The sequence below is a fragment of the Armatimonas sp. genome, assembly GCF_043757465.1.
Lineage (GTDB): Bacteria > Armatimonadota > Armatimonadia > Armatimonadales > Armatimonadaceae > Armatimonas.
In genome coordinates, this window is record NZ_JAYVPL010000116.1 from 1 (window position 1) to 53,919 (window position 53,919).

At 59.8% G+C, this 53,919-nt stretch carries 54 protein-coding genes and 1 pseudogene; 25 read left to right on the forward strand and 30 right to left on the reverse strand.

Annotation, left to right across the window (positions count from 1 at the left end; translation table 11 throughout):
• The first annotated feature begins 185 nt into the window (after positions 1–185).
• Positions 186–1,040: a flagellar hook-associated protein FlgL gene (flgL, locus tag ACH2ED_RS15395; RefSeq protein WP_395092879.1), complete on the forward strand. Its 855-nt coding sequence runs from the start codon at positions 186–188 to the stop codon at positions 1,038–1,040.
• A gap of 98 nt (positions 1,041–1,138) precedes the next feature.
• On the opposite strand, the gene ACH2ED_RS15400 is transcribed toward flgL, so the two are convergent.
• The 4 genes from ACH2ED_RS15400 to cysM are packed head-to-tail and all read right to left on the reverse strand — an operon-like array spanning position 1,139 to position 4,240.
• Positions 1,139–1,537, reverse strand: a complete 399-nt coding sequence (locus ACH2ED_RS15400; RefSeq protein ID WP_395092882.1) for an ATP-binding protein — start codon at positions 1,535–1,537, stop codon at positions 1,139–1,141.
• The gene (locus ACH2ED_RS15405; protein ID WP_395092885.1) at positions 1,537–2,823 is read right to left on the reverse strand and encodes a dicarboxylate/amino acid:cation symporter; all 1,287 of its coding nucleotides are present in this window, start codon (positions 2,821–2,823) and stop codon (positions 1,537–1,539) included. Before ACH2ED_RS15405 ends, ACH2ED_RS15400 begins: the two co-directional genes overlap by 1 nt.
• Positions 2,820–3,305 carry an OsmC family protein gene (locus ACH2ED_RS15410; RefSeq protein WP_395092888.1) on the reverse strand — a complete coding sequence of 162 codons (486 nt, stop codon included), beginning with the start codon at positions 3,303–3,305 and terminating at the stop codon, positions 2,820–2,822. The genes ACH2ED_RS15405 and ACH2ED_RS15410 overlap by 4 nt, the downstream gene beginning before the upstream one ends.
• Positions 3,302–4,240, reverse strand: a complete 939-nt coding sequence (gene cysM, locus ACH2ED_RS15415; RefSeq protein ID WP_395092891.1) for a cysteine synthase CysM — start codon at positions 4,238–4,240, stop codon at positions 3,302–3,304. Before cysM ends, ACH2ED_RS15410 begins: the two co-directional genes overlap by 4 nt.
• A 65-nt stretch (positions 4,241–4,305) precedes the next feature.
• On the opposite strand from cysM, the gene ACH2ED_RS15420 reads away from it, so the two are divergent.
• The 8 genes from ACH2ED_RS15420 (at position 4,306) to ACH2ED_RS15455 (ending at position 12,791) form a co-directional block, all read left to right on the forward strand.
• On the forward strand, positions 4,306–5,631 hold the full coding sequence (locus ACH2ED_RS15420) for a DUF1501 domain-containing protein (protein ID WP_395092894.1): 1,326 nt from the start codon (positions 4,306–4,308) through the stop codon (positions 5,629–5,631).
• A 4-nt stretch (positions 5,632–5,635) separates the two neighbouring features.
• Positions 5,636–6,043, forward strand: coding sequence for an MOSC domain-containing protein (locus tag ACH2ED_RS15425; protein ID WP_395092897.1), 408 nt, complete (start codon positions 5,636–5,638; stop codon positions 6,041–6,043).
• Positions 6,006–7,088: a WD40 repeat domain-containing protein gene (locus ACH2ED_RS15430; RefSeq protein ID WP_395092900.1), complete on the forward strand. Its 1,083-nt coding sequence runs from the start codon at positions 6,006–6,008 to the stop codon at positions 7,086–7,088. Before ACH2ED_RS15425 ends, ACH2ED_RS15430 begins: the two co-directional genes overlap by 38 nt.
• A complete protein-coding gene (locus ACH2ED_RS15435) occupies positions 7,085–9,244 on the forward strand; it encodes a c-type cytochrome (RefSeq protein ID WP_395092903.1) in 2,160 nt (719 codons plus the stop codon). Before ACH2ED_RS15430 ends, ACH2ED_RS15435 begins: the two co-directional genes overlap by 4 nt.
• Positions 9,245–9,249: 5 nt before the next feature.
• Positions 9,250–9,945: a VIT1/CCC1 transporter family protein gene (locus ACH2ED_RS15440; RefSeq protein WP_395092906.1), complete on the forward strand. Its 696-nt coding sequence runs from the start codon at positions 9,250–9,252 to the stop codon at positions 9,943–9,945.
• 116 nt (positions 9,946–10,061) lie between these two features.
• Positions 10,062–10,256, forward strand: a complete 195-nt coding sequence (locus ACH2ED_RS15445) for a hypothetical protein (RefSeq protein ID WP_395092909.1) — start codon at positions 10,062–10,064, stop codon at positions 10,254–10,256.
• A 12-nt stretch (positions 10,257–10,268) separates the two neighbouring features.
• Entirely contained in the window at positions 10,269–12,557 is a 2,289-nt protein-coding gene (locus ACH2ED_RS15450) for a YfhO family protein (RefSeq protein WP_395092912.1), read from the forward strand.
• Positions 12,558–12,569: 12 nt separating this feature from the next.
• Positions 12,570–12,791, forward strand: a complete 222-nt coding sequence (locus ACH2ED_RS15455) for a hypothetical protein (protein WP_395092915.1) — start codon at positions 12,570–12,572, stop codon at positions 12,789–12,791.
• Between the two features lie 128 nt (positions 12,792–12,919).
• On the opposite strand, the gene ACH2ED_RS15460 is transcribed toward ACH2ED_RS15455, so the two are convergent.
• From ACH2ED_RS15460 to ACH2ED_RS15505, 10 genes are all read right to left on the reverse strand, one after another.
• Positions 12,920–13,258, reverse strand: a complete 339-nt coding sequence (locus ACH2ED_RS15460; protein ID WP_395092918.1) for a hypothetical protein — start codon at positions 13,256–13,258, stop codon at positions 12,920–12,922.
• 35 nt (positions 13,259–13,293) lie between these two features.
• Complete coding sequence (locus ACH2ED_RS15465) at positions 13,294–13,707, reverse strand: VOC family protein (RefSeq protein WP_395092921.1); 414 nt, start codon at positions 13,705–13,707, stop codon at positions 13,294–13,296.
• Positions 13,708–13,717: 10 nt separating this feature from the next.
• Positions 13,718–14,203, reverse strand: coding sequence for a hypothetical protein (locus ACH2ED_RS15470; protein ID WP_395092924.1), 486 nt, complete (start codon positions 14,201–14,203; stop codon positions 13,718–13,720).
• The gene (locus ACH2ED_RS15475; protein ID WP_395092927.1) at positions 14,200–14,964 is read right to left on the reverse strand and encodes a YgfZ/GcvT domain-containing protein; all 765 of its coding nucleotides are present in this window, start codon (positions 14,962–14,964) and stop codon (positions 14,200–14,202) included. The genes ACH2ED_RS15470 and ACH2ED_RS15475 overlap by 4 nt, the downstream gene beginning before the upstream one ends.
• Positions 14,961–15,767, reverse strand: coding sequence for a C40 family peptidase (locus tag ACH2ED_RS15480; protein ID WP_395092930.1), 807 nt, complete (start codon positions 15,765–15,767; stop codon positions 14,961–14,963). Before ACH2ED_RS15480 ends, ACH2ED_RS15475 begins: the two co-directional genes overlap by 4 nt.
• A 9-nt stretch (positions 15,768–15,776) precedes the next feature.
• Complete coding sequence (locus ACH2ED_RS15485; protein ID WP_395092933.1) at positions 15,777–17,603, reverse strand: prolyl oligopeptidase family serine peptidase; 1,827 nt, start codon at positions 17,601–17,603, stop codon at positions 15,777–15,779.
• Between the two features lie 350 nt (positions 17,604–17,953).
• On the reverse strand, positions 17,954–18,352 hold the full coding sequence (locus tag ACH2ED_RS15490; protein ID WP_395092936.1) for a hypothetical protein: 399 nt from the start codon (positions 18,350–18,352) through the stop codon (positions 17,954–17,956).
• Entirely contained in the window at positions 18,352–19,683 is a 1,332-nt protein-coding gene (locus ACH2ED_RS15495) for a dihydrolipoamide acetyltransferase family protein (protein ID WP_395092939.1), read from the reverse strand. Before ACH2ED_RS15495 ends, ACH2ED_RS15490 begins: the two co-directional genes overlap by 1 nt.
• A 1-nt stretch (position 19,684) precedes the next feature.
• Complete coding sequence (locus ACH2ED_RS15500; protein ID WP_395092941.1) at positions 19,685–20,701, reverse strand: alpha-ketoacid dehydrogenase subunit beta; 1,017 nt, start codon at positions 20,699–20,701, stop codon at positions 19,685–19,687.
• A gap of 16 nt (positions 20,702–20,717) precedes the next feature.
• On the reverse strand, positions 20,718–21,725 hold the full coding sequence (locus ACH2ED_RS15505) for a thiamine pyrophosphate-dependent enzyme (protein WP_395092943.1): 1,008 nt from the start codon (positions 21,723–21,725) through the stop codon (positions 20,718–20,720).
• A gap of 80 nt (positions 21,726–21,805) precedes the next feature.
• On the opposite strand from ACH2ED_RS15505, the gene ACH2ED_RS15510 reads away from it, so the two are divergent.
• Together ACH2ED_RS15510 and ACH2ED_RS15515 are read left to right on the forward strand one after the other, a co-directional pair.
• The gene (locus ACH2ED_RS15510) at positions 21,806–22,390 is read left to right on the forward strand and encodes a Uma2 family endonuclease (protein ID WP_395092946.1); all 585 of its coding nucleotides are present in this window, start codon (positions 21,806–21,808) and stop codon (positions 22,388–22,390) included.
• Positions 22,387–23,082 carry a hypothetical protein gene (locus tag ACH2ED_RS15515; RefSeq protein ID WP_395092949.1) on the forward strand — a complete coding sequence of 232 codons (696 nt, stop codon included), beginning with the start codon at positions 22,387–22,389 and terminating at the stop codon, positions 23,080–23,082. The genes ACH2ED_RS15510 and ACH2ED_RS15515 overlap by 4 nt, the downstream gene beginning before the upstream one ends.
• Positions 23,083–23,087: 5 nt before the next feature.
• Here ACH2ED_RS15515 and ACH2ED_RS15520 read toward each other — a convergent pair whose 3' ends face one another.
• Positions 23,088–23,690, reverse strand: a complete 603-nt coding sequence (locus tag ACH2ED_RS15520; RefSeq protein WP_395092952.1) for a HEAT repeat domain-containing protein — start codon at positions 23,688–23,690, stop codon at positions 23,088–23,090.
• Between the two features lie 141 nt (positions 23,691–23,831).
• Entirely contained in the window at positions 23,832–25,100 is a 1,269-nt protein-coding gene (locus tag ACH2ED_RS15525; RefSeq protein ID WP_395092955.1) for a lysophospholipid acyltransferase family protein, read from the reverse strand.
• Positions 25,101–25,115: 15 nt separating this feature from the next.
• Here ACH2ED_RS15525 and ACH2ED_RS15530 point away from each other — a divergent pair, with 15 nt between their 5' ends.
• The 3 genes and pseudogenes from ACH2ED_RS15530 (at position 25,116) to ACH2ED_RS15540 (ending at position 27,693) form a co-directional block, all read left to right on the forward strand.
• Entirely contained in the window at positions 25,116–25,532 is a 417-nt protein-coding gene (locus tag ACH2ED_RS15530; protein WP_395092958.1) for a hypothetical protein, read from the forward strand.
• 17 nt (positions 25,533–25,549) lie between these two features.
• A pseudogene (locus ACH2ED_RS15535) lies at positions 25,550–26,581 on the forward strand (ABC transporter ATP-binding protein).
• Positions 26,578–27,693, forward strand: a complete 1,116-nt coding sequence (locus tag ACH2ED_RS15540; RefSeq protein ID WP_395092960.1) for a Gfo/Idh/MocA family protein — start codon at positions 26,578–26,580, stop codon at positions 27,691–27,693. The pseudogene ACH2ED_RS15535 and the gene ACH2ED_RS15540 overlap by 4 nt, the downstream one beginning before the upstream one ends.
• Positions 27,694–27,707: 14 nt before the next feature.
• On the opposite strand, the gene ACH2ED_RS15545 is transcribed toward ACH2ED_RS15540, so the two are convergent.
• From ACH2ED_RS15545 to ACH2ED_RS15555, 3 genes are all read right to left on the reverse strand, one after another.
• On the reverse strand, positions 27,708–28,892 hold the full coding sequence (locus ACH2ED_RS15545) for a hypothetical protein (protein ID WP_395092963.1): 1,185 nt from the start codon (positions 28,890–28,892) through the stop codon (positions 27,708–27,710).
• A 29-nt stretch (positions 28,893–28,921) separates the two neighbouring features.
• Complete coding sequence (locus ACH2ED_RS15550; protein ID WP_395092966.1) at positions 28,922–29,854, reverse strand: 1-phosphofructokinase family hexose kinase; 933 nt, start codon at positions 29,852–29,854, stop codon at positions 28,922–28,924.
• A gap of 61 nt (positions 29,855–29,915) precedes the next feature.
• Positions 29,916–30,962, reverse strand: coding sequence for a choice-of-anchor A family protein (locus ACH2ED_RS15555; protein ID WP_395092969.1), 1,047 nt, complete (start codon positions 30,960–30,962; stop codon positions 29,916–29,918).
• Positions 30,963–31,052: 90 nt separating this feature from the next.
• On the opposite strand from ACH2ED_RS15555, the gene ACH2ED_RS15560 reads away from it, so the two are divergent.
• Genes ACH2ED_RS15560 through ACH2ED_RS15570 form a run of 3 tightly spaced genes read left to right on the forward strand, consistent with a single transcriptional unit; the run spans position 31,053 to position 32,939 of the window.
• On the forward strand, positions 31,053–31,814 hold the full coding sequence (locus tag ACH2ED_RS15560) for a ribonuclease H-like domain-containing protein (RefSeq protein WP_395092972.1): 762 nt from the start codon (positions 31,053–31,055) through the stop codon (positions 31,812–31,814).
• A gap of 17 nt (positions 31,815–31,831) precedes the next feature.
• Positions 31,832–32,230 carry a hypothetical protein gene (locus ACH2ED_RS15565; RefSeq protein ID WP_395092975.1) on the forward strand — a complete coding sequence of 133 codons (399 nt, stop codon included), beginning with the start codon at positions 31,832–31,834 and terminating at the stop codon, positions 32,228–32,230.
• A gap of 1 nt (position 32,231) precedes the next feature.
• The gene (locus ACH2ED_RS15570; RefSeq protein WP_395092977.1) at positions 32,232–32,939 is read left to right on the forward strand and encodes a DUF1080 domain-containing protein; all 708 of its coding nucleotides are present in this window, start codon (positions 32,232–32,234) and stop codon (positions 32,937–32,939) included.
• Positions 32,940–32,979: 40 nt separating this feature from the next.
• On the opposite strand, the gene ACH2ED_RS15575 is transcribed toward ACH2ED_RS15570, so the two are convergent.
• Genes ACH2ED_RS15575 through ACH2ED_RS15585 form a run of 3 tightly spaced genes read right to left on the reverse strand, consistent with a single transcriptional unit; the run spans position 32,980 to position 35,389 of the window.
• Positions 32,980–33,585 (reverse strand): hypothetical protein, encoded by a 606-nt coding sequence (locus tag ACH2ED_RS15575; protein ID WP_395092980.1) that lies wholly within the window; start codon positions 33,583–33,585, stop codon positions 32,980–32,982.
• 4 nt (positions 33,586–33,589) lie between these two features.
• Positions 33,590–34,549, reverse strand: a complete 960-nt coding sequence (locus tag ACH2ED_RS15580) for an acetyl-CoA carboxylase carboxyltransferase subunit alpha (RefSeq protein ID WP_395092982.1) — start codon at positions 34,547–34,549, stop codon at positions 33,590–33,592.
• A gap of 15 nt (positions 34,550–34,564) precedes the next feature.
• On the reverse strand, positions 34,565–35,389 hold the full coding sequence (locus ACH2ED_RS15585) for an acetyl-CoA carboxylase carboxyltransferase subunit beta (protein WP_395092985.1): 825 nt from the start codon (positions 35,387–35,389) through the stop codon (positions 34,565–34,567).
• Between the two features lie 34 nt (positions 35,390–35,423).
• Between ACH2ED_RS15585 and pheA the strand changes: the two genes are divergently transcribed.
• Positions 35,424–36,497, forward strand: coding sequence for a prephenate dehydratase (pheA, locus tag ACH2ED_RS15590; protein WP_395092988.1), 1,074 nt, complete (start codon positions 35,424–35,426; stop codon positions 36,495–36,497).
• Between the two features lie 69 nt (positions 36,498–36,566).
• Here pheA and ACH2ED_RS15595 read toward each other — a convergent pair whose 3' ends face one another.
• From ACH2ED_RS15595 to ACH2ED_RS15615, 5 genes are all read right to left on the reverse strand, one after another.
• Positions 36,567–37,259: a PEP-CTERM sorting domain-containing protein gene (locus ACH2ED_RS15595; RefSeq protein ID WP_395092991.1), complete on the reverse strand. Its 693-nt coding sequence runs from the start codon at positions 37,257–37,259 to the stop codon at positions 36,567–36,569.
• Positions 37,260–37,492: 233 nt separating this feature from the next.
• On the reverse strand, positions 37,493–39,175 hold the full coding sequence (locus ACH2ED_RS15600; protein ID WP_395092993.1) for a ribonuclease J: 1,683 nt from the start codon (positions 39,173–39,175) through the stop codon (positions 37,493–37,495).
• Between the two features lie 123 nt (positions 39,176–39,298).
• Complete coding sequence (locus ACH2ED_RS15605) at positions 39,299–40,078, reverse strand: NTP transferase domain-containing protein (protein WP_395092996.1); 780 nt, start codon at positions 40,076–40,078, stop codon at positions 39,299–39,301.
• Positions 40,075–40,977, reverse strand: a complete 903-nt coding sequence (locus ACH2ED_RS15610; RefSeq protein ID WP_395092998.1) for a 4-(cytidine 5'-diphospho)-2-C-methyl-D-erythritol kinase — start codon at positions 40,975–40,977, stop codon at positions 40,075–40,077. Before ACH2ED_RS15610 ends, ACH2ED_RS15605 begins: the two co-directional genes overlap by 4 nt.
• Positions 40,974–42,125 carry a hypothetical protein gene (locus tag ACH2ED_RS15615; RefSeq protein WP_395093000.1) on the reverse strand — a complete coding sequence of 384 codons (1,152 nt, stop codon included), beginning with the start codon at positions 42,123–42,125 and terminating at the stop codon, positions 40,974–40,976. Before ACH2ED_RS15615 ends, ACH2ED_RS15610 begins: the two co-directional genes overlap by 4 nt.
• 46 nt (positions 42,126–42,171) lie before the next feature.
• Here ACH2ED_RS15615 and ACH2ED_RS15620 point away from each other — a divergent pair, with 46 nt between their 5' ends.
• The 6 genes from ACH2ED_RS15620 (at position 42,172) to ACH2ED_RS15645 (ending at position 50,460) form a co-directional block, all read left to right on the forward strand.
• On the forward strand, positions 42,172–43,185 hold the full coding sequence (locus ACH2ED_RS15620; protein WP_395093003.1) for an FAD-binding oxidoreductase: 1,014 nt from the start codon (positions 42,172–42,174) through the stop codon (positions 43,183–43,185).
• Between the two features lie 154 nt (positions 43,186–43,339).
• Positions 43,340–45,007: a hypothetical protein gene (locus ACH2ED_RS15625; protein ID WP_395093006.1), complete on the forward strand. Its 1,668-nt coding sequence runs from the start codon at positions 43,340–43,342 to the stop codon at positions 45,005–45,007.
• Positions 45,008–45,009: 2 nt separating this feature from the next.
• On the forward strand, positions 45,010–46,236 hold the full coding sequence (locus ACH2ED_RS15630; protein ID WP_395093009.1) for a DegT/DnrJ/EryC1/StrS family aminotransferase: 1,227 nt from the start codon (positions 45,010–45,012) through the stop codon (positions 46,234–46,236).
• Between the two features lie 81 nt (positions 46,237–46,317).
• On the forward strand, positions 46,318–47,316 hold the full coding sequence (locus ACH2ED_RS15635; RefSeq protein WP_395093011.1) for a hypothetical protein: 999 nt from the start codon (positions 46,318–46,320) through the stop codon (positions 47,314–47,316).
• 95 nt (positions 47,317–47,411) lie between these two features.
• Positions 47,412–49,265, forward strand: a complete 1,854-nt coding sequence (locus ACH2ED_RS15640) for a hypothetical protein (RefSeq protein WP_395093013.1) — start codon at positions 47,412–47,414, stop codon at positions 49,263–49,265.
• Between the two features lie 88 nt (positions 49,266–49,353).
• Entirely contained in the window at positions 49,354–50,460 is a 1,107-nt protein-coding gene (locus ACH2ED_RS15645; protein ID WP_395093016.1) for a redoxin domain-containing protein, read from the forward strand.
• Positions 50,461–50,512: 52 nt separating this feature from the next.
• Here ACH2ED_RS15645 and rhaI read toward each other — a convergent pair whose 3' ends face one another.
• Genes rhaI through ACH2ED_RS15660 form a run of 3 tightly spaced genes read right to left on the reverse strand, consistent with a single transcriptional unit; the run spans position 50,513 to position 52,364 of the window.
• Complete coding sequence (rhaI, locus tag ACH2ED_RS15650; RefSeq protein WP_395093018.1) at positions 50,513–51,697, reverse strand: L-rhamnose isomerase; 1,185 nt, start codon at positions 51,695–51,697, stop codon at positions 50,513–50,515.
• A 9-nt stretch (positions 51,698–51,706) separates the two neighbouring features.
• On the reverse strand, positions 51,707–52,201 hold the full coding sequence (locus tag ACH2ED_RS15655; RefSeq protein ID WP_395093020.1) for a nucleotidyl transferase AbiEii/AbiGii toxin family protein: 495 nt from the start codon (positions 52,199–52,201) through the stop codon (positions 51,707–51,709).
• A complete protein-coding gene (locus ACH2ED_RS15660) occupies positions 52,152–52,364 on the reverse strand; it encodes a hypothetical protein (RefSeq protein ID WP_395093023.1) in 213 nt (70 codons plus the stop codon). The genes ACH2ED_RS15655 and ACH2ED_RS15660 overlap by 50 nt, the downstream gene beginning before the upstream one ends.
• Before the next feature lie 109 nt (positions 52,365–52,473).
• Between ACH2ED_RS15660 and ACH2ED_RS15665 the strand changes: the two genes are divergently transcribed.
• A complete protein-coding gene (locus ACH2ED_RS15665) occupies positions 52,474–53,760 on the forward strand; it encodes a Gfo/Idh/MocA family protein (RefSeq protein ID WP_395093025.1) in 1,287 nt (428 codons plus the stop codon).
• Positions 53,761–53,919: the final 159 nt, after the last annotated feature.

Sequence of the window (53,919 nt, forward strand, 5' to 3'; positions counted from 1 at the left end):
GTTCCGATGGGTAATGTGCGGCAGAGTTGGCAAATGAGAAGGGCTGTTTGATAAACTGTAGTTGGCATGGTCAAAGGTCTTTCCTGTGTTGTGATAAGCTCTTGTATCGTCTTTGGCCATGCCATGCAAACTACCCCCAATTAGCGGAAACTAAAGTCTAATAAAAAAACAGAGAGAAAAGAACCATGAGAATCACCACCTGGATCACCCACCAGCAGCGCCTCGCTAGCCTTCAGAACAACCAGGCACGCCTCAACAAGGCACAAGGTCAGGTCAGCTCCGGGCTGAAGCTAGAGCGCGCCTCCGACAATCCCGCAGGAACGGTGGAGCTACTGACAATCCAGTCTCGCCTGGCAGAGCGCCAGCAGCAGACGGAGAGTATCAGCGGTGCTCTGCCCCTGATGAAGTCCACCGAGTCGGTACTGGGAGAGCTCTCCACCGCCCTTCAGGCAGCCAAGATCGCCGGGCTGCGCGCCGCCAACACTGCTACCGGCAGTGATGCCGACCGGGCTGCACTCGCGGCCCAGATTCGAAGCTCGGCAGTGTCTGTGCTCAACCTGGCCAATACTCGCGTGGACCAGCGCTATCTCTTCAGTGGCACCAAAAGTGATGTCCGCCCCTTTGTGGCAGGCGAGTCCGTGACCTACGCGGGCAATGTCAGTACGCTGAAGCTGGATCCCACCGACGGACAACCGCTGGCGATCAGTATCACCGGAGAGCAGCTTCAGCGAGGGCAGGAAGGCAGCGATCTTTTCGCGAACTTAAAGGGACTGGAGCAAGCCGTTCTCTCGGGCAACAGTGAGGCGATTCGCACGAGCATGACCAAAGTGGATGCCGACTGGAACCGGGTGGTGAGCCTTCGAGGAGATATGGGTGCGCGCCTGAACTACCTGGATATGGCCCAGCGGGGGATCGAAAAGGAAGTCGGTCTCCTAGAAGTTCGGCAGTCGGAGCTGCGCGACGTGGATTTCACCGAGGCAATTGTGAAGGAGAAATCGGCGGAAAACTCCCAGCAAGCGGCTCTGGCGATGGCGGGTTAAGATAGGCAGTATGTCCCTTCTGGATTATCTGCGGTAAAGTGAAATTAGTTGAGGTAATGGGCTAAAAAGCCGAAATCCTGGTATTTCACGCAGGGCTTTCAGGAGAGAGGCAGGCGCTTTTTGAGACGCACCAAGGTCTGCCCCTCCCCCACGAAGTACTCCACGCTATCGGTGAGGGCTTCCATGAGCGCACGGCCACGCCCCCCTTCAGCACTGGCATCCGGCATTGCGGCAGGAGAGCTAGGCAGTGCTCCCTCTCCCGCATTACTCACTTCCACAATCAGAAACTCGTAGTCATGCAGGCAGCGCAGAGTCAGCATCCCTCGCTCATCGCCGTGCTCCACTGTATTGTTGCACGCCTCGCCCACCGCCAGCCGGAGCGCCTCACGCTCCGCCTCGGGAAAGCGAAGCTTGCGTGCCACAGAGACGACCGCCTCCCGTGCGACACTCACAAAGGCGTTGTCGGTGGGCAGACGAAGGCGCAGCAGCTCGGTCATTACTCGTCAGTGAGCTTTTGACCGGCATCAAGCAAGATCGCGACAAGCATGTCGCTCATGACATTGACCCCGGAGCGGGCGCGGGCGATGATCCAGTCTACGGGAATGAGCAGCGGCAGCGCGACGGCGATAGTCTCGGCGGAGAGCCCAGCTGTGCTGAGTACGAGCGGCAGGACAATCAGGCCCGCTTCGGGGATTCCGGCGATACCGGCTCCGGCCATGATGGAGGCAAGCACTACCTGAAACTGTGCCACGAGCGAGAGATCTTTGCCCAGTGCCTGCGCCAGAAAGAGCGCCGCCATCGCCTCGTAGAGCGTGATGCCGTCGTTGTTGAGGTTGGTGCCCACGCACGCCGCGAGGCGCGCAGATGCCGTCGAGACCCCCATCTTCTCCAAACACTTGAGTGTGATAGGCACCGACGCCAAACTGGAGTTGGTGGAGAGCCCCGTGAGAATCGCATCCGCGCCTTGCCCGAGATAGACCTTCGGGGATTTCTTGCCCCAGAAATAAGCAATTGCCGGGTAGTACACTAAGCTATGGAGCGCCAGCCCGGTGAGCGCGACGAGCAAAAAGACCCAGAGTAGGGCAAATACCCCAACCCCCGACGCCCCCACCACCTTTGCCACGGTACCAAAGACGGCGTAGGGCACGGTGCGAACAATCCACTCAAGCATCACCAGCATCACTTGGTACGCGGCAGCGATAAAGCTCTCGATGGTCCGAATGCTCTGCTCTGTTGATTCGCTAAGCGCTTCTTGCTCCGCGCGTACTTTTCGGATCGCCGCCCCGATCAGCAGCGCCAGCAGCACCACGGAAATTAAGTTATTGTAGACAAAAGGCCGCACCAGCGACGAGGGAACGTAGTAGCTGACATTGGGCAGAAGCTCCAGAGTCGCGCCGGGCGCCTCGGGATCCTCAACTTTTTTTGCCTCCGGGGCTTTTGCGTGTGTCTGCGCAATGAGTGTCTCCAGCTTGCCGCGCCAGAGCTTGCCGGGCTGAAAAACATTGAGCAGTGTCAGCCCAATTGCCATCGCTACGGAAACATTGACCAGGCAGATGAGCATCAGCCGCCCGAACTTCCTCGCTTCGATCCGTGTCTTAACAAACGCATCGAGAATCGCGAAGAACACCAGCGGCACCGCGAGCGCCCGTAGTGCCTTGATCGAGAGGATCCCAATCGCCCCGAGAGTCTCGGTCAGCTCGCCTTTGCCAGCAGTCACTCCAAGCACGATCCCCAGAGCCACCCCGATGAGCACTTGTAGCGCGAGCGGTACACGACGTTTCATCCTCCCAGCTCCGCAACTCTCGTCACCACCGTGATCTCCGGCTTGAGCGTGTCGGCGACGGAGCAGTACTTGCGTACGGCGAGCTCGGCGGCGCGGGAAAGTGCTACAGGGTCTACGGGGCCACGAACGGTGAATGTCAGGATGATATGGGTGTAGGGCGCGGGCGTGGCGTCGGCGCGGGTACCGTCCGCAACGATAGTGAGCCCACGGACATCTTGCCGTTGCCGCGCTAGAATCAGGCCCAGATCCAGTGCGCTACAGCCCGCCAGCGAGATCAAGAGAAGCGCCATGGGCCGAAAGCCTGGGCCAGAGTTCTCCAGAAGCGGCAACGTCTCAGGGAAGACACTTGCATCGGGGAGGCGCTCGCGAATCTGCTGATCCAGCTCGGCAGAGCCCGCCAGGCGCATTGTATTGCCCAGCGCATCGGTGGCGTCGTAGGCACACGGCCCGACACGCTCCAGTGTGACGCGTACCGTGCTCATGAAATTATCTCCAGCGCACCCAGCTCCGGGTGGCCATCGGCAAATAAGTCCGACGAGAGGTAGCGGTCGCCCCGGTCACAGAGAATCGTCACGATCAGGCCCTTTTTGCCCTCTTTAGCCAGCTCGCTCGCCACTTGTTGCGCGGCCCAGAGCGCCCCTGCCGCTGAGACACCCGTGAAGATCCCCGTGGTCGCGGCGAGCTTTCGGGCCGTGGATTCGGCGATTCCTTGCTCAATGTCAATCACACGATCAACACGCTCGCGCTCGAAGATTTTGGGCAGGTACTCCAGTGCCCAGCGCCGAATCCCAGGAATACGCGAGCCGGGCGTGGGCTGGCAGCCGACGATTTGAACCGCGGGGCTCTGCTCTTTCAAGTAGCGCGAGACCCCCATGATGGTTCCCGTGGTGCCCATCGCCGAGACAAAGTGCGTGATTCTTCGCTCCGTGTCCTGCCAAATCTCGGGGCCTGTGGTCTCGTAGTGCGCACGCCAGTTATCCGGATTGGCGAACTGATTGAGCATCAAGTAGCTCCCCGGATTCGCTTTGAGCCGTGCATGGGCAAAGTCAATTGTGCCCTCCATGCCCCCTGTCGCCGGAGTAAGGACAACTTTTGCCCCCAGTGCCCGCATGGTCTGCACTCGCTCCGCCGTACTATTGGCGGGCATGACCAGCTCCAATTTATAGCCACGGGCGGCGGCGATCATCGCCAGTGCGATTCCCGTGTTGCCGCTGGTAGGCTCGATCAATGTCACGCCGGGCTTCAGCTCACCTCGCTCCTCGGCGCGGCGGATCATGGACCACGCGGGCCGATCTTTCACGCTTCCCCCGGGGTTGTTGCCCTCCATCTTCCCGAGAATAGGGATGTCGGGGTTGGGTGAGGGCAGTAATACCAGCGGCGTCGCGCCAATTCGATCCGTGAGTGTTGGCAGATTCATGGCTTGATTGTACCTACTGATTAATGTTACAATGAACCGAATTTCAGAGTAGAGGACAAAACACCATGGCGGAACCAACAGACCCGAACGCGTGTACGGAATACAACGCACTCTCTCGACGTAGTTTCCTCAGCACCGGCCTCAAAGCCGGAGCCCTGCTGGGTCTCAGCATGACCGATCTGTTTGAGGCTGAAGAAGCCCAGGCAGCGGGTCTGCAAGGCGCGACGGCGCAGTCTGCTGTGATTATCTGGCTGGGGGGTGGCGCGAGCCACTTAGACACCTTCGATCTCAAGCCCGATGCCCCCGTGGAGATTCGCGGTCAGTTCAACCCGATCAACACCAAGGCCGACGGGATGCAGCTCTCGGAGCACCTGCCGCTGCTTGCCGCGCAGGCTGATAAGTTCTCGCTGATCCGCTCCATGACCACGGGCGAAGCGGCCCACGAGCGCGGCACCCACTACATGCTGACGGGGTTCCAGCCCCTACCCGGCTTCGGGGTTCCCAGCTACGGCTCGGTGGCGGCCAAGTTCCTGCCCACGAAATCCGCGCTTCCACCTTATATCGCGGTTCCCGGCCAGATTCAGTACGGCGGTGCGGGCTTTCTCGGTGCGGCTCTCGATCCGTTCGCGCCGGGCGGCGATCCCAACAACGGCGGCTTCCGCGTGCGCGATTTAGACTTACCACAGGGCATGACACTGGAGCGCATGGACCGCCGCAAGACCCTGCGCGAGTCCGTGGACTCGGCGTTTTCGCGTTTCGAGAAGGGTTCGGATCGCGCCAAGGCTGTCAACTCTTTCTATAACCGAGCGTATGGCCTGCTCTCGTCGGCAGAGGCGCGCGCATCGTTTGATGTCAGTAAGGAGCCTGCGAAAGTGCGCGATGCCTACGGACGCACGCAGCTCGGGCAGAGTTTGCTACTGGCGCGGCGCTTGGTGGAGGGTGGCGTGCGCTTTGTGACGGTCTCGTCGGGCGGCTGGGACACACACAACAACGCCTTCAACAACCTCTCGCGCAATTTGCTACCCACTTTTGATAAAGGCGTCGCCGCGTTTATTGAGGACTTGCAACAGCGCGGCCTGCTCAAGACCACCATGGTGATTGTGATGAGCGAGTTTGGGCGCACCCCGATTGTGAACCGCGACGGGGGCCGTGATCACCACGCCCGCTGTTTCTCGGTACTTGTCGCCGGAGGGGGCGTGAAGGGCGGTGTGGTCGTCGGCTCTTCGGACACCAAAGGCTTTGAGCCCGCCGAGCGCCCCGTCAAGCCCGAAGACTTAGCGGCAACAATCTACCAGTGCCTCGGCATTGACTACACGCAGTCCATCACGTCCCCCGAAGGCGTCCGCATCACTCTCTCGCGCGGCGGTCGCCACATCGGCGAGCTGGTCTAATATCATGATTCGTTCCATTCACATTGCCCCGACATCCTGGGCACCTGTAGATTCTGTCGCGTCGGCGCGGCTTGTCAAAGACAGCGGCATTGCGGGCGACCGCCAGACCACCAATATCACGCTCATCGAGGCGGAGGCTGTGGACACAGAGGGTTTTGCCCCCGGTGAGTCGCGGCGTAATATCACCGTGACGGGCGTCTCGCTCAATGAACTCGTCGGCAAGCGCTTCCGCGTGGGCAGCGTGCTCTGCGAGGGCACGGAGCTCTGTCAGCCGTGCGCCAAGCTGGAGGCACACACACAGCGCCCCGGCCTGGCTCGGCGTCTGGTGAACCAAGCTGGGATTCGAGCGCGGGTGCTGGAGGAAGGCGAAATTCATGTGGGCGACACGATCACAGAAGAAAACGACGGGTAAAGTCCCCGTAAAAGCTCCCCCGCCCGGCGGGGGCGGGGGGGGCCTTCCCGTCGCGACCAAACTGCCGCCGTGCTGGGCAGTGGCGTTCTCACCCGATGGCGTGCGCCTCGCGGTGGGGACTTATCGGCGCGTGGTGATCTACGATGTCGCGAGCGGCAATAAGCTCTCGGACTGGAGCGTCTCCACAGATGCCATTCGCACCCTCGCGTTCTCCCCCGATGGCGGCGTGATTGCCGCTGGAACGGGCGTGCCCGGCATGAGCGGCGTGATCTTGCTACTAAACGCCACCAGTGGGCAAGTGATAAAAACTCTCAAGCCTCACTACGATACCGTGGAATCGGTGGCATTTCTGGGCAACCAGATCCTCTCCGCCGCCAATGATGAGAAAGTCTGCGTAACGGATGCCATGAGTGGTCAGACTATCGGCACCCTCTCTGAGCACGTGGGGCGCTGTCTGAGTGTCACCGTGCCGAGCCGCACCACACCCCAAGACGGCGGGGCGCTCTTTGCCACGGGGGGCGCGGACAAGATGTTCAAGGTCTGGGATGCCGACAAACGCCGCGTCGTGGTGAACTTTGACCAGTGCGGCAGCGTGGTCTGGTGCGTCGCCGCGCTCCCGCAGCCCGGGCGTTTTCTCGTGGGCAGCGGCGATGGTGCTCTGCGCATCTTCGGGGTGCGCTCCGATGGCAAGGCCCGCGACCCTAAGGAGCCCGATCCGCGCACGGGCTTCACCGGCCAGACTTTTGGCGGTGCCCACCCCGATGGAGTCTATGCCATCGCCGTGGCTCCCAACGGCCAGACAGTCGCCTCAGGGGGTGCGGATAAGAAAGTGAAGGTCTGGAACCTGGGCCGCAATCGCTTGGAAAAAGAGTTCACGGAGGCCCTAGGAGATATCTGGGGTCTCGCGCTCTCGCCCAACAGCCAGCTTCTCGCCGCCGCTTCACTGGATGGCCGTGTCCGTCTCTACGATGTGATCCAGAACAAGCTGGTGCGCGAGCTTCCCCCCGCACCGAATACACCCGCCGCACCAGGAGTGCCCCAATGAAACGCACCATCGGTTTGTTGACAGCGCTTGCGCTCATGAGTGCCGCGCTTGCCCAGAACCCGCGCATCGCCGCGCTCTACCCCGCGGGTGCACAGGCAGGACAGAGTGTCGAGATCGCGATTCGTGGCGGTGGCCTAGCAGGAGCCAAGCGTGTGGTCGTCAATGGTGGGCCGGGTGTCAAGGCGGAGCTCCGTGCGGCAGGAGGCCCAGTGGACGACACGATTCGGCCCCTCTTCAACGCCAAGTGCGTTACCTGCCACGAGTCGCGCTCCCCGGATAACCGCACTCTGTCGCCCGAGCAGTGGGCCGCTACGGCAGACCGAATGATCACGGCACGTGGCGCAGATATCAAGAAAGAGGACCGGGATAAGATTGTTAGCTGGCTCCAGGCACGGGCACGCGCAGGGCAGATCACGGCCAAGCTGAGTATCGCCGCCGATGCCCCTCCCGGTTTGCGCGAGGTGCGCCTCGTCACTGAGCAGGGCATCTCATCCCCCTTTACCTTTGAGATTGGCAACCTGCCAGAGACACTGGCGCTCCCCAATACGAGCCTCACAATCGCTCTCCCCGCCATCATCAACGGTGCTCTTACGCTGTCGGGCCAGCGGGATAAGTTTCTTTTTTCTGCCAAAAAAGGCGAACCACTCACGTTCAACTTGAAAGCCTATCGAATCAATGAGCAGTGCCCCCAGTTCTTCAACCCGGTGCTCTATCTCTATGATAGCAAGGGTAAAGAGCTTGCCAAGAGCCTAGGGCGCATTGATATTGACCCTATTTTAGAGTGGATCTGCCCCAACGACGGTGAGTACACACTTTTGGTGCGCGATTTACTCTGGAAAGGCAATCCAGCCTCAATCTACCGTCTAGCAATAGGTAACTTGCCCGCAGACACCACTCTTTCAAACTTAGTCGCACGGCCTGGTGCCAACTTCTCCGCCAGTATGGGCAATGTATCTATTGAGGCATTGCTGGCGCGCGATGCGGCGGGGGTGACGATGCTCCACACGGCGATGGGAGACACTCCCGTGCTGGTGAGGGATCTGCCCGATGGGGGCGGCCCGGTGGAGACAATCGGCCTCGCCACTGCCGTGACACTACCTGCGATGTTCTCGGGGAAACTGACGGGTGCCAACCAGGTGGATCGTTTTAAAGTGCAAGCACTCAAACCCGGCATGGGCCTGGAGCTCTACACCAAGCGCTTGGGCTCGCAGCTCCGCCCCCGCGTGACAATTAGAGACGAAAAAAATGCCGTCGTCCAGACCCGGCTGATGGATGGCGAGGAGGAGCTACGGATGCCCGCCTGCTTCCCCAAAGCGGGTGAGTACGTGGTGGAGATCACAGACTCGCTCTCGTCGGGGGGGAGCTACTGCTGGGAGACAATCGGAGCGGGAATCCCTGACTTCTCCCTCAATGTCACACCCGATGGGGCCAACCTGGCCCCAGGGCGACGTGCGGCGCTGCTCGTGCGCGTCACCCGCCGTGAGGCACTCAAAGGACCGATCAAGCTTACCATTAAGGGGCTTCCCCTGGGAATCAAAGCGGAAGCGGGAGTCATCCCGCCCGACGATGACAAAGCGCTTCTGCTCATCACAGTAGACGATAAAGCGGCCCTGGGAGGCGGGACAATCACCATCGAGGGAACGACAGAACTGACGGACGACCAGGGTAATGTCCGTTTGCTGAGGCGCTTCGCCCAGCCCATTGAGCTCTACCGCACACAGAACAACAACCTTCGCCCCATTGAGCGCAGCGCCGCGTTTATCGGTGTGGCGAAAGAGGAGCCCCCTTTCGGACTCTCGGTTCAGGGAATTGAGAGCCTGAACCTCGGGCCCGGTCAGAGCGCGACTGTGGTCGTGAAAGTCGTGCGCCCCACCAATGGCCGCAGCGATGTGGTGATATCCGCCCTGGGTCTCCCCCCAGGAATCACGATCAGCCAGGGCGCACTCTATATTCCAGGAAATAAAGACGAAGCAACGTTTACGCTACGCGGCTCCGAGGCCTCTCGCTACTTGAGTACACGTGATCCCAAACTTCCGCCCCTGCGCTTTGTCTTCGTGGGCACCACGGGAGGCCGCAACGCCGATGCGCCCACAGACAGCACCGCGCCTATTATCATCACTGCGCCCCGTGAGGGTGGCATCAAGATCGGAAGATAGCTCTCTTGGATACCCATCTTCACCACGAAACTCATTTTAAGTCCTCAGAGAGTGTACGGGATGTGGTTATCGGGATGGCGGATGGGCTGACGGTTCCCTTCGCGCTGGCAGCGGGCCTCTCCGGCGCAGTTTTCGGCACTCATATCGTCGTCACCGCAGGGCTGGCGGAGATTGCAGCGGGCTCGATTGCAATGGGACTGGGCGGCTATCTGGCGGCTCGGAGCGAGGCGGAGCACTATATCAGTGAGAAAAAGCGCGAAGCCTGGGAAGTTGTCCACAAGCCCGAGGCGGAGGCGGCGGAGATCCGGGAAGTCTTCGAGGGCTACGGCCTGACAGAAGCCGAGATTACCCCTATTATTGCCGCGCTGGAGCGCAACCCGGAAAGCTACGTGCAGTTCATGATGCGCTTCGAGTTGGGTCTGGAAGAGCCCAATCCCAAACGTGCCCTCCAGAGCGCAATCACGATCGGCATTTCCTATATCATTGGCGGCCTGATTCCTCTTGCTCCCTACATTTTTCTGACGCAGCACACTGCCGCCTTCCAGCTCTCATGTGTCGTGACCCTCCTCGCGCTTTGTATTTTTGGTTTCGTCAAGGGCCGCTTCACCGGCAGCAATCCCTGGCGCAGCGCTTTTGAGACGGCAAGTATCGGGGGGATCGCCGCCGCTGTCGCTTACGCACTGGCAAAAGCATTTAGCTGAACCAGAAAAAAATCGTCGCAAAGCACAACTGTAGCCTTAAACTTTGCTACAATACAACCAGAGGTGATTGTCTCATGGAAGAACAGTTTATTTGCCCTTTTCCCTGGAAGTGGTCTATGATTTATGAAAAGCTCCACCGTGAGTGGGCGGAGCGCGCGGAGGACGAAGTGCCCGAGCCTCCCCATCTCCTGCCCTCTATGACAAGTGATGCGCACCGGCAGGATCGCTGGCAGGAGACTGTGGAGTGGGCGGAGCAGTACGGTTTTGAGATCCCCGCAATGAGTGAGGACGAGAAATACTATAAGATGTAGGTGTTAGCGCCGATGAAACCAGCCTTGCCGCCGGCCCTTCTGGTGGGGCTGGTTTTATTTTTTTATGGTTCCTTGATCGCATTCGACGAGCGCCAAGTGCGCCTGGGCGAAGACATCGCTCTTTTCTACTACCCCTGGAGAGTATTCGCACAGGAAAGCCTTAATGCGGGGGTATGGCCCCTCTGGAAACCCTACAGCTTCGCAGGCATCCCATTTCTGGCGAGCCTGGAGGCAGGGCTCTTTTACCCCGCCTTCTGGCTGGCTATTTTCCTCCCTGTCGGGTGTGGGCTCGTGTGGGATCAGCTCCTGCATCTCTGCCTGGGGGCACTGGGAATGTATTTTCTGCTGCTGCACTACACACGCTCCGTTCCCGCAGCGCTTTTTTCGGGACTGGCCTTTCCTCTAGGGACATTTTTCGCCACACGAGTCGCCTTTGGGCATGTCCCCGTCATTGAGGCGGCAGTGGGGCTTCCCTGGTTCTTGCTCCTCACCGAGAAGGTGCTCGCGGAGCCGAAGGGCTGGCGCTGGCCCGTGCTTCTAGGGAGCGCCTACGGCATGAACTTGCTGGTAGGTTTCCCTGAGATCAGCTTTATGGCGGGAGCGGTCTTCACTTTGCGCTGGCTGACGGCGCTGCGCACGCAGCCAGTGGCATTGGCACTTGCTCTGCGCTACGGGGTCGTGGTGTTAGTCAGTTTGGGGGTCAGCGCGGTTCAGCTTGCTCCGGCTCTAACGGTTCTGGAGCGCAGCGCACGCACCGCACTCCCAATGCGCTTCGTGCGTGAGCAATCTCTTCCTCCTCTAGCCCTACCCACTCTAGCCGTCCCCGCGCTACTTGGTAGCGCAGCGACTCACAATGCACTGCTCAAGGGGCCCAGTGTGGAGATGCCAGGCTATGTGGGGGTGCTGACCCTGCACTTTGCGCTGGCGGCGCTCATTCTTGCACGACGGCGACGGACAGGGTTCTTCGTGGGGCTGTTGTTAGGCGGCCTGTTGCTTGCAATGGGGCCTTATAACCCGCTCTACTCACTTCTTGCCCGGCTCCCCGGCCTGAGCTTCATCGCGCGTCCAGTCCGCTGGATGTTCCTGGTCGCCTTCACGCTCCCGGTTCTCGGGGGGCTAGGGCTGGCTGCAATCCTAGAGAGCACCACCTCTGCAACACGACGTCGGCTACAGCAGGTGCGTCTTCTCTCCGTCGCAGTGGTAGCCCTTGGTCTGGGCGCACTGCTTGCGACGCTAGGGGGGCGCTCCAAGCTTACCGCGCTGGGTCAGGCACGGATTTTAGCAAGCTATCCGGAGAACCCGGAGCGCCAGCTCACAAAACTAGCGGGGCTGCTGACGGGGCAGCGCCAGGGAATCGGGCTCTTTGTGGTTTTCTCGGCTGTCGCGCTCGGATTTCTGTGGGGCCGCCGCCGACACCCCGCACTTGCCTACCTGCCCTCTGTGGTTCTCTATTTGGATCTCGGGCTTGCCAACGCCCCCTCCCTAGGACTGCCCAAAGCTCTGTTGGCTCCTCCGGTGGACACGTTCCAGAGTGATCTTCCTGAAGATGCCCGAGCCTTTCGATTTCTGCCTCTAGAGGATAGCAAGATCTGGCCAGAGTCCGGGGCGCTCACCAAGCAGTACAGCGCGGTCGGTTATGACTCTCTGACCAGCAAGGAGCTGTTTGCCTATCTTGCCGCTGCTCTTGGCAAACCCGCCGCCGACCTTGATCCGCTTAGCCCTACAACGACGGCAGCCGACTGGCCTCAAACGCGCAACGGCCTGCTGGATCGGCTGGGGGTACGCTATGTTGCCAGCAAAGAAGAGCTGCCCTTGCCCCGTGTCGCCCCTGGTCTCTACCTTCGCGACTCCGCCCTGCCCCTCGCGCGGGTTGTGCACACCGTCTTGGTGGAGCAAAATAAAGAGTACGCTCTGGAACGCCTCAAGACACTTGCCCCCGCTGCGGCGTTGATAGAACAAAAGGTGCTCGTTTCTCCCACCACTGCACCCGAAATCTGCAAGACGCAACGCCCTACGCCTAGCTCGATTCGGACGGAGACCACCCTCACAGCTCCCGGCCTGCTGGTTGTCCACGAAGCCTACTACGACGGCTGGGAGGCACGCATTGATGGCAAGCCAAGCCCGGTTCTCCGAGCCGACTATCTCTTTATGGGAGTCCCTCTGGAAGCGGGCAGGCACACCATTGAGCTGACCTACCAGGCCCCCTACTCTGCCATGGGGCGTCGTATCACCGCGCTCACCACAGGCGGATTAGTGATCTTCTTTGTTTTAGGGTTGACAAAGCGTCGAAAAATCCGGTAAAGTCTCAGTGTAATGCTTGAGCTATTTTTCACAAAGTTTCCGTGGCAGCTTCGCGCCCTCTGTGCCTGGTTCGGTACCCTTGCGGGTATCCTGCTCCTGCTAACCATCGGTAAGCAAGACTTCGTCGCGGCCCATCCGGTGGAGCAGCAGTTTCTGACCTTTGCAGGCTGGGGAATGGCCTTCTGGGGGCCGATCATCCTGGTGACGATGGAAGGCATACGCGCCGACGACTAGTGTCGCTAGAGCACAACAACAATTACCGCGATTTGAAGATTGTTCCTCTGCTCAAGAGCAGTGCGAGGCGGCTCCGGGCGGCGGTAGGTAAGGAGCTGGCGTAGACGGGCAAGATGACGGAGCACAGACTACCGCCGCCGCCGCCGACTCTCGCGTTGTACTTTCTCATGGCGAAGCGCCTCAATCCGTAGCTGCGCCGCCTGCTCACGCTTGTCGCGCTCTCGCCACCAGCGCTTCTCGGCCTCGTCGCGCCGATCGGAGCGCCAGCGATGGACTCGGTGCGCCACCGAAGGCTGGAGATAGAGAACTATGACGAAAGCAACTCCAATCAGAGGAAGCGACCACTTGCCCCCTTGCTGGTGGCGTAGCTGAGGCAATAAGAGGAGGCAGATAAACAAAACACCGACAAGTAACAGTATAAGAAACCATCCAACCTCAGTGTTCTTAGATTTTCTCATCTGTCTCATTTCGTCGTTGAAAATTCCTTAGCTACTATTCTATCTTAAAGTTCGTCATTTTGAAAGAATTCCCAAGTTTCTCCCTCAGGTCCCAGAAAAAATCCCACACGAATCGTCTTCCCATTGACTTCAACGCTTTTAGGTTCAATAGTAATGGGACAACCGAGTAGACGAACTTTGCCAATATCAGAGTCAACATCTAGGGAGCGGAGTGCTAGGTGGAAAAACTGGTTCCCTCCCACAATTTCAGTCGCTTGCGGACAGGCAAAAAGCTCCAAGTAGTTACCATCGCCTAAGTCAAGAAGAGCGATTCGTTTATCACCCTCCCCCCAGGAGTGTGCCACAGGAAAGCCCATTCCTTCGGTGTAAAAGGCCAGCGAGGCATCAAAATCTCGTGCACGGAGAGCCATGTGATGAAAACCCGACTGGCTAAAACGAGTGTTGGTCGAAGTGCGCATACAAAAAATCCTATTCTATGGGTTCCAGGTGCACCAGAGTCGTCTGGTTGCGAATGGGTTTAAAGAGGTCGGTGGGCAAGACGAAGGGGATCTTGGCTCCCCCCGGCCAGGCGAGTGTCTGACGGATACCGCGATCTCGGATCCGCTTCCCGTTCCCCGTCTCCGTAATTTCGATGATGAAGGCAAGACGTCCTTCCAGAGGTTTTCCTGGGGTCGTGGTGGCGGTGGCACAAAGTAGGCCCGCATTCCCCCAGCGAATGTCGCTGATTGTGATGCGCTTCAGGTCGTCGCGTGTGAGAAGTGGGGCACGAGGTTCAACAATAAACGGTGCTTTCCAGTGGTCATCGCGCTTGATCTCGACCACGCCGCGCACCAGGTGCCGCCGGACTTGGCTCTCCCCAATCTGTTGGTACTCCCAGGCATTGACCGCCCAGAATATCCCCCCGACAACGGTCATAACAGCGGCAATGCTTCCCAGAATAACTCCGTGCTTCACGCGACCACTCCATTGCCAAAGGCACCAACCGTGACCTGTGTCCCCGGCGCGGCGTGCTCATTTCGTAGATAGCCCAGCGCCACCGGGACACTGCACGTTGGCCCGAGCGCCGCCGACGTAATCCAGCCGACATCTTTGCCGTCCACCGTCAGCCGCGTCCCAGGCTCGACCACTTGCTCCGTTGTTAGCGTCACCAGGCTCCGGTTGGTATGGCCCCGCGCATCAATGCGCGCCACGATCTCCTGCCCGATATAGCAGCCTTTCTTATAGTGAATCGCTCGGCCCGCCTGCCCTGTCTCCGGCGCGAGTGTCTTCTCGTCGAAGTCCACACGCCCACGCGGAATGCCCGCCTCAATCCGAAGCGCCTCATAGATCGCTTCGCCGCACACGGGCAGCTCTGGCGGAGAGGTAGCGTCGTAGAGCGCCCGCCACTTGCCTTCCTCGTAAATAAAATAAACGATCTCCGTGGTCAGGCGAATCTTGACACGCTCCATGACCAAATGATGCTCCAGCGAAGCGGCAAGCGGCTCGCCCCAGCCGGGCTCGGTGTCCAGAAGGAGACAGTCGTCTAAGCAAAGTACGCTCATGTCCGCGAGGATCTGGCCTTTGCTGGTGAGATGAAACGCATAACAGCCCTGCCCAGGCGTGAGCGAGGCAATGTCGTTGGTGAGCATGCCCTGCAAAAAACTCTGGCGGTCACGGCCCGTCAGGCGCAGGAGATCGCGCTCCAGAGGTACGTAGAAACTTTTGGGGAGAGTCATCGGTTTTCGGCCTTGTGGCGCTGCACGGGAACGCTCACTTTCTGTGGATCAAGCCGCCGGGCACCCACATAGCTTGGAGAGTAGCGCCGGTCACCCCACTCGGTAACAATCGTCCCCGCTCCGCCTGCGGCATGAATAAAGAGATTTTCTTTATAGTGAAGCCCGACGTGCGTGATCTTGTCGGGCTTGCCAAAGAACACCAGATCGCCCGGCGCAAGCGCCTCTTTTTCGACCGCAACAAAGCGCGGGTCGGAGCGCTGGATATCGGCATCGCGGCGCAAGAGCACGCCTGCCAGTCGGTAGCAGAGCTGCGCCAGCCCGGAGCAGTCCAGGCCAAACGCCGACGACCCGCCCCAGAGATACGGTGTCCCGAGAAACTCCGTCGCCCATACTTCCGGGGATTTTCGGGGAAGGGGTGCCAGTGCAGAAACCGGCAGCCAGCCGCGCGTGCCGCCCGGCAGTGTCACGGGGCACCAGTCGCCCACGGGTGGTTGCGCCGTAAGCTTACTCAAGATCGAGAGCCGCGCCACCAGCGATGCATCGGTGTGCGCCTCGGCACGAACATCAGCAAACGGCACGGAGACAGTCATCTCAGGCGAACTTTCAGAAGCGAGAAACCGCGTCTCCGCCCAGCCACGGTAGGTATCATCGGCCTGGACACGCACCCACTCACCATCTGGAGAAGAGGTGACGACAGCCACGGAGCTTCCCAAAAGCACCTGGGAAACCCGGTCATTCTCCCGCCGCCGTGGCTCCTGCCAAAGATGGCAAACCGGCTGCGTCACGATCCGTTGTTGCTGCACGAGGCTATTCTACCGCTTCCAGCTCTCGTCGAAGAAGCCCACTTCGGTCACTGCGCCATCGGTGATGCGCACCGTGGCCCAGTCAGGGAGCTTTGGGGTGTGGTGTGCATTGGAGCCAGACATGTAATCATGCCAAGTAAACCCGGAGTTCACTACCACGTACTTTCTCTCGTTCAGCGGGTTCGGGTAGATAAACACCGGCGCAGTCTCACTTGTCCAGCCCAGGGGCAGCTTGCTTGCCATATTGCCCAGAACACGATTAGACGCCGGGTCGCCCCAGAGAATCAGATTGGCATTGCGCAGCTGCTCTCCGGAGAGCTTTTCATCGTCCACCACCACCACCTCGCCTCGGAAGAATGTCTTCCAGTCACTCAGCGCCTGCTCCATAGCTTTCTTGGCCCAGGCTCCATGCTCAGCGGACTTGGCGATTCCTGTGGGCCGGACAAAGACAAAGCGCTCCATAAACGCGTCATCAATCGGCCCCTGCAAGCCGGGCTTCTTACGCAGAGTTTTGCCACGTGGCTCGCCGGATTTCCAGCTCTTGCCCTCTTTGTAGAACTTCGCCCCGGAGAGCAGCTGCCCATCCAGGTTGACCGTGCGAAAGCCCGAGTCCAGCGCCAGCGCGCTCACGCCGCTTGTCTTGATCGTGACGCTCTTGCCATCACCGCTGCGCTCGGCTTCGGCGCGGGCACGCTCCCAGTGCTTTTCCAATCCGGTTATGTGCAGCCAGTTGGACTTCGCGTAGCGCAGTGTCCAGGTCGTCAGGCGAATCTTGTTTGGGCTCTTCTCTCGCCCACGCACCACAAACTTATCTAGTTCTGCATTGATAAGCGGCTTACTGTCCTTATGATACGAATGCCCCGTGTTCGGCCCAATAATATGGGTCATGGGCAAACCCTCAGCCTGAAGCGCCACTGCCATGTCGTCGGCGGCAAGCTTCTGGCCATCCATCTCGCCCGAGTAGACCACCAGCGGACACTGCGCTAGGTTTACCGCCCAGTCCACCGGGTCGTAGAGGCGAAGCAGCTTGCGTTGCCAGCCCGGGATCTGCGCCTCCTTCAAGTTCGAAAAGCGAATCGTGTCCGCAAAGCCCGCCCCCGGCGCGGCGGCGCACCAGAAGTCCGGGTAGTGGACGGCTAGGTGCCAGGTGGCTCCTCCACCCATCGAGAACCCCCGCAGAACAATCCGCTCACTGTCTATTTTGTACTGGCCCTGCACATGAACAATCGCCTCGAAGACATCTACTTCCCCCGCGATATGATTGGCATTGCAAAAACGCCCGTAGGGATGGAGCACCAGTGCGCCCGGCGGCGTGAACTCGCCCGCGCTCTTGCGCCGCTGCTCCAGAAACGAGAGCTCCGTGAGACTTTCGCCACGCCCATGCATAAACAGATCGAGCCGGTGCTTTTGGCCATCAAACGCATTCTCGGGAACCAACAAACCATACGGCTGCACCGAGCTATCGAGCTTACTGATATAGCCGCGCACCACTAAGCCGGTCTGCTTGATCCACGGAGCCGTGCCTCGTGCGAGGGCATCTGCCCGAGCACCTCCCTCAATCAGAAGCTCTTTTGCCGTTTGCAGCTCACGAGCACTATAGATCGTATTTAGCTCCAGGCTCCACGCGACCGCTTTCCGGTAGATCTCAAGATCAGGCCAGAGCGGATTTTTTTTCAACGCCTCGGTCTTGGCACTCAGTGCAGCCAGCCCCTCGGTGAGAAACATCTTGTCGGCAGGCGCAAGTGCCATTCCTGGTGGTGGAATGTTCCTTCCAGCAGGCTGTAGCGGAATTCCATTGCGCATCGTTGGAGGTTGTATAAAAGCGAGTAGGTTCATAAGGCGATTGTACCTCTCCCGCCGCTTTTCTACGGTCATGCCCTTATCATGCTGCTGCTGGCGAGTTCACGCGGGGGTCGGAACCGCGGTAAAATCGGGGGAATCTAACCTTGGAATCCAGCCATGTCCCTCAAAGCATCGGAGCTACCACCCATCCTAGAACAGACACAGCGCAGCGCAAAGGCAGTTTTTAAGAAGAACAATCTCTACATCAAGATGAGAGATGCCTTCGAGGTTTTTCTCAAGGACGAGCAATTCGCACCCGTTGGGGGCAAGTGGCAGCCTCATTTTACAGCGTCACGAGATTTGCGACAGGAGGGAGAATTTTCTTAGAGCTTACCCTGGTAAATCTAAATGTGGTGCCCGTGGTGCGCCCCGCGCGAGGCGGCGAGCTTCTCGGTGTCCCGGCGACGCTGGCGCATGGTTTGGATAGGGCGCTGGTCGGCGCAGATGGTCTGCACGCGGTAGCCCGCGCTTTCGAGTGCCCTCACAACTTGCGGGACGTACTCAAACTCCAGCAAGTCCGCCCAGCGCTCGTCCGACGTGCCATCTCCGAAGCCTTCGCACGTGTCGAAGCCGATGATGCGCTTGACGGCGGGATAGATAAAGACCTTGGGGCCGTAGGTGACGCACCACTCCACGACCACACGGTTCATTCCGACGGGTGCGGGGAGCGTCTTCCACTCCCGCATCCGCCACAGGGTTTTCTCCGTATCAAAAACCGGCTTGTTGGTTAGTGCCTTGTGCATTACAGAAGCAACTCCAGGGGATTTTCGATGGCTTTCTTGAGTGCGCCCAGAAACGCCGCAGCATCGGCACCATCTACCACGCGGTGGTCTGCGGAGAGCGTGACTTTCATGCGCTTGCGCGGCACGACCTGCCCGTTCACGACGGCGGCGACCGTGCGCGTGCTGGAGACGGCTAAGATCGCGCCCTCACCAGGATTCACAATCGCGGCGAAGTTCTCCACTTCGGCGACCGCTCCTAGATTCGAGATCGTAAACGTCCCGCCCGTGTAGTCCGCAGGCTGTAGCTTTCCGGCACGTGCCTTCTCGATCAGCGGCTTACTCGCCGCCGTGATCTGGCGCAGGCTCAGGCTCTGGACATTGCGCACCACCGGAACAATCAAGCCATCGTCAAGAGCGACTCCAAAGCCGATATGATGGTTCTTGCTCACCAGACGCTTGTTGTCGTCGAACTTGGAGTTCACATTGGGCGCAGTGAGCATCGCCACCGAGACGGCCTTGAGCAAGCAGTCGTTGACGGAGACTTTCACATTGCCGCCGCTTGCATTCACCTGCTCACGCAGTCCAAGAAGCGCTTCCATGTCCACCTCGACCGTGACATAGAAGTGCGGAATCTGCTGCTTGCTCTCGGTGAGGCGCCGCGCGATGGTCTTGCGCATCCCGTTGTAGGACTGCACCTCGACAACATCCGCAAGAACTCCCCCGTCGCTTGCCGGAGGGGGTTGGGGGGAGGCTGCCGCCGCTTCGACATCCGCCGCGGTGATGGTTCCTGCCGCGCTGATGCTCGCCAGGTTCACGCCCTTGGCCGCCGCGATTGCGCGCGCTAAGGGGGAAGCCTTAACACGCACATCGCCACCAGAGAGGGAGGAGCCTTCCAGCTCAATGGGATCACTGAGCACGGATGCCGAGCCACCAAGTCCCTCAGGAAGCTGACAGACGTAGCTCTCTCCGTAGGGCTTCGCGGGGTTTGTCGCCACCACAACGGGTGCTGCCGCCGCAGCCGCGGGAGCGGCGACGGGTGCCGCAGTCGGTGCAACGGCGGCTTGTACGGATTCCCCCGCCGGGCGGGGGCTAGGGGGTTGGCTGCCCTCGGGCGGTGTCCCCTGCCCAATGACAAGCACGGGGTCGCCGACCTTGACTTCGGCACCGGCGGCAACAAGAATGGCGTGAACAACGCCTGCTTCCCCTGCGGGAACCTCAACATTGGACTTATCGGTCTCGATCTCGAATACCGCATCGTCTGCGGTTACCGTGTCGCCGACTTTTTTGAGGAACTGGACAATGACGCCCGCTTCCATTGCATCGCCCATCTTGGGCATGATGATCGCTGCCATCTTACTTGCCTCCCAGAGCACGTTTTGCCGCCGCGACAATATCAACTTCCGTGGGGAAGGCGAGGTTCTCTAAGTTCTTGGCGTAGGGCATCGGGACAAACGCACCGGTCACCCGCAGCACAGGGGAATCAAGATCGTAGAATGCGCGCTCGCCGATCTGGGCGGAGATTTCCGCGGCACAGCCATAGAGCGGCCACTGCTCCTGCACCACCACGGCACGGTGTGTCTTCTTGATCGAGGCCAGTACTGTGTTCATGTCGAGCGGCAGGAGCGAGCGCAGGTCAATCACCTCGGCGAAGATACCGTCTTTTGCCAGAATATTAGCCGCCTTGAGCGCCTGGATTGTCATCCAGGAATAGGCGACAATGGTCACATCCTTGCCCTCGCGCAGCACATTAGCCTGGCCGAGTGGCACGGAGAAATCGGGGCCATCGGGCACTTCGGAGAGGCCCGGCTGGATCGCCTCCAGCTCGTCGGGCTTGGTGAAGTACATGCGTAGCGACTCTAAAAACATCACGGGGTTGTTGTCCCGGATCGCCGTGAGCAGCATTCCCTTGGCGTCGGCAGGGGTCGCGGGCACGGCCACTTTCAGACCGGGCACGTGTGCAAAGAGAACTTCAATTGCCTGGGAGTGCTGCGCCGAGAGCTGCAACCCGACGCCACTGGGGCCACGGATTACCATCGGCACCTGGAACTGACCGCCAAACATGTAGCGGATCTTGGCAGCGTGCTGGACAATCTGGTCGTAGGCGGGAGTCGCGAAGTCCATTCGCATCATCTCACAGACCGGACGCAAGCCCGCCATTGCCGCGCCAATTCCCAGGCCGATAATCCCGACCTCGGAGATGGGCGTGTCAATCACGCGGCGCGGGCCAAACTCCTCTAAGAAGCCCTTGGAGAGCTCCAGAGTTCCCTGGTACTGTGCCACTTCCTCACCGACCAGAAACACGTCCGGGTCGCGGCGCATCTCCTCACGCAGGGCGAGCGCGAGGGCGTCTATGTAGCGTAGCTTTGCCATTATGCGTTTGCTTCTTTCATAATGCGTACACGTCCTTTAGCAGCTCATCGGCAGGTGGCACCGGGGAATCGTCGGAGAACTTTACCGCAGCTTTGGCCGCGACCACAGCCTCGTCGTGGAACCTCACAATGTCTTCGTCCGTGATGATCTTCGCTTCCAGGAGAAGCTCTGCAGCAATCGCAATGGGGTCGCGGTTGGCCTTGGCGGCCTCGATCTCCGCTCGGGTGCGGTAGACCACGGTTTGCTTCGCCTCGTCGGCAGCTCCGTGCCCGTGGAAGCGGTAGGTATCGCACTCCAAGAAGAACGGGGCAGGATTTTTCTTCATGTCCGCAATGATCTGACTGACCTCTTCGTGCACCGTGACAATGCTCTGGCCGTCTATTTTCTTGCGGTTCATGGCGAAGCTACTCACACGGTCCGTCAGATCGGTGTTGGCGTGGGAGCGCTCGATACTGGTGCCCATCGCGTAGCCGTTGTTCTCCAGAACAAAAAGCACGGGGACCTTGTAGAGCTGCGCCATGTTCAAGGTCTCGTGAAACGCGCCCTGGTTCATGGAACCATCGCCAAAGAAGCAGACCGCGACCCCCGCTTGCGCACGGTACTTGAGCGCAAAGCCCAGCCCGAGCGCAATCGGCACGTTGCCACCAACAATACCGTAGCCGCCGTAAAAGCCGCGCTCCGCATCGCAGATATGCATCGAACCGCCCTTGCCTTTCGAGCAGCCGTCGTACTTGCCACAGATCTCCGCCATCACGGGACCGGGGGGTGAGCCGACCGCAAGCGCGTAGGCGTGGTCACGGTAGTGTCCGATTAAGCAGTCTCCTGCTGCGAGGTCGAGTGCGCCGATGATGCCGACAGCGATAGCTTCCTCACCCGAGTAGAGGTGCAGGTAGCCGCCGATGCCGTGTCCGCCGCGCTGGAATGCCCGCAGACACTCCTCTTCAAACTCGCGGATATGCACCATTTGCTCATAGAACCGGCGGTACTTGGCCGCGTCTAGCGCAGCCTTCTGGCCCTTTGCCATCTTATAAAACAGTCTCCTTGCCAGGGGGCGAGGTCTCGCCCGGCACATTATACCCCACAGATATTCGGTACAATAACGCCATGTCCGCAGTTCCCGTTCCGAGATTCACTCCCGAGGAGTATCTGTGCCTTGAGCGTGCCGCCGCGAATAAGAGTGAGCTCATCAATAGTGAGATCTACGCGATGGCAGGCGTCTCCCGCGAGCACAGCCTGATCGTCACTAATTTAGGCCGTGAGCTCAGCAATCGCCTCCGGGGCCGCCCGTGTGAGACGCATCTCACCGACCTGCGCCTGAGCGTCCCGGACACCCGCCTCTACACCTACCCCGATGCCCTCGTGATATGCGACGACCCCACGTTCGTAGACGAGACCTTCGACACGGTTACCAACCCCATCGCTCTCTTTGAAGTCCTCTCCCCCAGCACGGAAGCCTACGACAGGGGCGCAAAGTTCGCCCACTACCGCAGGCTCGCCTCGCTGAAATACTACGTCCTGATCTCCCAGAGCGAGCCCTTGGTAGAGCGCTACGAGCGCCAGGAAAACAACGACTGGCTCCTCACCGAGCTACGCGGCCTAGATGCCATGCTCGACCTTCCCGCACTTCAAGTCAGCATCCCCCTCAGCGATCTCTACGAGCGCATCGTCTTCACGGAGCTACCGCTATGACTTCCAAGTTTCTGGCCCGATTCTTTCTCATGCCCCCGCTTCTCATCGGGGCAGGCCTCCTTGTTCTCCGGGCAAAAAATGTCGAGACCAGCCTGGTTCCCTGGCGTGAGTGGCGAGTCGCAACGGACAGTCACGGTTTTGCTGGGTGTGGTCCCTGTGGAGCCCATATCGAACCAGAGCGGCTTTTCGTTTCGTTCGGCCCCCTCAAGCTCTGTTTTCCTCCCAAACCTGAAGAACAAAAAGAGGCAGATCGACACAATGCGACTGTGGATACCTGCAACGCCGCTGCCAAGGCACGAAAACATTATGAGGTGGGTCAGCGAACACCCGAGGGCAAGCTGATCATCTATGTTTTCAAGGAGACTTGCGCGGATATTCCTGAGATTCTCAAGACCGACTACGGGCTTATGGTTGACCACAGCACCAGCCCACGCCAGATGATCTACACGCTCGCGGAGCAACGCACCGGGCGCATCCAGTATTTCTTCACGCTCACCGATGCCCAAAAAGCGATTCGAGCGCTTCCCCAAGGAGCAACTTTCGCGCACTACGATAAGTGCTCTGTCCCGATGGCCTACGGCTTCACCGAGCACACGGAGCATCTACTGAGCACGGCCCGCAAACACGGGATCAAGGTATTGCACGATCACGTGCGAGTCTGTACTTGCGAAGGAATGGAAGGCTGCAAGTAGGATACTTAGCCTGTGGTTTCCAGGGCCTTGAGACAGTCCTGCGCCGCCTCACGCACCCGCTCGTAGGGGCTGTGGCGAAAGAGCCGAGTCGCGATTCGCTTCGCTTTCTGATCACGCGCCGTTCCCAGTGCCAGGAGAATCGCCACGTGCAGGTCTTCGTGTGCCCTGTTGGTTGTTAGGAGTTTACGCAATGTCCGGCACTCGTCGGGGCCAAGCTCACCGGGTAGCATTCGAGGGAGCCAGCGTACCAAAATGGGATAGGTCTCGTTCCACCACCATAAACGCAACTGATCGTCACGCAGCAAGTTCGTCTGCTCGATCAGAGCAAGCAAAGCGAGAAGTGCCTGCGGCCACTCCGCATATGTCACAAGCTGAGTCTGCCAGAGGTGACTGAGAAGGCGATTGATCTGGCGGTTCTTCTCGTGGCCCAACCATCCCACCATCAGCCAAAGAAGAGTGGCTCCCGCACCAAAAACAACCAAAAGTACCATGAGAAGATTAAAGCGAGAAGATTCATCATCCGTATGCGTGAGTAGCTCACCAACACCAATAAAAGTCAGTAAGCACGCTCCCATTAGCATTAAGACTTGCTTTTGAAACCGTCTCACGCGACGTAGGAGTTCCGCAAAGAGAGCAAGCCTCTCCGCAGGTTCTAGCCCGGAGAGCTGTGCCGTGAGAGCCTTCTCCGAAAACAGCAAGCACAGTGACAACTTTTGGAAGCGCTGTGATGGCCTCGGCTGCAGTTGCACTTAGCTGGCTCTCAGCTCTGTAAAAATCCGCTTCTCAGCTTCTTTGGCGACGGCGCGAATCTCGGCGCGGCGGGCGGCTTTGTAGGCGGCGAGTCTGTCTCCCAAGTTGATCGGCTCGGGGAGGGCGACGCGGGCGCGGCGAGGGCCGGTGAGCAGTGACTTGCCGAAGCACTCGCGCTCCAGGCGGATGAGAAGATCAAAGAGGCGCTCAGGGGTGGGGTCTTCTCTTACGTAGCCATCGTAGACAGCGATCCAGTTGGCGATGCGATCCAGATCACGCAAGAGGGGCCGCGCACGCTCGCGTTGCTGACGGCGCAGCTCGGTGTCGTAGGGTGTTTTCGCCAAGAGATTAGTTTCGTCGCGCGTGACGGTCTCGATGGCATGGATCAGTGTCCGCATGCGCTCAGGAAGCGTCTCGCCACGTGGGTCGGGGATGCCAACAGCCAGCGCGACACGCTGGAGAATTGCTTCTTTGATAGCGTCTAAGCGCGGCGTGAAATCCGACTCCAGATCCTCGTCTTTTTCTTTAGGCGAGGGCAAACGGTACTCTTTCTCTAGCGAGCGCAACATCGCAAACCCAACCCCACGCAGGCGCTCGTAGGTGCTGGCGGTGTGCGGGATCGGGGAGCCGGTGAAGTGCTCCAGCCGCGTGAGCGAGAAGAGAATCGGCAGGCGCATGTCCGACGTGAACTTGTACTTCAGTGCGACCGGCTGGATAAAGAGATTCGCCGATGGGTCTTCTTTTCGGGCATCTTCCAGCGCCCAGAACGCGAGCTGAAAAACCCCATCATGAAACGGCAGGAGCGTGTCATTTTGCGAATACACCTCGCCCTCAGGAAAGATCACCAGCTTGGCGGCGGGCTGGGCGAGCAGCTCCCGCGTTGCCCGAAAGCTCGCTCGGTCTGCTGTTCCTCGAATCACCGAGTGCGCCCCGATGCGTTTGATGACATGGCCCCAGATCCCCAGGCAGGTGTCAAACGCCTCACGGCAGGCCAGGTAGCGGAAGCGCTGATTCACCTGCGCGGAGAGATGAAAAACTAGCGCCGGGTCGGTGTTAGTGGGGTGATTGGGCGTCAGTAAAACCCGCTCCCCCGCCAGCGCCCGCAACCGCTCCAGCTCGTTGGGCTCGTAGTCTACACCGCTGATGCCCAGCACCCCAATAATAGCATTGCTGCATCTCTGCGCCACACGGATGACAGACGGTGTGGGCTTGGCGGCGATAAAATCCGCGCGACCTGGGACGATAATCTCGGAGGACTGGGAGGACATGGGTTATTATAGAGTATGTTTTCCCAGCAAACCGAAGACGACATCCGCGAGGCTGTTTTTCGCTTCCATATGGCAAAGCTCCCTCCCCAGTTTAGCTTCATTACCCGAATCAAGTTCCCCGAAATCTACTTTCTCTCCGTGAATCGCGCCGATCCGTCTTCCTCTTTTATGGCACGCTTCCGTAATAATAAGCCCGCCGTCAAGCCGTGCTCGGCAGTCAAGCCACGCAGGTTCGAGGTCTTCGATAAGGCAACGGGGCAAGAGGGCGTGATTCTCTCTGCCAATAATGTGCGCTGGATCGCGGCGAACCAAGCCAAGGTGGAGACGGGCTGGCGCACATCGGGGCGTGGAGGTACGTTTGGGACGTGCCTGGTGCAAAGAGAAAAAAACGGCTGGGTGGTAGTCTACTACGCCATCCGGGGAATCTCCTGACACGATATAACAATCCTATGCTTCGTGAGTTTTTCGCCTATTACCGCCCCCACCGCCGCTTGTTTCTGATTGATTTTTCGTGTGCCGTTATCTCGGGGCTGCTGGAGCTGGCCTTCCCACTAGCCGTGATGACGTTTCTGGGCTCGTTTGGGCTGATGTTCACGCTGAACCCGACGCTCGCGCTGATCACGGGGCTTGTCGTACCGCCGATGACGTGGGTCTCGACACGCTACGGGCGGGCGATGACGCTCAACATGCGGGCGCTCTTTGGCCGTATCGGGGACTTCAACGCGCGCATTGAAGAGAATGTCGGCGGGATGCGGGTGGTGCAGGCTTTTGCCAACGAGGACCACGAGCGCAAGCTCTTTGCCAAGGACAACGAAGCCTATCGTGACACGAAGCTCGATGCCTATCGTCTAATGTCCAAGAGCATGTCGCTGAGCTACATGACCATGCGTATTGTCCAGCTCTTTGTGATGATCGCCGGAGCGTTCTATGTTCTTCGCGGCGAGCTGACGGTCGGCGGTTTTATGGGTTTTCTGCTACTGGTCAATGTGTTCTTCCGCCCCGTGGAGAAGATCAACGCCGTGCTCGATAACATCAACCTCACGATCTATCCCGGCGAGACGGTCGCCTTTGTCGGGCCGAGCGGTGCGGGCAAGACCACGATCTGCTCACTCGTGCCGCGGTTCTACGAGCCGCTCTCGGGCGGTCAGAAGTAGCGCCTCGCGATTGCGCGGATGTTTCTTAAAAATCCCCCCATTCTGATCCTTGACGAAGCCACGTCTGCGCTAGACACCGAGACCGAGCGTGCTATTCAAGCGTCACTGGCCGAGCTCTCCGTAGGCCACACCACTCTGGTGATCGCCCACCGCCTTGCCACGATCCAGAACGCCGATAGAATCGTGGTCGTGGACGAGACGGGTGTCGCCGAGCAAGGCTGCCACCAGGAGCTTGTCACTTCCGGCGGCATCTACCAGCGCCTCCACGAAGCCCAGTTCCGCCCGCAGCAGGAACCCACTCGCGCTCTGGCGAACCTAGCCGCATGAGCAAGAAGGAAGTTCGGATTGGCATTATCGGCTGCGGACAGATCGCCCAGCAGCACCTCAAGACGTATCAAGAAATCCCCGAGGCCAATGTGGTCGCCTGTGCGGATATTTTGCCGTCGGCGGCGGACACGAGCGCCAAGACATTTGGGATTCCGAATGTGTATTATTCCGCCCACGAAATGCTAAAGCGCGACGACTTAGACGCCGTGGATGTGTGTCTGCACAATAATTTTCACCGCGCGGGCGTCGAGACGGTTTTAGCGTCGGGGCGGCACTGTTACTGCGAGAAACCGATGGCCGGAGCCTATGCCGATGCCCTGGCGATGAAGGCGGCAGCAGAGGCATCTGGCAAGATGCTGCATATCCAGCTCGCGGGGATTTATTCGAACGAAGTGCGCTCGGTCAAGGAGCTGATTGAGGACGGTGCGCTCGGCGAGGTTTACTATGCCCGCACCAACGGCCACCGGCGGCGCGGTCGGCCCTACGTGGATGGCTACGGCAAGCCAACTTTCGTGCAGAAAGAGAACTCCGGCGGCGGCGCGCTCTACGACATGGGGGTGTACCATATTTCTGAGCTGCTCTGGCTGCTGGGCAACCCGACTCCCACGCGCATCTGTGGCCGCACGTTTCAGAAAGTAGCGATGGATCCCAAGCGCCAAGCACTCTCGGGCTACTCAGTGGAGGAGCTAGGAACCGGGCTCGTTAATTTCTCCAATGGGATTGCGCTAGACATTCTCGAAGCCTGGGCGATGCACTTAGACACGCTGGAGGGCTCGTTCATTCTCGGCAGCGACGGTGGGGCACGCTTACGTCCCTTTGGCTATTTCACGTCGCAGGGCGATCTGGACATAGACGGTGGCGCGTCTATGGGCGCGGCGGCCTACCGGCGGCGCAAGCTGCGCACGGAAGACGGCGACACGGACACGCGCGACAATAGCCAGCGCCACTGGGTCAGTGTACTTTTGGGTAACGACACGCTCCTGCCCACTATGGATCTGGCCCTCAACACCATGCTGATCTCCGAGGGAATCTACCTCTCCGAAAAGCTAGGCCATGAAGTAACCGCAGACGAGGTGCGGGAGCTCTCCGTCAGCACGGCAAAGGGGATCTAATCTAGCCCCCTGTTTTAGAACCCGGCGCGCCAAGAGAAGCCGCGCACGCCTCCCTCGGGGCTCTCGGCATGCCTACCGTAGCGGCCCAGAGCCGACAGTCCCTCGGCGGAAAGATCGCCGGAGACGATGATATCGCCGGAGGATGCGGATTTTTGCAGGGCAGCGGCGCGGTCAATCACGGCGCTCTGGAGATGCCCGATAGGTGCCCCCGGCATGAGGGCGACCTCGCCCGCATTGATGCCACACCGAACCTGAAACGGACGGGGCAGGCGGTTGTGCTCCGCGTTGAAGCTCGCCATCTTCTCCTGAAGCCGCAGCGCCGCCCGCACCGCTGCCGCATCGGACGCAAACATCGCCATTGTCCCGTCGCCTGCCGTGGACTGCACCTGCCCGCCCTCGGCCAGAACAATTTCCTCGACGAAGCGCCGGTACTGATTGAATGAATATTCGACGAGAAGCTCATCGGCGGAGCGCTTCAGCTCGTTGGAGCTAACGACATCAATGCTCAAAAATGCCTGGCGCACTCGTCCACCTTCTAAGCGCTTCTGAATCTGAATCATCTGGGCTAGAAGCTCATCGCGCGAGACGCCGCTTGTCTCTACGGAGTAGCGTGGCGGCGGCGTGATTTCTACCGGTGCGGGAGTAACCGACGCTTTCGCCATCAGCTTTGCCTCAATTTGTTTGACTTGCAGGCGTTTGCCCAGATAGATACCAAACCCAACATAGGTAGCCACCGCAGCAGGGACAAAAACATCATCAAGTGCACCGGAGAGTTTGCCTGCAATGGGCATCAGTGCCCACGCGGTTGCCCACCAAGTTCCCACATAGTTCTTCATCTGCGGCACATCCGCCGCATCCAAGCGCTGCGCTACGACCTGGATGAAGTTTTTAGCAGTTCCCCGCATTTCCTGGCCTGCCTGCCGCATGGCCTGATTAACTTGCACAGTGACGACCGGGATCGCGGGCTTTTTCACCGCCTCCGTTTTCTGCTGCGCGTCGTGCTTGTCCTCGATCTCATTGAGCGCTTTTTGGACGAACTCCGGTTGCACCCCAATCTCAGCAGCGATCTTCTCGATATCGTCGGCGGAGTAGCGCTCTTTGTGCTCGGTCTGGAGGCGATCCGCGAACTGGATTACCTGACGGAGTGTCTGCTCGTCGTAGCGCTGAGGTTCAGGGGTAAGTTGTTGTTGCTGTGCCATAGGAGAACTGTGCCATAGGAGAATCTGATCTATTGTACCGACTCTAAGACAACTTGGGAAAGCAATTGGTTAACATCCTCGGGATGCACCACTCCTGATGTCAGGGTGAGGCAGTTCGCGGCAGCGCACGCGGTCCCAAAGCGCACGGAGTTCAGGAGTGTTTCTTGCTGCACAAAGTGGCTAAAGAGCAAGCCCGCCATGAGCGCGTCCCCTGAGCCAATGGGATTGAGCGGGGTGATCTCGGGCGGCAGAATCCGCCACGCCACACCCTCGCCCGTCAGTAAGACGGCTCCCGCCTTGCCCTCCGAGACCAGGGCGTTCTGTGCCCCGGCGGCACACAGAGCCTGTGCGCAGCCTAAGGCATCCGTGCTTTCGGGCAGCCCAAGCGCTGCGACAGCCTCCTGGCGATTGGGCTTGACGAGATAGGGCTGCGCACACAGTGCAAGGCGCAGGGGCGCTTTCTGCGCATCCACGACCACAGGAACGGAAGCGGCGGTACAGAGATGGGCATAGAAATCAGAAGCCACACCGGGCGGCAGAGAACCCGAGAGCGCCAGCACTGTCGCGGCGGGGAGTTTGGCAAGTACAGCAGCAATGATGCGTTCCGTATCGGCCTCCGAGAGATGCGAGGCTTCCTCGACAAGCTCGGTAGCTCTGTCATCACTGAGCAGTGTGCAGCACGTCCGTGTTGGGGCATTGTCTTGGGCCCAGATAATTTCTTGCTCAAATGGGAGGTTTTCGTGAACAAAGTGTCCCGAGCCGCCGCCCAAAGGCTGGATGAGAGAGACCGGCGCACCGAGTGTGTGCAGCACCCGCGCCACATTCACCGCCTTCCCTGAGGCCGTTGTGGTGGTCTCCGTGGCCCGGTTGACCTCGCCCAGCATCAAGTGTGCAAAGCGCTGCGTGCGCTGCACCGTCGGGGTAAGGCCGACACAAAGTATCACAGGGGCTAACTTCGACATACAGACAACAAAACCCTCTGCCGGGACTCCCGGCAGAGGGTAGGTGAAGGAAGGTTTGCGCTTACTTGCGGCGACGACGCAGAGCCAGCCCAGCCAGTCCTAAACCAGCCAGCACCAGCGTACCTGGTTCAGGGATCTGTGGCAGACGACCACGGAACTTAATATCATTGCCATAGTTATCTCGCTGATTGAACTGTCCCACGGAAGGATCGTTCTGAGTCCCGAGCTGCCCCACAACAACACTGCCGTAGATCACGCCATAGTCAAAATCAAGAGCCGCCTTGGGTGCCAGAATCGAGCCCCCCATCGCGTCCACATGGAGATTGGTTGCCTCGTGGAAATTATAAAGAACATTGCCCGCTCCAGGACCATCCGGGTAGCTCACCCAGTTGTAGAGGTAGTTGCCATTGGGAGCCGTGACATTAGTGCCCGCGACATTTACCAGAACCGTGGTATCGGGTGCAGCATTGTCGAAGTTGATAAACCAGCTATTCTCGAAGGCACTCTCAGAAAAATTGAAGACCTTCAGCCCGCCCCCGGACGCATCCAGGTTGACGTAGCCACCCGTGCCTGAGACATCGGTGATACTGACGCCGCTCAAGCCCCCTAGATAGGCCGACTGCGACAATAAAAACGAGTTGGTCGCGCCAAAATCTACCGGAGCGCTGCTAAAACCACTGCTCGTCGGGAAGGTCTCGGTGCCGGTGTAGCCGAAGCTGCCACCGTGCTTGACACTGCTGGGCTGCCCGCCCGCAATAAAGACATTACCGTTGGCCTGTACCCCACCGTTCGAGGTGAGAGTTTGTGCGTAGTTTAGGTTGCCGCCCGCAAAGACACCATCAGGATGGACACTATGACCCTGGTTATTCAGATCACCACCCACGACCAGCTTGCCGCCGCCGTTCCAGCCCGTGGTGAAGCCCCAGTCGCCCACGTTCAGGTTGCCACCCACAGCGACACCGCCCTCAGCGTCAGCGCCCTGCTGCCAGGCACTGCCCAAAACATAAACATTGTAGGGCTGCGCTGCTCCCAGTCCCTGAGCCTGTGCCACGGTTGCGATCAAAGCCGAGCCTAATGCAATCGTAGATTTTAGAATGATCCGCTTCATATTCAAGATTCCTTCAGGGCAGTGTAGCGCAAGAAGCAGACCGACGGTAAGGGAAAACCCAAAAATCAGGTATTCTTACTTAGAAATAAGATGCTAACCGCTACGTTTTGTCATGCACAAGGGCTGGGCACTACCAGCGAGCAGCGCCTCTGGGAGGAGGGAATCCTGAGCTGGGAGGCGGCCCTGAGCACACCAGCCCGGCTCCCCCTCTCTGAAACAAAGAAAAACCTGCTCCTCCCCACCCTCGAAGCGTCGGTTGCTGCCCTAGAGCGCCAGGACTCCCGCTGGTTTCAGAAGAACCTCCCCCCTGTCGCCCTCTGGCGTGGGGCAGAGGTATTTGGAAAGAGTGTCGCCTACGTGGATATAGAAACCGACGGTGGCTACGATGCCAACGCAATAACAGTGATTGGGCTCTTCGATGGCTTCGAGACACGGTTGTATGTTAAAGGGCAAAATTTAGAGGATTTTGTGGGTGACATTAAAGACTATAAGCTGCTCGTGAGCTTTTTTGGCACGAGCTTCGACCTGCCGTTTCTGCGACGCCGCTTCCCCGAGTTGGCACTCGATCAGCTCCACATTGATCTGTGCCCCGCGCTGCGCCGCCTAGGCCAGACGGGCGGTCTGAAGGCCATCGAGCACCGGCTAGGCATCCAGCGCACGGACGATGTGGAGGGCATGAGCGGAATGGACGCGGTCTATCTCTGGAGCCGCTGGGAGCGCCGCCGCGATAAAGAAGCGCTCGCCCGATTATTGGCCTACAACCGCGCTGATATCGAGAATCTCAAGCTGCTTTTGGAGTGGGCCTACCCACGCCTTATCGAGCACGCAGGGTTTCCTCGCCTCGCCTCGTGAACAGGTACCATAGTGCCATGCGACGAGAAATTGTTTTTCTGGCCGATGCGGGCACGGTGACACTGCCTGGGATGACGGTCACCAGCCAGCTTGAGTACGGCACCATCACGCTGGTCGCACTCGATGGACAGCCTCTTACAACGTCCAAAAAGCTACTCCTTCAAGTGATGTCCGAGGATAAAAACTGGGGCTGGAAGACCGTGCCCGCAGAGAAAGGCTTGCAGCGCATCGAGAGCCTGGGCGGTGCTCCGATTCTCGTCAAAAACCTCAACGGCACGGTCATCCTCACTCGCCCCGATGCTGCGTCGCTCACCGTCACCGCGCTGGACACCAACGGCTACCCCGTCGCCAAAGTAGGCAACGCCAAGATCATTCTGCTCCGCCCCGACACGCTTTACTACTTGATTGAGAAGTAACATGCCACACATCAAATCGCTCGCTCTACTCAGCCTCATCGCTCTCGCAGCCCTTCCGCTCTCTGCACAGGTAACCCCGCCGTGGAAGCCGCTTTTCGATGGCAAGACTCTTATGAACTGGAAGAGTACCCCGTTTGGCGATGAGGGTGCCGTCACGGTCAAGGACGGCAGGATAGTGCTGGCAAAGGGTGATGAAATGACCGGAATCACCTGGTCAGGCGACACCGCGATGCTCCCTAAGCTCAACTACGAGATTTCCCTCCAAGCCCAGCGCATCGAGGGCAACGACTTTTTCTGCGGCCTGACGTTTCCTGTCAAAGACGCCCCCTGTAGCTTTATCGTCGGCGGCTGGAATGGCGGCGTCGTGGGGCTCTCCAGCCTGGATGGCAAAGACGCTGCCCGTAACGAGACGGCGCGTTTTATGGCTTTTGAGAACAAGCGCTGGTACAAGATCCGGGTTCGGGTAAGTGAAAGAGGCATCACGGCCTGGATTGACGACAAGCAAGTAGTCGGTGTCAAGACCGAGGGACGTAAGATCGGCATCCGCTCCGAAGTCGAAGTGTCACGCCCCCTGGGAATCGCCTGCTACAACACCGTCGCAGGTCTCAAGGACATCCAAATCCGCGAGCTCACGGCGGACGAAGCCAAAGCCTCCATCAATCCGCCGCCTGTGCCTAGCCCCCTAGCCCCCACACGTGGGGGAAGATAAGAGGAATCAGATTCCTTATGGTTCCCCTGCCCGGCGGGGGTCAGGGGGCAACCAAACTCGCCTCACACTGGGCGAAGAGATGATCAAGGATGCCTAAGATGATCTCGATACTCGCAATGGACGAGGGAAGGGTGCCGTAGAACTCGCCGTTTTGCAGGCGCTGGTAAAACTGCCACGTGGTGCCGTTGGTAACGATGCCGTAGACATCGGCCTTGTGATTGGCAGCGGCATTGAGCTGGGCGGCGGCGTGCATGGTCACTAAACACTGCGCCAGCCCTTTATCGAAATCGTCCTTCTTGGCCTCGGCGATGCAGGCGATGGGAAGGGTCACGACACCAGCACGGGGCGCAACCACGTAGTCCACCAGCCCTCCCGCAAGCTCAGAGCGAAGCGTCGCTTCTTTGAAAACGCGGAGCTTGTGATACGGCTGAATCGCCTCCTGAAGAATGGCATCTACCAGCAATAGCCGCGCCCCCTCGGAGCGGAGCGTGTCAAACGCCTCCAAGCGACGCATGTTCTCGTCGAAGTAGCTCCCCGGTGCTTTTGGGGCGACGGAAAGCTGCCAGCGCTGAGGCTCGGTGATGCCGACGGCCTCAAACGCCTCAGCCAATGTGTACTCGGAAAAGCTCTTTCGCCTCTGTGCCATATCGCTATTCTATCGCTTGAAACCGCCCCATTCCCCGTAGGCGTTTGGCACGACGGTTGAGGAGCGCATCGGTGGTGAGTGGAGTGAGCTGCGCGAGGGCGTTGCTGATGGCATCTCGCAGGGACTCAGCCGTGGCGGCGGGGTCGCGGTGAGCACCGCCGAGCGGCTCTTTGATCACGCCGTCAATCAAGCCCAGAGCGAGCGCATCGTGCGCTGTCACTTTCATCCAGCGGGCGGCGTCGGAGCCCCTGGTGGCATCTCTTGCGATAATGGCAGCGCAGCCCTCGGGGGCGATTACGGAGTAGAAGCTGTGCTCCAGCATGAGAACGATGTCTGCCACGGCGATGCCCAGAGCGCCGCCGGAGCCGCCCTCGCCGATCACAATCGCAATGGTCGGGGTGGGGAGAATCGCAAGCTCTCTGAGATTACGGGCGATGGCCTCGGAGATACCACGTTCTTCAGAGGGGACATTGGGGTCAGCACCAGGAGTGTCCACAAACGAGACGACGGGCTTGTTGAACTTCCCGGCGAGCTGCATCAGTCGTAATGCCTTACGGTAGCCCTCCGGCTTCATGTAGCCGAAGTTGCGCCGCTGACGCTCTTTTAAGTCGCGGCCTTTTTGCTGCCCAAGCACCATCACGCTGTGCCCGACCAAGCGTGCGAAACCACCCACTAAGGCGCCATCATCGCCAAAAAGCCTATCGCCGTGTAGCTCGACAAAGTCATCACAGAGCGCGTTGATGTAGTCGAGCGCGTAGGGGCGCTGGGCATGGCGTGCCAGCAGGACATTGTCCCAGGGTGTCAGTTTAGCAAAAAAACGTTCCACGTAGCTATCTCGTTGCATACGCAACTTCTGCGCCTCAGCCGAAGCCGTTGTATTTGCCGTCCGCTGAGCCGCTTGGTCCAGCTTCGCTATATTGTCGTCAAGTTCGGCAAGAAATTGCTCAAACTCTTGGATACTCATGTTTTCCAATTCGTTTCAGGACCCTAAAAAAGCAAGCGTCTTTGCCAGCGTCGTTGTTAAATCTTTACGAGCGATGATCTTGTCGAGCTGCCCATGCTCTTCCATAAACTCGGCGGTGCGGTAGTTGGCGGGCGGCTTGGCTGTCTGTGCCTGCGCGGCGACCCGCTCGCCAGAAAGCCCGACGGTCGCGCCCGGCTCCGCGTAGATCACATCCCCGAGGCTGGCGTACGAAGCCACGGCTCCGCCCGTTGAGGGGTTGGTGAGCACGACAATATAGGGCACTTTCGCGCGGTCTAGCTGCGCCACGGAGAGGCTGGTCTTGGCCATCTGCATCAGGCTGGTGAGGCCCTCCTGCATCCGTGCGCCCCCTGAGGCGCAGAACGTGATGAGTGCACTTTCCTCGTCGAGAGCGCGGTCGGCGGCGCGGGCGAACTTCTCGCCAAAGACGCTTCCCATGGTTCCCGCGAGGCGTCCCCACTCAAAATCAGAGATCGCCAAGACGCAGGGCTGCCCACTCAGAGTTGCCACGCCGGTAACTAGGCCATCAGTGCGGGGATCGTCCCCGTCTTCCCCCGCGATCAGCTTGTCCGCATAGCCAGGGAACTGTAGGAAATCCTCACTCCGAAGCTCGCGCCGTCCGAACTCGACAAAGCTCCCTTCGTCGGCAGTGATAGCGATGCGCTCATCTGCGGTGAGGCGATGGTGGTAGCCACACTTAATACAGACCTTGAAATCACGTTCAAAATCTTTGGTGTAGAGAATCGCTCCGCACGTGGTGCACTTGGTGAAAGCTCCCTCCGGTGCAACGGCAGGGGCGGGGCGGCGAAACCAGTCAGGCATAAAATTGCATACCTTGATATAATCCTGGACACGTATGTCGCTTCAAGAACTCCGGCGTCAGATTGACGCCCTCGATGCCCAGATTCTCGACCTTCTCTCCCAGCGGGCGCATGTCGTCCAGGAGGTCGGTCACTCTAAAACACGCACCCAGACCAAGTTTTTCTCGCCTGAGCGTGAGCGCCAGATCTTCGAGCGTCTCGAAGAGGCCAACCAGGGACCGCTTCCGCCCACGGCGGTTCGTGCGATCTTCCGGGAGATCCTCTCTGGGATGCGGGCACTGGAGGCACAGATCCGTGTCGCGCACCTTGGCCCAGCAGGGACATTTTCCCACCAAGCGGCACTCGACAAGTTCGGCACTTCCTCCGAGCTAAAGGCCGCTGACACTATACCCGATGTTTTTGCACTCGTCGAACGCGGCGAGGCAGACTATGGGGTCGTCCCCGTGGAGAATAGTACCGAGGGAATCGTCCCCTACACTCTGGACATGTTCCACGAGAAGGGCACGCGCCTCAAGATTTGCGCGGAGGTCTATGTTCCCGTGGTGCACAATCTGGCGAGCAAGGCCGAGACGCTCTCCGAGATCCAGCGGCTCTATGCCCACCCGCAGGCCTATGCCCAGAGCCGTAACTGGATTCGCGATACTCTGGGAACTGGCATCGAGGTCATTGATGCCACGTCAAACTCCAAAGCCGCCACGCTCGCCGCTGCCGACCCGACCAGCGCCGCCATCACCACGAGTATCGCCAGCGAGCTCTACGGCATCCCCCTGCTCGCCCAGCATATTGAAGACTCGCCGCACAACCGCACGCGCTTTCTGGTGATTGGGGAGAACACCCCCCAACCGTCGGGCAAGGACAAGACCAGTATCTTCTTTTCCGTGCAGCACCGGGCGGGATCACTCATGCGCGCCATGGCCGCTTTCGATGCCCACGACATCAACCTCACGATGATCGAGAGCCGCCCCACCAAGCAGCTCCCGTGGGAGTACGTCTTTTTTATAGACATCCAGGGCCACCACAAAGAGCCCCAGGTCAGCCGCGCCCTAAAGCTCTTAGAGGAACACAGCCTCTTCGTCACAATCCTGGGATCGTACCCGGAAGCGAACTAAAACAAAACCTCCCCGGTAGCATGCATACCGAGGAGGTTTTTGGTTCGTTAAGCCAGAGGCTTTGTGAGCCTAGTGCTTGCGGCGGCGGATTGCCAGACCCGCGATTCCCAGACCCGCCAGAACCAGCGTCCCCGGCTCGGGTGCAACGCCACCTGAAGGAGTAGTGGTGATTACATTAGCATTGGTATTAGCTGAAACACCACCACCGAGCACTGCCGCCCCTCCATTAGTAACAATATCTCCTGTTGTGCCCGCCATGCGCAGGAGAAAAATGGAGCCATTCTGGTTTTGAGTGAGCGCAGCCGTGGTACCAAAGGTTACGCTTGATCCCTGATCACCTGCATTGGAGCGCTGATCCGTATCTGGAGTTGATGTAATCGCGTTCGTCAGCAGACCAGCCCCGTCGAGATCTGTATCGCTCGTCGCACCAAACGTCAGCGTCCGTCCACCAAAACCCGCAACGGAGAAGTTAGCGACAGCAGCATTACCCGTAGATGTCCGAAGTTGGTACGCAAAAATCAGCTCGGTGCCATTACTGAAGGCCGCGGAGATGAGGTTGCCAGAGATATTAAGTCCCCCATTGATCCCCGAATACGCAGCAGTCTGTGTTGCCCCAAACTGAGAAAATCCCCCGGGAATCCCTCCCGTAGTAGTCAAGAGTGAGTAGTTATTTAAACTACCCACAGGGAGGCTACCAAAAGTAACCTGAGCCTGAGCCGAGGTCGCTCCCAGGAGTGCTCCTACGGCCAAGACACCTGGCACGATTCTCCTAAGATTTGTTCGATTTAAAACCATGGTTTATGTTTCCTTTTCTCTAGCGCTATTTAGAGAGGGCGAGATGTTGAGAGATGTTGAGTAACTCGCCCGCATTGATTATTGGAAACAAACGAACTATTCCACACCTATCGAGCTGCTTTTTCTTACAAAAAATGTAAATAAAAATGCCCCGCTCACCCTGTAGGGCGAGCGGGGCATTTGCAATTGCCTAGACTCTCTTACACACGCATGACGGAGGTCAGGATCACCGGGCGGCGGCCCGTGCGCTTCTCAATGAACTTCTTGAGAGCCATCCGGATATCGCCCTGGAGCGCTTCCGGCTCGCGGGGGGATTCTTCCTCGTTGTCTTCGTCTTCCAGAAGCTTCTCCACCACCGTGGCAGCCTCGGCGAGAAGTTCATCGGCGCTGTCCATGTAGAAACAGCCACGTGAGAGAAACTCCGGCCCTCCAATCAGCTCGCCGCTCTCGGAGTCGAGAACGACCACAACATTGAGGAAACCATCGTTGGCGAGGAACTGCCGGTCGCGAAGAACCAGCTCGTGAATCTCCTGGCCCGTGTCGCCATCAATGAGCACCGCACCCGAAGGTATCCGGTCCACGATCTCGCCCTTACTGGTGTCTAGCTCCAGCACATCGCCCAGCTCCAGCACGAAGACATCCTCGGGAAGCCAGCCCATGTCCCGGGCGTGCCGGGCGTAGAGAGCGAGCATCCGCCGCTCACCGTGCACGGGAATGACGTACTGTGGGTTGGTGATATTCAGAACCAGCTTTAGCTCCTCGGAGTAGCCGTGCCCGCTGACGTGCACCGGCATGAGGGCATCGTAGATCACATTGGCCCCCAGTGCGAAGAGCTTGTTGACCACCCGCCAGACCGCCGACTCATTGCCGGGAATTGGCGACGATGACAGTACGATCGTATCGCCTTTCTGGATGGTCACTTGCCGGTGGTCGCCCGCCGCCATTCGTGAGAGGCCCGCGAGCGGCTCGCCCTGGCTACCGGTGGTAAGAATGGTGATCTGATTGGGCTTACAGTTACTGATATCATCAGCGCGCATCCGGATTCCCTCCGGCACCGAGAGGTAGCCCAGCGCGGCGGCCATGTCCATATTCTGTGCCATGGAACGCCCCAGCGCGGCGACTTTGCGGCCGTACTTCTTGCTGGAGTCTACTGCCATCTGCATCCGGTGGATTTGACTGGCGAAGCTGGCGATAATCACCCGGCCCGGTGCCTCACTGATCACCCGATCAAATGCCTGGCCGACAATGCGCTCCGAGGGGACGTAGCCGCTCCGCTCGACATTGGTAGTGTCGGAGACAATGGCGAGCACTCCCTCTTCGGCGATTCGGGAGAGCTTGGGGATATCAAAGAGCAAGCCATCCACAGGCGTCTGATCCAGCTTGAAGTCTCCGGTATGGAGCACGATACCCGCGTGGGTGCGGATCGCCAGACCAAAGGAGTCCGGGATAGAGTGAGCCACACGCACGGGCTCGACCACGAAGTGCCCAAGCTGCAACACATCGTCGGGGCCGTACTCAATGAGCTTGACTTTATCGAGGAGCCGCTTCTCTCCCAGCCGGTTCTTAGCCAGCCCCAGCGCCAGCGCCGGGCCATAGACGGGCACCGAGTTACCGAGCTGTGGCAGCACAAACGAGAGCGCCCCAATATGGTCTTCGTGGCCGTGGGTGATGACAATAGCCTGAATGGCGGCTTTGTTTTCAACCAGCCAGCGCACATCGGGCAGAACCAGATCCACTCCAAACATCTTCTCATCGGGGAACTTCAGCCCACAGTCCACAATCAGAAGCTGATCCAGGACATGATAGACATAGAGATTTTTACCGATCTCACCAACTCCCCCAAGGGGGATAAAACGCAGCTTGCCGGGAGGCAGAGTTTCCAAAAAGCGACTCCTTAAGTCATAAAATAACTAATTACAGTATACCGCCTCTAAAGATTTTTGCTTTTCCTCCAAAAATTGCCGGGGAAATAAACCATTATGAAACTTTTACTGCCCGATTTTTTCTCATTCCAGATAGTTTCGTGCCAATGCCACATCTTCGGGGTGGTCTACATCGGCTCCCACTCCGGCGTGGTTCGAGACAATCGCGCGGGCCGTCGCTCCACCGAGCAGGCGGCTGACAGCGGCTTCAAGCTGCGGTAGCGTCAGCAGCGAGGGCGCGACACGAGAGGCCAGTAGGCGCAAGATAGTGCTGGGGCCGAGCAGGGCGGCGAGGCCGGGGACGTTCTTGCGCAGCGCGTAGGCGTGGCGGACGGCGGCCTCACGGGTTCGCAGAAACTCCGGGTTTAAGATGACGAGATTTCCCCCCGTGAACTCTCCCTCAGATAATTTCAGGGTCGTGCGGCGCATCTCCGGAAAGGCATCATAGCAGACTTTGGCGGGAATGATCGAGTACACAAAGTCCGTACTCTCCGGGGCATCGGCGAGTAGATCCGTCACGGCCTGAGCGGTAAGAAAAGGAATGTCGGCGGTGGCAACTAAGAAACGCGTCTCGGAGGAATCTAGGGCGGTAACGCCATTGAGAAGTGTGTCCACCATGGACTCCCCACCAGGCACGGGCGTGCAGCCGGGCAGAAGCGGCACATCGCCCGCGAGCAAAATCCGACTGATTCCGGGGGTCGCTTGCAAGGTCTCCACGACATGCTGGTACATGGGTTTGCCGTTTAACTCCAGCAGTGCCCGGTTGCGCACTCCTGGCGGTAGCAATGGCTCCCAGGAGGCAGCGTGTTTGTCTTTTACGACTCCCCCCGCCAGCACGAGAGCGGCGATATTCTGGGTACTCATAAGCTCTCCACCAGCTTCAGCCAGGCTACTTTTCCGGCGAGTGTTTTCACCAGCTCCCGCGCGTGCGCCCGATCTCGCGCCAGCCCAAACACCGACGAGCCCGAGCCACAGAGCAGCGCCCGCAGCGCCCCGGCATCGGTGAGGGCGGTGTGAACGGCGGCGACTGCGGGATACGCAGGCAAGACGGCGGCCTCAAAGTCGTTGGAGAGCGCACTTAATAAGCTCTCTCCGGCAAGCAGCCGCTCCGTGGCGTTGCCGGGTGTGCGCCCTGCAAGCGCATCGAGAAGTGCGTAGGCGGGGCCGGTAGGAACGCCGATAGCGGGCCGTGCAAGGACACCGTACAGCTTGGGAAGCGTGAGAGCAACGGGTTCAATCCTCTCGCCGCGCCCGCGCAGACGCACAAGCCCTCCTCCCCCAGCCGATAACGGAAGGAGGGGAGCGAGAAACAGTGCCACATCGGAGCCGAGCTGCGCGCCGAGCGGCAGAAGTGCCTCGGGTGAGCTGCCCAGTGCCTCTCCGACGGCTCTAAGCACCGTGGCGGCGTTGCAGCTGCCCGCACCCAGCCCCGCCTGCACCGGCAGGCGCTTGGCGAGCGTGATCCAGACCTGGATCTCTTTCCCAGGTGCGAGTGTGTCTAGGGCGAGCTGCGCGGCTTTGTGCGCCAGGTTCTCCACCCCCTTGGGCACGGGTTCGATGGCTACCGCGTCCGGGCGACGGTCTTTTAGAATCAGCTTCACCAGGCGCGGCCCTGGCTTAACCGTGACCGTGAGCTCGTCGCTAGGCGAGAGAAGCACCACTAGTGAGTCTATTTCGTGAAAGTCGTCACGGCGCGGCGTCCCCACATCCAGTGTCAAGTTGAGTTTACACGGCGACGCCAGCGTGGCCTTGTACGGCGTCATTTTTTGGGCGCACCCCGACGCAGTAATACAGAGGGAATAGCCCCTGAGACGGCTTTGATGCGCTTGTAACCTGGCGCAGCCACTTTGAAGGGCACCGGCTTCGACGGATCCAGGGGGCGGACATCGAGCATCACTTTTCCTGCGGGGCCACTCACGGCGTAGGTATCTGGCGCAAGAGGCACCCAGGCGGGGAGCTTGACACGCAGCTCGGTCTGGAGAAAGACTGCATTGCGGACAGCGTTCACCAGTGCACCCGGTGTCGTGTTTTCCAGGTGATACAGCGCGAACCCAAGCACTTTAGAGCCAAAAACGTCATCGGTGTCTAGTGCCATCCCGATGTAGTAGTCCATCCCTTCCGTGTTAAGCTGACTAAGCCGCTTATCGGCAGGCCCGGCGGCATTGTAGCGGGCCATGAGGGGAGCAAGCTGCCGGTCGTAGTAGAGCTGCAAGCCCTCGCGCTCGCAGAAATCGTCTGTCTTGCGTAGCAGTGCCAGCGCATCCTCACGCAGCCACTTCAGAAACAAGCGCTCGCCTAAAAAACCCGCCGCATCGTTCTCCGGGTCTTTGTAGCCACGCGCGGCGAGGAGAACCAGATGCCCCCACTCGTGCGCAATTGTCCGTGCCCACTCGATTTCTTTACGCGGCTCCGCCACTTCGAAGAGGTAGACATTGTTTACCTGGGTCTCTGCCGCTGCCTTGGCCTTGTGCGGTGCCTTCACCCGTGCCAGCCACACCTGGGCCACTTCCTCATCCTGCTGGTAGCTGGCCTCCTGCCCCATCTTTTCTTTGTGGAGCCGAAGCAGTCGCCCTGCCAGTCGAGCCACTTTCAGCGCAAACGCACGGTCGCTGGAGTCGTGGCGCACGGCCACAACCTGCTTGAAGCCGCCGCCCGTCACCGGGGCATAGACCGCAATCTGCCGCGAGAGTTTCAGTCCAAAATTTGGATCAAGCTTCGTCTCCCCCAGCATCGTCGTGGAGGGAGCCACCACCAGAAACCCACCCGCCAGTGCCTCCAGCTCCATCCCCGTCGAGAGCTCACTGAGCGCTTCTTTGGTAGCGGGGGCCAGCGGCAAGCTCTGGGCATGGACTAGGGGATTGCCGAGGAACAGTGCCATAGAGAGTAGAGGTAGTAAATAAGAGGATTTCACAAAGGTATTGTACCGCGCAGACAGCAATCGGGTACAAAGAGAAGTAATGACACCTGAGCTTCTTACCGATCTGGACTCCCGGCAGCAAGCCTGGCGCTCCTGGTTCCCGCCCCACTTAAAGACGCGCCCCGTGCTGTGCGAAGCCGTCGCGCAGCCGGGTAGCGGCGAGGAAGTGGCAGTACTCGTAGCATGGGCAGCGGCCAATAACAAAACACTCCGGGCAGTGGGCGGCGGGAGTGGCACGGGTGAGCTTGCGCCAGTAGATATTGCCGTAAACACGTCGCGGCTGACAGAGCTCTCGTGGAGCGAGGAAGACCTCACCGTCACGGCGGGTGCGGGCCTGACGGTCGCGGCTATTGAGGAGCAGCTCTCTGGCCACGGCTACACGCTCGGACAGATTTTGGGCAGTGCGAACCTGGCAACGGTCGGCGGCTGCATCGCCACCGATGCCCACGGGCTCTTTTCCGGGCGCTACGGCAGTTTTCAGGAGATCACGCTCTCGCAAACTTCACACGGTGGGATTATCGTCGCCGCCACACTGAAGATGCGCCCCCAGCCTGAGGCCCGCGCCTGGGCCGTCTTTGATTTTGGAGATTTTAGCGACGCCTGCGATGCCCTGCGCCTGATCCACCGCTGCGACGCAAGGCCGGCACTAGCGCGCCTCATCGCGCCCCAGCGTCTTGTGCTTGCCTTCGAGGGCGATGAGCTGATCCAGACCGGGCACTTTCAGCTCGCCTACGCCGTCTGCCAGCAGCTCGGCGGTACGCCCGGCGATCCCGACGACGGCGAGCGCTGGCTGGAGAGCCGCCAGAAAAGCGACCTCTGGAGTGCCAATGCCCAACCCGAGACCTTCGCCGATTTCGTGCGTATTCGTGCCCCATGGTCTACGCTTGGCGAGACCTGCCAGAGACTAAAAAGCACTTTAGAAGGCCGCGTTGCACAGTTCAGCCTGGAGGTCGCGCACCCGACACCACACGGCGCGGCGATTGAGTTGAGCTTCGTCGTCCAGGGCGACGAGCGCCGCTACCGGGAGCTACGGGCGACGTTGCTCACTGGGTAAAGAGCACGCAATTCCCCCAAACCTTCCCCCAACCTGCACATGAAACGTCGCGTCCGTCCACCGAGAGCCAGCATCGTCACCTTTTGCAAGGGTTTATGATACCTGCCTACGCAGGAACGCCAGGGGGGAGGGTGAATCTAAGGTCAGAATGCCAATGTCTGCCATACCTATCTCTCTGGGGGTCTGTGTCTTGCCTGCGCCCCACCCCAACGCCGCCCGCGTCGTGCGCTACCCCGAGTACATCCACGAGATTCTCGGCCACGTCGGCCTGTGCTACGCCCCCATCCCGTACAGTGAACTAGAAACCCGGCTACCGGAGCTGAAAATTCTCGTCACGGTGGGTGAGGGCAAGCTCCCTGACGCCGTGCGCGATTGGGTCGAGAACGGCGGCGCGTGGCTCTCGCTCTCCGGACTCTGCGGCCTCGGCGAGTTGCTCGGCGCGACTCCCCTCCCCGCCACCTACAGCCTCTGGGCCAGTGGCCTACGCTCGCTCGGTGAAGGCTATATGGACGGGAGGCACTTCTTCGGCGGCATCGCCGCGCACGCAAGCAACGGTACAACAGTTCTTGCGACCTGCACCGACTCCCACGGGCGGCCCACGGAGCTCCCTGGAATTCTTGCCCACGGCAAGTGCCGCCTGATCGCCCCCGATCTTGTCGGCTCGATTGTTCACATTCAGCAGGGCCGCGCCATTACCCGCGATGGCATCCCCAGCAGCGATGGCACCGGCCCCACACACGACGGCGTGCTCAAGAGCGACGACGGCCAAGTGCTGGATTGGCACCTCGACCGAGCACCCGTTCCCGGTATCCCTGGCCTGAGCGGTTTTCTCACGCCCGTCGCCGATGCCGGGGTGGAGCTGCTCCTCAAAAACATCTTCGAGCTAGCCAGCCTTCAGGAAATCACGCTCTCCCTGCTCTGGTACCACCCCGACGGCGCGATTGCCCAGGGCCACCTCTCGCACGACACCGACGGCAACAACCCGCTCGATGCCGAGGCACTGCTCGCTGCTTTGGAGGAAGCCGACGCGCCGGGCACGTGGTGCGTGATCCTCCCCGGCTACGATGACGCGCTGATGGCGAAGATCGCCGACGCAGGCCACGAGCTCGCCACGCACTACGATGCCCTCGACCACCCGTGGAGCGAGGAGGAGTTCCGCAGCCAGTACGAGCGGCTGGTGGCACTGTTTGGCGCAGTGCCCGTCACTAATAAGAACCACTACCTGCGCTGGGAAGGCGACACCGAGTTCTACGGCTGGCTGGAGCGCGTCGGGATCGTGCTGGACCAGTCCAAGGGCGCATCGAAAACCGGCGAGGTTGGCTTCAACTTTGGGACGTGCCACTTGTACCGCCCGGTCGCCCCGGATGGCACCGTGCTTCCCGTCTGGGAGCTGTCCACCCCGACGCAAGACCTGTGTATCTTCGCTCCGCTGGAAGTGGCAACGCCGATTTTGGACGCCGCAACGCGCTTCTACGGAGTCGCCCACTTTCTCTTCCACCCGGCGCACATGCGAAAACCCGGAGTCGCCGAAGCGCTCAAAGCCGTGGTCGCCGAGGGCAAGCGGCGCGGTATCGTCTGGCGCACGGGCCGAGAGCTAGTAACGTGGGAGCGCGCCCGCCGCAAAGCCTACTGGGTAAGCCCCGAGGAACTTGCGTTTCCCGAGCCACTGCCCGGTGCGACGGTTCTGACGCTCGACCCGGACGGCGCGGTGGAGCGGTGGGGGTGGCGGTTTGTGGCCAGCCCCCTAGCCCCCGCCCAGCGGGGGGACAAATCAGAAAGAGATTCCTTATATTCCCCCCGCTGGGCGGGGGCTAGGGGGTAACCATGAAACCAGCACTTTTTGGTGGCGAGAAAGCGAAACAAACGCCCTACGGGATGGGCGAGCCACGCTACGGCGACGATGAATTGCGTGAGCTTCAAGAGGCCTTAGAGCAAGGGACGCTGTTCTATGCCCAGGGCAAGAAAGTCAAGCGGCTGGAGGCGGAGTTTGCCCAGAAGTACGGTGCCAAGCACGCGGTCACCTGCACCAGCGGGACGGCGGCGATCCACACGGCGCTGATGGCACTGGGCATCTCCCCTGGCGATGAGGTGATTGTCTCGCCCATCACGGACATGGGGACGATCAGCCCGGTGCTCTTTCAGGGGGCGATCCCGGTCTTTGCCGATCTGACGGCGCATGGCTACACGCTTGATCCCGAGTCCGTGGCGGCGCGAATCACCCCCAAAACGCGGGCGATTATTGCCGTGCACCTCTGGGGCAACACCTGCGATCTCGACGCGCTCCAAGCCCTCTGCGACCAGCACGGTCTGGCGCTGATCGAGGACGCCGCCCAGGCGTTTGGTGCGACCTACAAGGGCTGCCCGGTCGGGACGCGCGGCGTAGTGGGGTGCTTCTCCTTCAATGAGTTCAAGCACATCTCCTGCGGTGACGGCGGGCTGGTTCTCACCGACGACGACGCGCTCGCGGAGAAGCTCCGCCTCGCCACGGATAAGGGCTACAACCGCCGCCCCGATGCCCTCGTGCGCCAACCGACGTTCCTTGCTAACAACTACCGCATGACCGAGTTGCAGGGCGCGGTCGCACGGGCGCAGCTCCGCAAGCTGGACGGGATTGTCGCCAAGCGCCGCGCCTGGTGCACTCGGCTGACGGCAAAGCTGGCCGGGGTTCCGGGCATCACACTCCCCAAGGCAACGCAGGGCGTCAATCCCTCGTGGTGGTTCTACCTCCTAAGGGTCGTCCCCGAAACGCTGGGAACCGATGCCGATGGCCTGACCAAAGCCCTTGCCGCGGAGGGTGTCCGTGCCGGAGCCCACTATATCGGCGACCCGATCTACCGCTACCCGATCTTCACCGGCAAGAGCGCCTTCGCCCACGCCCCCCACGCCTGCGACAGCGTGGACTACACCACCCAGCGCTGCCCGGTCGCAGAGCAGATTCTCGAAACCGGCGTCATGATCCCTGTCAACGAAGCCAACACCGAGACCGACGCCGACGAAGTGGCAGAGGCGATCCAGAAGATCGTAGCGTGGTACGGAAAGGGCGGGGCCTGAAAGTCCCCGCCTCAGGCCGCCTTCGGCGAAGCGGGCCGAGCCCGCAAAGAGAGGCTGTAGAATGGTGCTGGAGTAATCCCTATGGATAGCTTGCTCAAAAACGCAGTACGGGTCTACACGCCGCCCCAGCAGGGTCGGCACGTCCGTTTCCTCGGCTGGCGAACCGATACCACACAGCTCGCAGTAGAGTGGCCTACGAAGCTCGCAAAGGGACGCTATGTTTTTCGCACTATTGAGATGGAGCTTCCTAGCGGTAAACGTCGGCCACTTGGTGAAAATATCGACATCGCCTTGTTCTCCCGCACCTCAGGAGTGCCTTCGCCCAACGGCAAGTGGGTACTCTCAAGCCCTCTAAGTAATCCCGAAGTGACCGATCTCACAGCAGTGACCTTGGATGGTAAGCAAAAACGACACTGGGCTGTTGATAAACACAAGATAAGCGACTCTGATCGCTGGCTCCTCGTGGGTTCAAAACCGCTCTGGGTCGCTAACGGCACTGCCTGGGTCATGCTTGCCTTCCAAGACAAAAAACTCTACGCCCTCACCGGTAGCCTCCTTGGAGATCCGTTGGCGCGAATCATTCCTTTAGGAACCTCCAACAATGCGACGGGGGCTTATAGTCTATGGCCCGATACGATCACTTCAGGGCACTTGATCGAGAGCCCCGATGGTGACCTGATCCGTGGTGTCGGCAGAGTCAATGACTACTCAGAAAGACTCAAGACAAGATCGGCTCTATTCTGGCGCTGGGAGTTCCGGCTCTCGCAAGGCCAGCGCTCCCGCCGTGAGACTCCCTTTGAGGTTCCCTTTCCCAAGAGTGAGACAGTGTTAGACATCGCCTACTCGCCTCAAAGCCAGCGCCTCGCAGCTTTTACCTTCGCGGAGAGTGATCGAGAACGCTGGTCCATTCACACGATGCGCCTCGATGGTAGCCAGCGCCTCTGCCTGGGAACCGTCACGTCACCCTATCCGCTTGAGGAACTTGACTGGCTCCCGAGCGGCAAGAAGCTCAGCTTTCGGTACGACAACGCACTCTGGGTGGTACCTGATGCACCGCCCAAACAACCACAAATCATGTAAACAAGAACAGCTCCCCCTTCCTTCGCCCCGACGAAGTCGGGTTTCAGGCGAAGTCGGGTTTCAGGCGAAGGAAGGGGGCCGGGGGGATGGATGCCATGAAACTAACACTTTTAGGACAGCCGTGCCAGGCACGCAATGTACACGCTGGGGTGATTGTCAACGACAAGGGCCGCGAGTGGTTTGTCATCACCAACATGAACGAGGCTTCCAACATGGAGCTGATCCTGATCGATGCCCAGCGCGATGTGGCCGAGGTGCACCGGGCTCCGGCGGGCTCGGGGGCATGGGCTTTAGAAAAACTCTCGGAGACGCTGCTTGCTGTCGGGACGTATTTTGATGGCATGTTCATGCTCTTTGACATGAGCAAGCGCCAGTGGGTCAAGACGGCCAAGTTCCCCGGTGAGGACTACATCTGGAACTTTGGGATTGGCAAGGACGGGCGGCTCTACGGCGGGACCTACCCCGGCGGCAAGCTGGGGGCGCTGACCGTGGAGACGGGCGCTGTGGAGGACCTGGGGGCACCGACCAAGGCAAACGGAAACCTCTACCTGCGCTATGTCTCCGCCCTCCCCGACGGGCGGCTCTTCTGCCAGTTTGGCTTTGGCAAGCCCGAGACAATGGTCTTCGACCCGGCAACCAAGGCATTTGTGAAAGCCCCGGATGCGCTCCAGGGCGCAAGTATCGGGGTGGCGTGGAACGGGTATTTTCTGGTCGGGGCGCAGGCGTTTCGGATGCCGGACTTAGCGGAGGTGACCCCACTACCGTTCCCAGAGCCCGATCCAAAAGACGGTGCCTGGACCGTGGACACGCGCCTCACCGATGCAAAAACGCTGATCCTGCGGCAGGGGCAGAAAGTCTGGCGGTTTGTGGCGGGAGAAAAGACGCTCACGCTTGCACTGGCGCTTCCCGACAACGCTGGCGGCCTGCTCGCGCGCAACGATAAGGGGACGTTCTTCGGGGTGCGTGGTCAAGACTATTTTTCTCTTGGGGGGCGCAAGCGCAAGCTGGATCTAAAGCGCATCCCCGGCCCCGCCGCGCCGCGCCCGACGCATTTTTTGCGTGTGGATGACGGAGGCCGTCTCTGGGGTGGCCCCACGTTTGGGCAGACACTGTTCTACCTCGACACCAAGACGGGCAAGCTCACCAATACCCGCACGGTCTCCGATCACGGCGGTGAGGTCTACGATGCGGCGATTCTTGATGGTATCTCCTACGCCGTGGCCTATGTCGGCGGCGAGGTGATCCGCTTCGACCCCGAGGCAAGATGGAACCAGGTGGAGCATATCAACCCTAAGACGATCTTTCGGGTGGGGCCGGGCTACATCCGTCCCAGCGCGGGTGTGAGTGTCGGTGAGGACGGGCGGCTCTACGCGGGCTGGCTGGCCAAGTACGGCGAGTATGGCGGGGCCGTGAGCATCACCGACCCCAAAACGGGAAAGTCCGAGGTGCTGAAAAACCCGCTCGGGCCGCAGGGGATCAGCGGGGTCGCGCCGGTGGGAGTGGAGCAGGTGCTGATCGGCACCAGCACCGAGGCCAACGGGCTCTCTGCGCAGAAAGGCGTCCCCGTGAAAGTGGGTCTGTGGGACTTAGCTACCGGACGCGCCCTCTGGACCCACGAGTTCTCCGATGTCGCCTCGGTCTACAGCCTCGTCTATGACTCCCAGACCAAACTCGCGGCCTGCGCCTACCGCAACAAGCTCTATGTCTTCGATCCCCAAAAAGGCGAGATCCGCACGCCTGCTCTCGAAAAAATCAGCAGCCGCCCCATCCTCGGCGGCGACGGCACGATCCTCTACGCCGACGGCAACACGCTCTTGTCCTACTCGCTCGTCACCAAAGAGAGCCAGGAGATCGCAAAGCTCCCCACCAAGATCGGCCCTATGGCCTACGGCGGCCCGGAGAAGAAAATATTTGTCGCTTGCGGTGTGGATGTCTACCGAGTTGACTAGGCTAGGGCGACAGGCCAGATAGCCTTTAAAATAAAAATGAACTTGATGGCTCCGCCAACTGTAAACTAAGCATGAAAATAGGCACCCTATGAAACCACCGAGTCGGTTCTGGATCGGAATGTGGCTCGTCCTTGCGGTGGGCATTCCCTGCGCCCTCTTTGCGCGTGCTCGCCTGCAACCCACTGGTGAGGCAGAGCATGTTCATGGAGGTGATCCTAAGCTTGAAGCGGATCTTGCTCACCTCTCAGGGGTAGCGCGCGTCACACGTCTGCGACAAGCGGCTCAGGATGCACTACCCGCTCGTCGCCTGGCAGTGGCAGAAGCCCTGGCAAGTGAGCGTAGCGCGGAAGGACTGGCACTTGCCAAAGACCTCCTCACAGATAACGACTCCGAGGTGAGGCTTAAGGCCGCATTCGCACTGGCACAGGTAGGCTCCGAGCAAGAGCGCCCGTTTCTTCGTGCCGCGCTCCGGGATGACGATCTCTGGCTTCGTCAAGAGGTGCTCCAGTGGGCCTCGTCCGGTGCAGGACGCGCAAAAACGACAGTAGGAAGCTGGCTTGTGCCGGACCTCATCGCCTGCCTCAACGAGCCGTCTGAGACGCAGCGTACCTTCGCCGCAAGCGCTCTAGTCAAGCTCACAAACAAGCCCTGGCGCTACACCACCCGGCTGTCGAGCCAAGGGAAAGTCGCAGCTCTTCAGCACTGGAAAGATTGGTGGCAGACCGAAAGACGCAAGTATGCCGCCCTGGAGCCCTTGCCGGATATCAGGCCACGCCGAACGGATCCCGCCCCAACAGTCACGATCCAGACCATTGACGGACGCACAGTCTCGCCTGCCACGAGCGGGAAAGTGACACTCCTCAACTTCTGGGGAACCTGGTGTGTCCCCTGCCGCCAGGAAGTTCCCACCCTCCAGAAGCTCCATGTGCGCTACGCGGCTCAGGGGCTTGAGCTGGTCGGGAGCGCCCTCTCGGAGGAGGACGGAGCGGTGGGCGTGAGGGCGTGGTGCCAGAAAAACGGCCTGACCTACCCACAGGCTCTGGCCACCGAAGACGTACGGGAAGCCTACGGCGATATGCACGAAGTCCCGATCTCGGTTCTCATAGATAAGCGAGGCCGTATCCGCTACCGCTGGCAAGGCGAGCGCGACTATGCCTCGTTCGCCCCACAGATCGAACGACTCCTGAAGGAGTAGCATAGCCTAGTCATGCTCGCACAGAAGCTCCCAATCAGGCAACCGTGCGGCTCTATGCCCCCAGACCCGCGCCGCTGGCACGGGCGGGCTCGACTTGGCGACGGGCGCGGCGCTCTTTGACGATTTCATCACTGGCGAGGGCCTTAAGCGGGTCGGCGGGGCGGCCTATTTCTTCACGCGCGGCGGCAAGAATCGGGCGGACATCGGTCTCGTAGGCATCGCGCAGGATCGCGTGGGCTCCCATGACATCGCCTGCCACCTGCATCTCGGCGAGGGCGGCACGGTCTACCAAGAGCGCCTTGGCGTAGGCGGTCTGGACATTGAGAACTGAGAGCACCATCGCCTCAATTTTCTTCTCGACCGTGTGGCTCTGGTCTAACATGTAGGCTGTCTGGAACGCGGTTTTACCGTCGTTGCCGTTAATCAGCTCATGGAAGATACAGAACAGCGCGTAGGGGTTGGCGCTCCCCACGATTAGATCATCGTCGGCGTAGCGGCGGTCATTGAAGTGGAAGCCCCCGAGACGGCCCTCAGAAATCAGTGTGGAGACAATAAACTCAATATTGGTGTAGTGGCCGTGGTGCCCCGTGTCCACCAGCACTTTAGCCCGATCCCCGAGCTTCTGGCAGACCGTGTAGCTCGTGCCCCAGTCGGCCAGATCCGTGTGGTAGAACGCGGGCTCGAAGAGCTTGTACTCTACCAGCATCTCGCCGTCGTCTGGCATCGCGGCGTAGCCCTCGGCCAGTGAGTCAATGAGCCGCTGGCGGCGGGATTTAATATCGTCCTGGCCCGGGTAGTTCGTCCCATCGGCCAGCCAGATGCTCAGGAGCTTGCTGCCCGTCACTTCCATGATCTCAGCGCACTCTTTCAGATGCGCGACGGCTTTCTTACGCACCGCCAGGTCAGGATTACATACCGAGCCTAGCTTATAGTCGTGGTCTTGAAACAAATTGGGATTGATCGCCCCAATCGCCACTCCTTCGCTCTTGGCAAACTCCGCAATATCGGCCCAGGTCTTGCCCACGGGCGGCAAGTCCCACGGAATATGGACAGCCACTGTCGGGCAGACACCCGTCAAGCGATGCACCGTCGCTGCGTCCTCGATCTTCTCGTAGATATCGCGTGCCACTCCCGGCTCGGGGAAAGCACCAAAACGGGTGCCCGCATTGGCAAAGCCCCAGGAGGGCAGCTCGATAGGAAGGGCGCGCAGTGCGGCGCGAATAGACTCTTGGTTCATGCAGGGATTCTACCCTTCTTCGAGCAGTTTTTTGAGTGCAAGAAGCTCATAAAGATGCGCCTGGTCTTTCGGACGGTTCGCAGCCCGCTTCATGGCGATCAGATCATCCACCGATGCGACATGAACAGGAACTCCAAAGACTTCCATTTCCACAGCGCGAGAGACGAGCCCCTCATAGGAATCTAGCCCCTCAGGAACAGCGAGCAAGTCCAGATCGCCAAAGTCGGTTTCTAGGGTCAGGTTTAGTGTGTTCCGAAATGTCTGTGCATCCAGAGGAAATGGCAGGTCAGGCGGCACACCGCGCAAACGGGCATGAATAGACTGGATTACCTTTGCCAGTGCTACAAAATTTTCGGAGTCGCGGGCATAGGCCACGTCTACATCTACCGTCACATGGGCACTCCCATGCGACATCATCGCCAGACCACCGATCAGAACAAAACGCGCTCCAGCTTCATGAAGACGCTGAAGCAATGCGGCGAAGTCGAGTTCTTTCTCCGGCACGTTTCACCTCCAAAATGGTTCGTAGAGCACGCTGATGCTTGAGCCAGCGTTGCTCAGGCGTAAGCTTCAGGTTCGCTCGCAGCAGGGAAAGATCCACCCCGTTTTCGTCCTGCTCGCCATACGGGTGCGCCGCAAGCCAAGCAAGAACTTCCTCTTGGTTCATGGGATGTATTTTACCCCCTACCCCCCGCCCGGCGGGGGGAATGCAAGGAAAATTCCTTATTGTCCCCCCGCTCGGCTGGGGTTATGGGGTTGGCGGGTAGAATCCCTGCATGAGTTTTGCAAGTTCGTCTAGTTTCAAAGAGTTTCAGGATGTCAAGCCCCGTGTCGCGCTGATTGGCAGCGGCTGGTACGGCAAGTGCGATCTGCTTCGATTGCTGCAAGTCGCCCCCAACGCCGAGGTCGTCGCGCTGTGCGATGTGGACAAAAAGATGCTCGGTGAGGCGGCGGACTTAGTGGCCACCAAGCAAGCGTCGAAGAGGCGTCCGGTGGCGTTTGCGGATTATAGGACGCTGCTTAAGGAGACCAAGCCCGAGCTGGTGCTAATCGGGACGCCCGACCACTGGCACGCGCTCCAGGCGATTGCGGCGATGGAGGCAGGGGCGGATGTCTACTGCCAGAAGCCGATCTCGGTGGATATTGCGGAGGGCCAAGCGATGCTGGCGGCGGCGCGCAAGCATAAGCGCGTGGTGCAGATCGGGACGCAGCGCCGGAGCACGCCGCATCTGGTCGAGGCGCGGGAGATTTTGCGAGAGGGCAAGCTGGGCAAGATCGGGCTAGTGGAGACGTGTTGTTACTACCACATGCGCAACAACAGCCACGCTGCTAACACTACCCCGCCGGAGCATCTGGACTGGGAATTGTGGACAGGGCCAGCGCCGCTACGGCCCTACAACCCGGTTGCTCACCCACGCGGCTGGCGGGCGTTTATGGAGTACGGCAATGGGATTGTCGGGGATATGTGCGTGCACATGCTGGACATGACCCGATGGATGCTCGGGCTTGGGTGGCCTAAGAGCGTGTCGTCAAATGGCGGGATTTTTATGGACAAGGCCAGTATCGCCAACATCACCGATACCCAGACAGCGAGCTTTGATTTCGGCGAGACGCAAGTGCTCTGGCAACATAGAAGCTGGGGTGAGGCGCCCGATCCGAAGTATCCGTGGTCGGCGATCTTCTACGGCGAGAAGGGTGTGCTCAAAGCCAGCGTCAACGGCTACGACTTTATCCCCAGCCGCGGCCTCGCGGTCCATAAAGACGTGACGCTAGAGCTAGACAAGTTCCCTGAGGACGCCACGGAGCGGGACTTGGAGAAGCATGTCGCTCCGGCCATTCGCTACCACATGGCCGACTGGCTCAAAGCCGTCCACGCGCGCAGCAAGCCCGTTGCGGATATTGAGGAGGGCCATCTCTCCACGGCAAGCTGCATCCTCGCCAACCTCGCGCAACAAACCGGACGGACACTCACCTGGGACGTGCAACAGCAGCGCATTGTCGGAGATGTCGCCGCCAACCAGCTCCTGCACCGACCGTACCGAAAGCCTTGGGTGCACCCGTAGCCCCCCAGCCCCCGTCCAACGGGGGAGAAAGTAGGAATTTTCTTTATTGTCCCCCCGCTCAGCGCTAATCTTGTCCCATATCTTTTCCCGACAGGGCTGACATCGCCATTTGCCAGCCCTCTTCCAAACCATCTAAACGACGAAGCCCAAGCCACAAAC

Bases quoted from the DNA above. Each gene is read 5' to 3' on its own strand.
- ACH2ED_RS15605 (WP_395092996.1), bottom strand. From the start codon at position 40,078: ATGAGTACCCAGAATATCGCCGCTCTCGTGCTGGCGGGGGGAGTCGTA.
- ACH2ED_RS15445 (WP_395092909.1), top strand. From the start codon at position 10,062: ATGATTTATGAAAAGCTCCACCGTGAGTGGGCGGAGCGCGCGGAGGAC.
- ACH2ED_RS15405 (WP_395092885.1), bottom strand. From the start codon at position 2,823: ATGAAACGTCGTGTACCGCTCGCGCTACAAGTGCTCATCGGGGTGGCT.
- ACH2ED_RS15580 (WP_395092982.1), bottom strand. From the start codon at position 34,549: ATGAGTATCCAAGAGTTTGAGCAATTTCTTGCCGAACTTGACGACAAT.
- ACH2ED_RS15465 (WP_395092921.1), bottom strand. From the start codon at position 13,707: ATGCGCACTTCGACCAACACTCGTTTTAGCCAGTCGGGTTTTCATCAC.
- ACH2ED_RS15665 (WP_395093025.1), top strand. From the start codon at position 52,474: ATGAGTTTTGCAAGTTCGTCTAGTTTCAAAGAGTTTCAGGATGTCAAG.
- ACH2ED_RS15560 (WP_395092972.1), top strand. From the start codon at position 31,053: ATGCTAACCGCTACGTTTTGTCATGCACAAGGGCTGGGCACTACCAGC.
- ACH2ED_RS15485 (WP_395092933.1), bottom strand. From the start codon at position 17,603: ATGAACCTACTCGCTTTTATACAACCTCCAACGATGCGCAATGGAATT.
- ACH2ED_RS15425 (WP_395092897.1), top strand. From the start codon at position 5,636: ATGATTCGTTCCATTCACATTGCCCCGACATCCTGGGCACCTGTAGAT.
- ACH2ED_RS15495 (WP_395092939.1), bottom strand. From the start codon at position 19,683: ATGGCAGCGATCATCATGCCCAAGATGGGCGATGCAATGGAAGCGGGC.
- ACH2ED_RS15565 (WP_395092975.1), top strand. From the start codon at position 31,832: ATGCGACGAGAAATTGTTTTTCTGGCCGATGCGGGCACGGTGACACTG.
- ACH2ED_RS15555 (WP_395092969.1), bottom strand. From the start codon at position 30,962: ATGAAGCGGATCATTCTAAAATCTACGATTGCATTAGGCTCGGCTTTG.
- ACH2ED_RS15630 (WP_395093009.1), top strand. From the start codon at position 45,010: ATGAAACCAGCACTTTTTGGTGGCGAGAAAGCGAAACAAACGCCCTAC.
- ACH2ED_RS15640 (WP_395093013.1), top strand. From the start codon at position 47,412: ATGAAACTAACACTTTTAGGACAGCCGTGCCAGGCACGCAATGTACAC.
- ACH2ED_RS15540 (WP_395092960.1), top strand. From the start codon at position 26,578: ATGAGCAAGAAGGAAGTTCGGATTGGCATTATCGGCTGCGGACAGATC.
- ACH2ED_RS15530 (WP_395092958.1), top strand. From the start codon at position 25,116: ATGTTTTCCCAGCAAACCGAAGACGACATCCGCGAGGCTGTTTTTCGC.
- ACH2ED_RS15550 (WP_395092966.1), bottom strand. From the start codon at position 29,854: ATGTCGAAGTTAGCCCCTGTGATACTTTGTGTCGGCCTTACCCCGACG.
- ACH2ED_RS15575 (WP_395092980.1), bottom strand. From the start codon at position 33,585: ATGGCACAGAGGCGAAAGAGCTTTTCCGAGTACACATTGGCTGAGGCG.
- ACH2ED_RS15635 (WP_395093011.1), top strand. From the start codon at position 46,318: ATGGATAGCTTGCTCAAAAACGCAGTACGGGTCTACACGCCGCCCCAG.
- ACH2ED_RS15585 (WP_395092985.1), bottom strand. From the start codon at position 35,389: ATGCCTGACTGGTTTCGCCGCCCCGCCCCTGCCGTTGCACCGGAGGGA.
- ACH2ED_RS15430 (WP_395092900.1), top strand. From the start codon at position 6,006: ATGTGGGCGACACGATCACAGAAGAAAACGACGGGTAAAGTCCCCGTA.
- ACH2ED_RS15490 (WP_395092936.1), bottom strand. From the start codon at position 18,352: ATGCACAAGGCACTAACCAACAAGCCGGTTTTTGATACGGAGAAAACC.
- ACH2ED_RS15620 (WP_395093003.1), top strand. From the start codon at position 42,172: ATGACACCTGAGCTTCTTACCGATCTGGACTCCCGGCAGCAAGCCTGG.
- ACH2ED_RS15420 (WP_395092894.1), top strand. From the start codon at position 4,306: ATGGCGGAACCAACAGACCCGAACGCGTGTACGGAATACAACGCACTC.
- ACH2ED_RS15450 (WP_395092912.1), top strand. From the start codon at position 10,269: ATGAAACCAGCCTTGCCGCCGGCCCTTCTGGTGGGGCTGGTTTTATTT.
- ACH2ED_RS15515 (WP_395092949.1), top strand. From the start codon at position 22,387: ATGACTTCCAAGTTTCTGGCCCGATTCTTTCTCATGCCCCCGCTTCTC.
- ACH2ED_RS15645 (WP_395093016.1), top strand. From the start codon at position 49,354: ATGAAACCACCGAGTCGGTTCTGGATCGGAATGTGGCTCGTCCTTGCG.
- ACH2ED_RS15570 (WP_395092977.1), top strand. From the start codon at position 32,232: ATGCCACACATCAAATCGCTCGCTCTACTCAGCCTCATCGCTCTCGCA.
- ACH2ED_RS15435 (WP_395092903.1), top strand. From the start codon at position 7,085: ATGAAACGCACCATCGGTTTGTTGACAGCGCTTGCGCTCATGAGTGCC.
- ACH2ED_RS15410 (WP_395092888.1), bottom strand. From the start codon at position 3,305: ATGAGCACGGTACGCGTCACACTGGAGCGTGTCGGGCCGTGTGCCTAC.
- ACH2ED_RS15475 (WP_395092927.1), bottom strand. From the start codon at position 14,964: ATGACTCTCCCCAAAAGTTTCTACGTACCTCTGGAGCGCGATCTCCTG.
- ACH2ED_RS15545 (WP_395092963.1), bottom strand. From the start codon at position 28,892: ATGGCACAGCAACAACAACTTACCCCTGAACCTCAGCGCTACGACGAG.
- ACH2ED_RS15525 (WP_395092955.1), bottom strand. From the start codon at position 25,100: ATGTCCTCCCAGTCCTCCGAGATTATCGTCCCAGGTCGCGCGGATTTT.
- ACH2ED_RS15510 (WP_395092946.1), top strand. From the start codon at position 21,806: ATGTCCGCAGTTCCCGTTCCGAGATTCACTCCCGAGGAGTATCTGTGC.
- ACH2ED_RS15400 (WP_395092882.1), bottom strand. From the start codon at position 1,537: ATGACCGAGCTGCTGCGCCTTCGTCTGCCCACCGACAACGCCTTTGTG.
- rhaI (WP_395093018.1), bottom strand. From the start codon at position 51,697: ATGAACCAAGAGTCTATTCGCGCCGCACTGCGCGCCCTTCCTATCGAG.
- ACH2ED_RS15610 (WP_395092998.1), bottom strand. From the start codon at position 40,977: ATGACGCCGTACAAGGCCACGCTGGCGTCGCCGTGTAAACTCAACTTG.
- ACH2ED_RS15455 (WP_395092915.1), top strand. From the start codon at position 12,570: ATGCTTGAGCTATTTTTCACAAAGTTTCCGTGGCAGCTTCGCGCCCTC.
- cysM (WP_395092891.1), bottom strand. From the start codon at position 4,240: ATGAATCTGCCAACACTCACGGATCGAATTGGCGCGACGCCGCTGGTA.
- pheA (WP_395092988.1), top strand. From the start codon at position 35,424: ATGTCGCTTCAAGAACTCCGGCGTCAGATTGACGCCCTCGATGCCCAG.
- ACH2ED_RS15500 (WP_395092941.1), bottom strand. From the start codon at position 20,701: ATGGCAAAGCTACGCTACATAGACGCCCTCGCGCTCGCCCTGCGTGAG.
- ACH2ED_RS15505 (WP_395092943.1), bottom strand. From the start codon at position 21,725: ATGGCAAAGGGCCAGAAGGCTGCGCTAGACGCGGCCAAGTACCGCCGG.
- ACH2ED_RS15625 (WP_395093006.1), top strand. From the start codon at position 43,340: ATGTCTGCCATACCTATCTCTCTGGGGGTCTGTGTCTTGCCTGCGCCC.
- flgL (WP_395092879.1), top strand. From the start codon at position 186: ATGAGAATCACCACCTGGATCACCCACCAGCAGCGCCTCGCTAGCCTT.
- ACH2ED_RS15660 (WP_395093023.1), bottom strand. From the start codon at position 52,364: ATGAACCAAGAGGAAGTTCTTGCTTGGCTTGCGGCGCACCCGTATGGC.
- ACH2ED_RS15460 (WP_395092918.1), bottom strand. From the start codon at position 13,258: ATGAGACAGATGAGAAAATCTAAGAACACTGAGGTTGGATGGTTTCTT.